We start from the raw sequence: 55,672 nt of genomic DNA on the forward strand, positions 1-55,672 counted from the left end.
GCGTCGTCTCGCCAAGGAGCACCCGGTCGAGGCCGACCTGGTCATCCCCGTGCCGGAGTCCGGCACGCCGGCGGCGATCGGGTACGCGCAGGCCAGCGGCATCCCGTACGGGTCCGGCCTGGTCAAGAACGCCTACGTCGGCCGCACGTTCATCCAGCCGTCGCAGACGATCCGCCAGCTCGGCATCCGGCTGAAGCTGAACCCGCTGCGCGACGTCATCCGCGGCAAGCGGCTGGTCGTCGTGGACGACTCGATCGTGCGCGGCAACACGCAGCGCGCGCTCGTCCGCATGTTGCGCGAGGCCGGTGCGCTCGAGGTGCACGTCCGGATCGCGTCGCCGCCCGTGAAGTGGCCGTGCTTCTACGGCATCGACTTCGCCTCGCGCGCGGAGCTCATCGCGAACGGCCTGGACGACGACGGCATCCGTCGCTCGGTCGGCGCGGACTCGCTCGGGTACGTGTCGCTGGAGCAGCTCGTCGCGGCCACCGAACAGCCCAAGACGCGGCTGTGCTCGGCGTGCTTCGACGGCGAGTACCCCATCGAACTGCCGCAGGACGCGCTCATCGGCAAGCACCTGCTCGAAGGCCTCAAGGGTGTCTCGGGCTCGGCGGCTCCCGTGTTGGCGAGCGGATATGGTGCCGAAGACGCTTTGCGTCGTCCCTGAGCACCCTGAGCACCCGATTTCCAAGTGGAAGAAGTTGACGTGACCGACAGCGCCAAGGCCACCTACGCCGCCGCCGGAGTCAGTATCGCCGCAGGTGACGAGGCGGTGGAGAAGCTCAAGCCGTGGGCGGCCAAGGCGCACCGGCCCGAGGTGCTCGGTGGCATCGGCGGGTTCGCCGGCCTGTTCCAGCTCAAGCTCGACCGCTGGAAGGAGCCGATCCTCGCGTCCTCCACGGACGGCGTCGGCACCAAGATCGCGATCGCGCAGGCGCTCGACAAGCACGACACCGTCGGCATCGACCTGGTCGCCATGATCGTGGACGACCTGGTCGTCTGCGGTGCCGAGCCGCTGTTCGTGCAGGACTACATCGCGGTCGGCAAGGTCGTGCCGGACCGGATCGCGTCGCTGGTCAAGGGCATCGCCGAAGGGTGTGTCCAGGCCGGCTGCGCGTTGCTCGGCGGCGAGACCGCGGAGCACCCCGGTCTCATGGGCGACGACGACTACGACATCTCCGGCACCGGCGTCGGCGTGGTCGAGCAGTCGAAGCTGCTCGGCCCCGACCGCGTCCGCGACGGTGACGTCGTCATCGCCATGGGCTCGTCCGGCCTGCACTCCAACGGCTACTCGCTCGCCCGGCACGTGCTGCTGGAGATCGCGCGGATGCCGCTCGAGGGTCACGTCGAGGAGTTCGGCCGCACCCTCGGCGAGGAGATGCTGGAGCCGACCAAGATCTACGCCAAGGACTGCCTCGCGCTCATCGCCGAGACCGAGGTCCGCGGGTTCTCGCACGTCACCGGTGGTGGCCTCGCCGCGAACCTGGCCCGCGTGCTGCCGGAGGGCCTGCACGCGAAGCTCGACCGCGGCACCTGGACGCCCGCGCCGGTCTTCCAGCTCATCGCCCAGCGCGGCCGGGTGGAGCGCGAGGAGATGGAGAAGGCGTTCAACATGGGCGTCGGCATGGTCGCCGTCGTCGCGCCCGAGGACGTCGACCGCGCGCTCGCGGTGCTGACGGCCCGCCACGTCCCGGCGTGGGTGCTGGGCGAGATCAGCAAGTCCGACGAGGGCGGCGCGTCCCTCGTTGGCGATCACCCCCGCTTCTGAGGCAACCTCCTGACTCGGTCGTCGCGTACTAAGCGGCGACCGAGGAGGGGGCACTTGGACCGCCGGAATTCACGGGACCGCGAGTTCGGGGAGTTCGTCGACGCACGCGCGCTCGTCATGCGCCGCACGGCCTATCTGCTGTGCGGCGACTGGCATCGCGCCGAGGACATAGTCCAGCAGTCGCTGATCAAGATGTACGTCGCGTGGTCGCGCGTGCGCAAGGACAGCGTCGACGCGTACGCCCGCAAGGTGCTGGTGCGCACCGCCATCGACGAGACCCGGCGCGGGTTCTTCCAGCGCGAACGCATCGTCGACTCCGTGCCGGAGAGCGCGGTCACGGACGCCACCACCGATCTCGACCTCCGCCGCGCCCTCGACGCGTTGCCCGCCGGGCAACGCGCTGTCGTCGTGCTGCGGTACTGGGAGGACCTGAGCATCACCGAGACCGCCCGCATCCTCGGCAGGACGGAGGGCACGGTGAAGAGCCAGGCCGCCAAGGGACTCGCCGCGTTGCGCGACCTGTTGGAGAACGAGCCCGCGTCGCGGATCCACACGTCCGAGGTGATCCGCAAGGGCAGGACCAAACTGGTTCGCCGGCGTACCGCGATCGCGGGCGCGCTGGCGTTCGTGCTGCTGGCGGGCTTCAGTGCGGCCGGCTACCTGGCGATGCCGCAGAAGACGTCGAGCAGCAACACCGGCGCGTTGGACTCCGCCGGCGTGTTCGACCGCAACGCCCAGCTCACGGCGTTGCTGAAGAACGGCTACCGGTTGCCGCCGGGCGTCACCGCCGAGGACGTTCCGGAGATCGGGGCGGGCGCGCTCACGTTCTTCACCCGTGACACCAACACACCCGACGGCCTGCGCCGCGCCGTGGCGAGGCTGCGGGACGCGCAGGGCGTCGGTGGCCTCACGATCGCGATCGGCCGCGCCCAGAGCACCGACCTCGGCAGCTGCGACGACCCCACGTGCCGCATCGAGGAACGCGACGGCATCCGGATCCGCAGCAACCAGCTCCCGAACCCCACTCCCGGCGTGGTGGTCGTGTCCGTCAACGTCATCCGCCCCGACGGCACGACCATCACGATCACCAGCGACAACCTCGGCCGCTTCAGCGACGCGGTGCACGGCGCGCCTGCGCTGAACGGGAGTCCGCAGCGGTCCGCGCCGCTGCTCGACCGCGAGGAGCTGATAAAGATCGCGACACTTCCGGGTCTGACCTTCTAACCTGGAGGCATGAACGACGTGACCGTGACTCGGACGCTGGTGCTGCCGGCGTCTGAGTTGCGCGAACGTTTTTCCAGGTCAGGTGGGCCGGGCGGGCAGGGAGTGAACACGGCGGACAGCCGCGTGGAGCTCTCGTTCGACCTGGCTGCCTCGCCGACGGTGCCCGAGCACCTCAAGGCCCGCATGCTCGAACGGCTGGCCGGTCGGCTCGTCGACGGCGTGATCACGATCGCCGCCTCCGAGCACCGCGCGCAGCTCCAGAACCGAGCGGCAGCACGGGAACGGCTCGCCGCGATCCTCCGCGCGGCCGCCGCCGCGCCGCCTCCGGTGCGCCGGGCGACCAAGCCCACCAAGGGATCGCAGGAGCGCCGGATCGCCTCGAAGAAGCGCCGGGCGGACACCAAGCGCGGCCGCGGTCGTTCAGGCTCCTGGGACTAAACCGTAGATCCGTTCCGGGCGACCGGTTCCGCCGTACCGCAGCCGGACCTCGGCCCGTCCCGTCGACACGAAGTGCTCCAGGTATCGACGCGCGCTCACGCGGGCAACCCCCGTCGAGGACGCGCACTCCGACGCCGACAGCCCGTCCGGGTGCGTCTTCAGGGCGTTCTCCACGAGCCGCGCGGTCTCCGGCGTCAACCCCTTGGGCAGCAACGGTTTCGAGGTCGGCCGTGCACCGAACACCTGGTCCACGTCGGCCTGTCCCGCCGAGTCGAGCCGGTGCAGCTTCTCCCGCAACGACGCGAAGTGCGCGAGCTGGTCGCGCAGGGCCGCGTAGTCGAACGGCTTGATCAGGTAGTGCAGCACGCCCCCGCGCATCGCGCTGCGCACGGTCTCGACGTCGGTCGCCGCCGTGATCACGATGACATCCACGTCCTCGTTGGCGCGCAACGACTTCAGTACTTCGAGTCCGTTGACGTCCGGCAGGTAGACGTCGAGCAGCACCAGGTCGGGTTTGAGCGACGCGACCAGTTTCACCGCGTCCCCGCCGGTGTGCGCCACCCCGACGACCTCGAACCCGTCCGTGCGCGCGACGTATCCACTGTGGACCTTCGCGACCATGAAGTCGTCGTCGACGACCAGCACCCGGATCATCGCGGCAGCCTTGCCGTGAAGACCGACCCGGACACGCTGACCGACCCGCCGCGCCGCAGGCACGCCCGCCTGATCAGCGCGAGCCCGATGCCGCGTTCGCCGTGCGATGCCGCCTTGGTCGTGAACCCGTGCCGGAACACCTCTTCGGCGAGTTCCGGCGCCACCCCGGGACCGGAGTCGCGCACCACGACCTGGACCTCGTCGTCCCTCTGCACCACACCCACCTCGATCCACTTGCCGCCACCGTTGGTGGTACCCAGCGAACTGAGCGCGTCCAACGCGTTGTCGACCAGATTGCCCAGCACCATCACCAGATCCGCGGACAACGCCTCGTCGACCCTGCCCAGCACGCTGTCCGGTGCCATCCGCAGCGCCGTGCCGCGTTCGGCGGCGAGCGACGCCTTGGCGATCAGCAGCGCGGCCACGGCGGGGTCGCCGATCGACGAGCTGACCTCGGTGCGCCACTGGTCCTGCGCCGAGCTGATCTGGTGAATGTAGTTGGTGACCTCGTCGTACTCCTTCAACGAGATCAGCCCGGCGATGGTGTGCAGCCGGTTGGCGAACTCGTGCGCCTGCGCTCGCAACGTGTCCGTCGCGTGCTGCGAGGCGTCGAGTTCGTGTTGCAGCGCAAGGAGTTCCGTGCGGTCCCGCAACGTGACGACCGCGCCCTCGCCGCCGTCGATCGGCATCCGGTTCAACGTCAGCACGACGCCCTGGCGCAGCACCAGCTGGTCGACACCGGTCGCGCGGCCGGTCAGCACGTCGCGCAGGCGGTCGTTGAGCTCCAGTTCCTCGACGGACCGGCCGACGGCGTCCTCCGGCAACGCCAGCAGGTCGCTCGCGTGGTCGTTGACCAGCGTGATCCGGTTCTGCCCGTCGAGTCCGACGACGCCCTCGCGGATGCCGTGCAGCAACGCCTCGCGGTTCTCGACCAGCGCGGTGATCTCGTGCGGCTCCAGCCCGAGCGTCTGGTTCTTCACCCTGCGCGCCAGCAGCAACGACCCGGTGACGCCGATGACCAGCGCGATCGCCAGGTAGCGCAGCACGTCGACGGGTTGTTCGAGTGCGCCCGCGAAGATGCCGGGATCCTCGGCGCCCGCGATCACCATGCCGTTGACCTGGCGGCTCGTCGGGTCGAACACAGGCACGTGCGCCTCGATCGAGTCGCCGGTGCTGCCCGTCCACGACCTGCCCTCGAGTGCGGTGGAACGGGTGTCCAAAGTGGTCCCGATCTGCGCCGGGTCCGGTGAGGCGATCACGAGCCGCTTGTCGTTGAGGATCAGCACGTAGGAGGCGCCGGACAGGCTGCGCGCCGTCTCGGCGGGCGCGGACAACAGCCGCCAGTTGCCCATCTCCTCCTGGACCAGCGAGTTCGCCGCCACCGTCTCGGCGACCGAGAGCATCCGGCGTTCCTCGTTGGAGCGAAAGTTGTTGCCCGTCTGGACGACTGTCAGCGCGCCGACAGCGCAAAGTAGCAGCGTGACGACTACGAGTTGCCACGCGAGGAGCTGACTGGCCAGGGAACGGCGGCGACGCATGAGACCTCCCGTGACCAGAAAGACCGAAAGAAACCTTAGAAGCGCAAGAGCGACATCAAGGTTTACACCAGAGCAACATGTTCAACCACGCGGATGAGAGGCGGGGATCACAGTGCCGGTGAAGGTGTGGGTGTCGGTGGCGACGGCGTTGCTCGCCGTCCTGCTGGTGCCGCCGCTGCTGTCGCCCGGTGCGGACAGCGGTGAGAGCAACCAGGTGCGGTCGCTGCGCGTGCTCGTGCCGAACGCGCCCGGCGGCGGTTACGACATCACCGCCCGCACGGCGGCGAAGGCCATGGAGGACGCTGACCTGCTGCGCAACGCCGAGGTGTTCAACCTCCCCGGCGCGGGCGGCACGGTCGGGCTCGGCCGCACGGTCGGTGAGCGCGGCAACGGCAAGCTGATCATGTCGATGGGCCTCGGCGTGGTGGGCGCGGTGTACACGAACAAGTCGCCGAACTCGCTGCTGGACACCACCCCGATCGCGAAGCTGATCGAGGAACCGGACATCGTCGTGGTCGCGAAGGACTCGCCGTTCACGTCGATGCAACAGCTCGTCGACGCGTGGAAGGCGAACCCCGGCACGGTGACCGTCGGCGGCGGTTCGGCCCCCGGTGGCCCGGACCACCTGGCGCCGATGCTGATGGCGAAGGCCGTCGGGTTGCAGCCCAAGACCGTCAACTACATCCCGTTCGACGGCGGCGGCGAACTGCTGGCGTCCGTGCTGGGCGGCAAGGTCGCGTTCGGCGTCTCCGGCGTCGGCGAGTACCGCGACCAGATCCAGGCCGGCACGTTGCGGGTCCTCGCGGTGACCAGCAAGAACCGCATCGACGGCATCGACGCGCCGACGTTGCAGCAGTCCGGTGTGGACGTCGAGTTCACCAACTGGCGCGGCATCGTCGCGCCGCCCGGCATCTCGCCGACCGACAAGGCGAAGCTGGTCGAGGTGTTCCAGAACCTCCAGAAGACGCCGCAGTGGGCGGAAGCCCTGCAGCGCAACGGCTGGACGGACGCCTTCGCGCCGGGAGACGAGTTCAGGACCTTCCTGGAAAACGAGAACAAGCGGGTGGCAACGGTGCTCAAGGACTTGGGGCTGGCATGACGACCGTGACTTCGAAGCCCTCTGCCAAGAGTTGGCTTCGCGAACACTCCGAGCTGGGCATCTGCGTCCTGCTGGTCGTGCTCGGCGCGCTGGTGCTCACCGACGCGGTGCAGATCCCGACCGACTTCGCCCAGCGCGGCCCGGTCGGCCCGAAGGCCGTCCCGATCCTGGTCGGCTCGCTGCTGCTGGTCGTCGCCGCCCTGCTGGCCCGCGACGTCCTGCGCGGCGGCAAGGGTGAGGCCGAAGGCGGCGAGGACGTCGACCTGACCGAACCCGCCGACTGGCGCACGGTTCTGCTGCTGTGCGGCGCTTTCCTGGCCAACGCCGCGTTGATCGGCGTCGTCGGCTTCCCGATCTCCGGCGCGATCCTCTTCTGGGGCGCCGCCTACGCGCTCGGCAGCCGTGCCTACGTCCGCGACCCGCTGATCGCCGCGGGCATGTCGATCGTGACGTTCGCCGTCTTCAACAACCTGCTCGGCGTCCCCCTGCCCGGCGGCCCGCTGATGGAGGTGTTCTAGGTGGACCAACTGCTCAACGGCTTCGCCACCGCGCTGACGCCGACCCACCTGCTCATGGCCGCGATCGGCGTGCTGCTCGGCACCGCGATCGGCGTCCTGCCGGGCATCGGCCCGGCCATGGCGGTCGCCCTGCTGCTGCCCGTCACCTACGGCATGGAGCCGACCGGCGCGTTCATCATGTTCGCGGGCATCTACTACGGCGGCATGTTCGGCGGCTCCACGACGTCCATCCTGCTGAACACACCGGGCGAGAGCGCAGCCGTGGTCACCGCCTTCGAAGGCAATCCGATGGCACGCGCGGGCCGCGGCTCGCAAGCGCTTGCCGCCGCTGCCATCGGCCACTTCACCGGCGGCATCATCGGCACGATCCTGATCGTCCTGCTGGCTCCGTTCGTCGCGAAGCACGCCGTCGACATCGGCGCCCCGGACCTGTTCGCGATCATGGTCCTGGCGTTCATCGCGGTGACCTCCGTGCTGGGTGCCTCGCGCATCCGCGGCCTCGCGTCGTTGCTCATCGGCCTGACGCTGGGCCTGGTCGGCCTGGACGAGATGACCGGCCAGCAACGCCTGACGTTCGGCTCGCTGCACCTGGCCGACGGCATCGACGTGATCGTCGTGGCGGTCGCCCTGTTCGCGGTCGGCGAGGCCCTGTGGGTCGCCGCCCACCTGCGCCGCAAGCCGTTCACCCCGATCCCCGTCGGCCGCCCGTGGCTGTCGCGCTCGGACCTGAAGCGCACCTGGAAGCCGTGGCTGCGCGGCCCGGTGATCGGCTTCCCGTTCGGCGCCATCCCGGCCGGCGGCGCGGAGATCCCGACGTTCCTGTCGTACGTGACGGAGAAGCGGCTCTCCAAGCACAAGGACGAGTTCGGCAAGGGCGCCATCGAAGGCGTCGCGGGCCCGGAGTCCACGGCCTCTGCTTCGGCAGCCGGCACGTTGGTGACGATGCTGACCCTGGGCCTGCCCACCACGGCCGTCGCGGCCGTGATGCTGGCGGCGTTCCAGACCTACGGCATCCAGCCGGGACCGCTGCTGTTCCAACGCGAAGCCGACCTGGTCTGGGCGTTGATCGCGTCGCTGTTCATCGGCCTCACGTTGCTGCTGGTGTTGAACCTGCCGCTGGCGCCGTTGTGGGCGAAGCTGCTGCGCATCCCGCGGCCGTACCTGTACGCGGGCATCCTGTTCTTCGCCTCGGTCGGTGCCTACGCGGTCAACGCGGACATCTTCGACCTGCTGCTGATGTTCGTGATCGGCCTGCTGGGCTTCGGCATGCGCCGCTACGGCCTGCCGGTGCTGCCCGCGATCATCGGCGTGATCCTCGGCCCGGCCGCGGAACAACAGATGCGCCGGTCGTTGCAGTTGTCGGACGGCTCGCTGACCGGGCTGGTGAACAGCCCGATGGCGATCGTCGTGTACGTGGTGATCCTGCTGATCCTGTTCTTCCCGCTGATCAAGCGGTTCCTGCCGAAGCCGACGCCCCCTGCTGCGGCGGCAGAGGAACGCGAGAAGGTCGACGCCTGATCGCGGCACGAAACGAGAAAGCCCCCGCTCTCCCGGCGGGGGCTTTCTCGTTTCTCAGCCGTGGGTGGGGAAGCCCAGGTTCACGCCGTGCTGCTGCGGCCACCGCGCCGTCACGGCCTTGGCCCGCGTGTAGAACTTCACGCCCTCCGCGCCGTGCACGTGCGTGTCCCCGAACAGCGAGTCCTTCCACCCGCCGAACGAGTAGTAGGCCATCGGCACGGGGATCGGCACGTTGATGCCGACCATGCCGACCTGCACGCGCCGCTGGAACTCCCGCGCCGCCAGCCCGTCCCCGGTGTAGATGGCGGTGCCGTTGCCGTACTGGTTGGCGTTCACCAACTCCAGCGCGTCCTCGAACGTGTCGGCGCGCACGACGGACAGCACCGGCCCGAAGATCTCGTCGGTGTAGATCGTCATGTCCCGCGTCACGTGGTCGAACAACGTCGGCGCCAGCCAGAAGCCCTTCTCGGCACCCTCCGGCGCATGCCCGCGACCGTCGACGACCAACGAAGCGCCGGCAGCCTCGCCCGCGTCCACATAGGACCGGACGCGGTCCCGGTGGATCCCGGTGACCAGCGGCCCCATCTGCGCGGACGGGTCGGTGCCGGGCAGCACGGACGGGTGCAGGTCACGGGTGCGAGAGGCGATCTTCGAGACGAGTTCGTCACCGGTGTCGCCCACGGCCACCACGACCGAGATGGCCATGCAGCGCTCGCCCGCAGAGCCGTAACCAGCCGAAACGGCGGCGTCGGCGGCCACGTCGAGGTCGGCGTCCGGCAGCACGACCATGTGGTTCTTGGCGCCACCCAACGCCTGCACGCGCTTGCCGGCCGCCGTGCCGCGCGAGTAGACGTGCCGGGCGATCGGGGTCGAGCCGACGAACGAGGCGGCGGACACGTCCGGGTGGTCCAGCAAGGCGTTGACCGCGAAGGCGTCGCCCTGCAGGACGTTCAGCACGCCGTCGGGCAGCCCGGCCTCCTTGAACAACTCGGCCAACCGCAAGGAAGCCGACGGGTCGCGCTCGGAAGGCTTCAGCACGAAGGTGTTTCCGGTCGCGATCGCGACGGGGAACATCCACATCGGCACCATCACGGGGAAGTTGAACGGCGTGATGCCTGCGACGACGCCGAGGGGCTGCCTCAACGAGTAGGCGTCGACACCGCGCGAGACCTGCTCGGAGTGCTCGCCCTTCAAGAGCTGCGGGATGCCGCAGGCGAACTCGACGACCTCCAGCCCGCGCTGCACCTCGCCCGCCGCGTCCGACAGCACCTTGCCGTGCTCGGACGTGATGATCGCGGCCAGTTCGTCGCGGTGCGTGTGCAGCAGGTGGCGGTACTCGAAGAGGATGCGCGAGCGCGTCGACAGCGACGACTCCGACCACGACTGCGCTGCCTTCAGCGAAGAAGAGACGGCGAGGTCGACGTCGGCCTGCTCGGCCAGCACGACCTGGGCGGAAACAGCGCCCGTGGCCGGGTTGAAGACGTCAGAGGTCCGGGACGACACCCCGGTGGTGCGGGCGCCGTCGATCCAGTGGGGGATGGTGCTCAACGCAAGCCTCCTGGCGGTGCGGTGGTGTTGCGAACAACGAGCGAGGGGGTGAGGAGATGGCGCACGGGTTCGGTGCGCTCGGTGCGGACGCGCTGCAACAACGCATCCGCGGCCAACCGGCCGAACTCGGCACGGGGCTGGTCGATCGTGGTCAGGGAGACGTGCCGCAACGCGGCCAGAGAAGTGTTGTCGTACCCCACGACGGAAACGTCGAGAGGAACGCGCAACCCCGCGTCCTCCAAGGCCGAGATCGCACCGACGGCGTTGAAGTCGTTGCAGGACAGGATGGCCGTGGGCAAAGTGCCGTCATCCAGCAGACCACGTATCGCGCGAGCACCGGCAGCGTCGGTGTACTCGGAGGAAACGACCTGAGGCGTGAGCCCGAAGGACTCCATCGCGGCGACGTACCCACGCCGACGAGGACCGGCCTGCGTCCCCTCGCCGCCGTCTAAATGCGCAATGCGCTGATGCCCCAACGAAACCAGGTGCTCCACGGCCAGTCGAGCGCCGACCTCACCGTCGTCGTTCACCGTGTCCACAGAGGACACCCGAGACGAACGTGCGACCAGAACCACGGGAAGTTGTTCGGCGGCCTTGCCGATCGCGCCACCGGGAACCACCGGCGACAACAGGATCAAACCCGCCGGGCGAAAGGAAAGCAGCGACTCCAAAGCACGGCGTTCGCGAGCGGGAGAACGGCCGCCGGTGTTGATGATGATGTCGAAGCCCTGCTCGCGGGCCACCTCGTCGATGCCGTCCACGACCTCCGCGAAGAACGCGTTGTGCAGGTCGGACACCATCACGCCCAGCACGGTCGACGTGCGCGAGGCCAGCGAGCGGGCCATGGCGTGCGGTGAGTACCCCAACTCCTCCGCGGCCTTCAAAACCGCGCTGCGTCGCATCTCGCTCACCTTGGGTGAACCGCGCATCACCAGGGACACCAGTGCGCGCGACACCCCGGCGCGCAGTGCGACGTCTTCCATCGTCGGCCTGACCACCTGAAACACCTCCCCTCGCGTTACGGGCAGGAAACGGACCCTTGACACCCGTGTGGCCGAAGTTACAGCATTGGAGCGCTCCAACCAATAGAGCGCTCTAACAGTTCAAGGCGATGAACAGGGGAAACCTGCGATGCGGATCGGAGTAGCGGGTGTCGGCAGGATCGGCACCATGCATGCGACCAACCTCGCCGCACTGGATCGGGTCGACGAGGTGCTCCTCTTCGACCCGGTGCCCGGCAGGGCAGCGCAGGCGTCGGCCGAGCTGAGCGGCACCAAGGCGGTCGACGATCTCGACACGTTGCTGGGCAACGTCGACGGCGTTCTGCTCGCGACGCCGACCAACACCCACCCCGAGATGTTGCGCGCGGCCATCGCGAAGGGCGTGCCCACGCTCTGCGAGAAGCCGATCGCGAGCGACGTCGCCGAGATGGCCGCGCTGATCGAGGACGTCGAGAAGTCCGGGGTCGAGGTGCTGGTGGGCTTCCAGCGCCGCTTCGACCCGGCCATCTACGAGCTCAACCGCCGCATCAGGGCCGGTGAGGTCGGGGACATCTACCTGGTCAGGGCCGTCGGCAACGACGCGAACCCGCCGGACTTCTCCTACCTGCCCGCCTCCGGTGGCATCTTCCGCGACCTGCTGATCCACGACCTCGACTGCGTGCCGTGGCTCGTCGGCGAGCCGGTCGTCGAGGTCTACGCGAGCGGGTCGGTGCTGGTGCACCAGGCGTTCGCGGACGCCGACGACGTCGACAACGCCGTGGTGATGCTGAAGTTCGCGGGCGGCGCACACGCCACGCTCGCCGGCGGACGGCACGACCCGGTCGGCTACGACCACCGCATCGAGGTGCTGGGCAGCAAGGACTCGCTGGTCGCGGGCGTCGACGCGAAGACCCCGCTGAACTCGCTGGAGCCGGGCGGCCACGTCGCCGGACCGGACGCCTACCCCGGCTTCCCGGAGCGCTTCCACCGCGCGTACGTCAACGAGATGAACCTGTTCACGCAGGTCATCAAGGGCGAGGTCGCGAACCCGTCGCCGGCGCGAGAGAGTTTGATCAGCCTGCGCCTGGCCGAAGCTTGTGAGCAGTCGCGTCGCAGCGGCGCACCGGTGAAGATCGAGGGGAACTAGGCATGGCGAAGATCGCTGGGGCACCGATCTCCTGGGGCGTGTGCGAGGTACCGGGCTGGGGCAACGTCCTCCCGTCCGAGACGGTGCTGAGCGAAATGCGCTCCCTCGGCCTCACCGCCACCGAACTCGGCCCGCCGGACTACCTCCCGGCCGACCCCGCGCAGCTCAAGACCCTGCTGCACAGCCACGAACTCAGCCTCGTCGGCGGCTTCCTCGCCGTCACGCTGCACACCGGCGTGCAGTCCACTCTGGACGAAGCCGACCGCGTCGCCGCGATCCTCAAGGCGGGCGGGGCCGAGGTGCTCGTGCTCGCCGCGGCCACCGGCCTGGACGGCTACGACGAGACCCCCAAGCTCAGCGACGACGAGTGGAACACGCTCGTCGACACCTGCGCGAAGATCCGCGAGATCGCCGCGAAGCACGGTCTGCAAACCGTGCTGCACCCGCACGTGGGCACCCACGTCGAGCGGGAGGCGGAGGTCGACCGGTTCCTCGCGGACTCCGATCTCCAGCTCTGCCTGGACACCGGCCACCTCCTCATCGGTGGCACGGACCCGGTCGAGCTGGCGCGCCGCTACCCGGACCGCATCGGTCACGTGCATCTCAAGGACGTGCGTGACGAGATCGCGGCGAAGGTGCGCAGCGGCGAACTCAGTTACACCGATGCCGTGGAACAGGGCATCTACGTGCCGCTCGGGGACGGCGACGTGGACGTGGAAGCGCTGGTGAAGCTCGTCCAGGAGGCGGGTTACACCGGTTGGTTCGTGCTTGAGCAGGACACCCAGCTCAAGGACGGAAGTCCAGTGGACAAGCCACTGAAGGACACCGGGCGCAGCCTCGCGCACCTCAGCAAGATCCTCTGAAGGGACTGGAGACGATGAAGTCTCGTCTGGTCATCCGCGCGGGCGTGGCGCTCGCGGGTGTAGCTCTGCTGGCCGCGTGTAGCGGTCCCACTGGAACGAACACGCAGAACACCGGCAGCAACAACAGCTCGCAGTCCTCGGGTGACCTCAAGGTTTCCGTCATCACCCACGGCACCGCGGGCGACGCGTTCTGGAGCGTCGTGAAGGTCGGCGCCGAGGACGCGGGCAAGCAGCTCGGCGTCGGCGTCACCTACAACTCCGACGGCGACCCCGGCGCCCAGGCCAAGCTGATCGACAACGCCGTGTCGCAGAAGGTCGGCGGCATCGTGGTGTCGATGGCGAACCCGGACGCGCTCAAGACGTCGATCGAGAACGCCGTCAAGGCGGGCATCCCGGTCATCACCATCAACTCCGGCAGCGCGAAGAGCGCGGAGTTCGGTGCCATGGCGCACGTCGGCCAGGAGGAGTCGATCGCCGGTGAGGAAGCCGGCAAGAAGCTCAAGGCCGCAGGCAAGACCAAGCTGCTCTGCGTGATCCACGAGGCCGGCAACTCGGGCCTCAACCAGCGCTGCGACGGTGCCCGCACCGGCTTCGGCGGCGCGGTGGAGAACCTCCAGGTCGACATCTCCAACCCGACCGACATCGAGGCCCGCATCAAGGCCAAGCTGCAGTCCGACGCCGCCATCGACGGCGTGCTGGCGCTCAACCCGCAGGTCGCCGTGAACGCGTCCGCGGCCATCAAGGGCGCGAGCTCGAAGGCACAGGTCGCGACGTTCGACCTGAACGCCGACGTGGTCACCGCGATCAAGGCCGGCGAGGTGCTCTTCGCCGTCGATCAGCAGCAGTACCAGCAGGGCTACCTGCCGATCGTGATGCTGAAGCTCTACAAGGACAACGCCAACACCCTCGGTGGCGGCAAGCCCGTCCTCACCGGTCCCGGCTTCGTCGACAAGGACAACGTCGACAAGGTCGCGGAGTACGCCAAGAACGGCAAGAGGTAAGGAGGAGGCGGGGAGATGACCGTGACAGCCACAGCTCCACCGGCTGCCGACGAACGGCTGGGCAAGCCCAGGGCGATGGATCAGCTGATCAAACGCCCCGAGATCGGCGCGATGCTCGGCGCACTGCTGGTGTTCCTGTTCTTCTCCGTGGTCACCGAGCAGTTCCTGAGCATCGGAGGCGCGGCCACCTGGCTGGACGACGCCTCGATGCTCGGGATCATGGCGGTCGCGGTGGCACTGCTCATGATCGGCGGCGAGTTCGACCTGTCCGCCGGTGTCATGACCGCGTCGACCGCGCTCGTCACGGCTCTCCTCGCCACCCAGCTCGGACTGAACGTCTGGCTGGCGTTGCTGGTGTCGCTCGCCTTCGCGTTGGCGGTGGGCGCGCTGAACGGCTGGCTCGTGATGCGCACGGGCCTGCCGAGCTTCATCGTGACGCTGGGCAGTTTCCTCGCCCTGCAAGGCCTGAACCTCGGCATCACGCGCCTGGTCACCGGCAGCGTGCAGGTCTCGGGCATGCGAGAGACCGCGGGCTACGAGTCGGCGGGCTTCTTGTTCGCGTCGACGTTCCAGATCGGCGGCACGAGCTTCTACGTGTCGATCATCTGGTGGGTGCTGTTCACCGTGGTCGCGTCGACGTTGTTGATGCGCACCAAGTTCGGCAACTGGATCTTCGCGATCGGTGGCGCCGCGCAGAGTTCGCGCGCGGTCGGCGTGCCGGTCGTGCGGTCCAAGATCCTGCTGTTCATGACCACGGCGTTCGCCGCGTGGCTGGTCGGCTCGATCAACATCCTGCGGTACGCGAGCGTGCAGGCGAACCAGGGCATCGGCCTCGAGTTCCAGTACATCATCGCGGCGGTCATCGGCGGCTGTCTGCTCACCGGTGGCTTCGGTTCCGCGGTCGGTGCGGCGATCGGCGCGCTGATCTTCGGCATGGCCCGGCAGGGCATCGTCTACGCGGGCTGGAACAGCGACTGGTTCCAGCTGTTCCTCGGCGTGATGCTGCTGGCCGCCGTGCTGGTGAACAACATGCTGCGCCGCCGCGCGGAAAGGGTCAGGCGATGACGTCACTCATCGAGACCGAGAACATCGGCAAGACCTACGGCAGCGTCATCGCGCTCAGCGACGTGTCCACTGTGGTCAACGCGGGTGAGGTCACCTGCGTGCTCGGCGACAACGGCGCCGGGAAGTCGACCCTGATCAAGATCCTGGCCGGTGTCCATCAGCACGACCAGGGCTCGTTCAAGGTCGAGGGCGAGGAGATCAGGTTCTCGTCCCCCCGCGAGGCCCTGGACCACGGCATCGCGACCGTGTACCAGGACCTCGCGGTGGTGCCGCTGATGTCGGTGTGGCGCAACTTCTTCCTCGGTTCGGAGCCCACCACGAAGTTCGGGTTCCTGGACCGCAAGAAGGGCAAGGAGATCACCAAGAAGGCGTTGTCCGACATGGGCATCGACCTCCGCGACGTCGAACAGCCCGTCGGCACGCTCTCCGGTGGTGAACGGCAGTGCGTCGCCATCGCCCGCGCCGTGCACTTCGGCGCCAAGGTGCTGATCCTCGACGAACCGACCGCGGCGCTCGGCGTGAAGCAGGCCGGTGTGGTGCTGAAGTACGTGGCCCAGGCGCGTGATCGCGGCCTCGGCGTCGTGCTGATCACCCACAACCCGCACCACGCCTACCCGGTCGGCAACCGGTTCCTGCTGCTCAAGCGGGGCCGCGCGCTCGGCTCGTACGAGAAGTCCGAGATCGACATCAACGAGCTGACCAAGCAGATGGCCGGTGGTGCCGAACTCGAGGCGCTGGAGCACGAGCTGCGGGGTGTCGAGGCGTGACCTCACTGGAAGTGCTGACCGTCGGCCGGGTCGGGGTGGACCTCTACCCGGAGCAGTCCGGGGTCCCGCTGGCCCAGGTCAGCACCTTCGCCAAGTCGCTCGGCGGCACCGCGACCAACGTCGCGGTCGCCGCCGCCCGGCTCGGCCGCCGGACCGGCGTGCTCACCAAGGTCGGCCCGGACGGCTTCGGCACGTACGTCCGCGAGGCGCTGGAGGGCTTCGGCGTCTCGTCGCAGCACGTCGGCACCTCGCCGGATCTTCTGACACCGGTGGTGTTCTGCGAGCTCAACCCGCCCGCCGACCCGCCGTTGCTGTTCTACCGCCTGCCGATCGCACCGGATCTCACGATCTCCGAGGCCGACGTGCCGTGGGACGTCGTGCGCGAGGTCCCGTTGTTGTGGGTCACCGGCACGGGCGTGTCCGCTGAACCCGCTCGGAGTTCGCAACGCAAGATGCTCGAAACCCGCGCGCGCAACGGACACACCGTGCTCGACCTCGACTACCGGCCGATGTTCTGGCCGGACGTCGAGACCGCGCGGGCCGAGATCAGCTGGATGCTCGACCACGTCACGGTCGCGGTCGGCAACCGGACCGAGTGCGAGGTCGCGGTCGGCACGTCCGACCCCGACGAGGCCGCGGACCGGTTGCTGGCGCGCGGGATCTCGTTGGCACTGGTCAAGAAGGGCGCCGACGGCGTGCTCGTGGCCACGCCCGAGGGACGGTGGACGGTCGCCCCGAACCCGGTCGAGGTGGTGTGCGGACTCGGCGCCGGCGACGCGTTCGGCGGTTCGCTGGCACACGGCCTGCTCTCCGGCTGGGATCCGGTCAAGATCGCCCGCCACGCCAACGCGGCCGGCGCGATCGTGGCGTCCCGGCTGGCCTGCGCCGACGCGATGCCGGACCAGAAAGAGATCGAGGAACTCCTGTGATCACCGATGGCCAGTGGCGTGAGCTGTTGTGGCGGCGGGCCGAGGACCCCGGTTCGATCCGGCGGGCCTACCAGTCCCGCAAGCGCCGGAACTCGTTGCTGAACGGCAAGTCCACGCTGTTCCTGGTCGCGGCGGACCACCCGGCCCGCGGTGCGCTCGGGGTCGGCGGCGACCCGCTCGCGATGGCCGACCGCCGCTCGTTGCTGTCCAGACTGCTGACGGCGTTGGCGAACCCCGACGTCGACGGGGTGCTCGGCACGCCGGACGTGATCGAGGACCTGCTGCTGCTGGACGGCCTGAACGACCGCGTGGTCATCGGCTCGATGAACCGCGGCGGCCTGGCCGGTGCGGACTGGGAGATCGACGACAGGTTCACCGCGTACGACGCGGCGTCCATCGCGACGTTCGGCCTCGACGGCGGCAAGATGCTGCTGCGCCTGGTCGACTCGGACCCCGGCACGATCCCGACGCTGGAAGGCTGCGCGCGGGCCGTCACCGAACTCGCCGAGCACGGCCTGATGGCGATGGTCGAACCGTTGCCCTACAAACGCGACCACAACGACAAGTTGGTGCTGCAGAAGGATTCCGCGGCCCTCTCGCGGGCTTCGGCCGTGGCCGCAGGGCTGGGCGCGACCTCCGCGTACACCTGGCTGAAGTTGCCCGCGCCCGAGGAACCCGAGGTCGTGCTGGACACCACCGCGTTGCCCGCGCTGGTGCTCGGCGGCGTTCCGTCCGAACGGCCGGAGGACGACCTCGCGTCGTGGGGTCGCTCGCTCCAGCACCCGACCGTGCGCGGGCTCGTCGTCGGCCGCGCGCTGCTCTACCCGCCGGACGGTGACGTCGCCGCCGCGGTTGCCGCTGCCGCCGAAATCCTCCGGACCGCAAAGGGAATCACGGAATGACGCTGCACCGTCCACACGGGACTCTCTCGACCGACACCGACGTCGTGTGGCTCACGCCGGAGGACGCGCAGTGGACCTACACCGGCCTGCGCGTGCTGCGGATCGAACCCGGCTGGGTGCGCACCGTCGAGACCGGCGAGTTCGAGGCGTTCGTGCTGCCGCTCGCCGGGTCGCTGACGGTCGAGGTCGACGACGAGCGGTTCGAGCTGCAGGGCCGTGACTCGGTGTTCACCCGCGTCACGGACTTCGCCTACGTGCCGCGCGACGCCTCCGTTCGACTGTCCTCAGTGGACGGCTGCGAGGTCGCGCTGCCGATGGCCCGCTGCGAGAACCGCCTGACGCCGAAGTACGGCCCGGCCGAGGGCGTCCCGGTCGAGGTGCGCGGCTCCGGCAACGCGACCCGCCAGGTCACGAACTTCGGTGTCCCCGGCGTCTGGGACCACGCGGACAAGCTCAACGCGTGCGAGCTGATCACCCCGGACGGCAACTGGTCCTCGTACCCGCCGCACAAGCACGACGAGTCCGAGCCGTGCGAGGTGAACAACGAGGAGATCTACTACTTCCGCATCGCCGACCGCGACGCGATCACCCCGTCCCGCACCGGTTTCGGGTTCCACCGCACGTACACCGACGACGGCACGATCGACGAGGACGTGACCGTCCGCGACGGCGACGTCTTCCTGATCCCGCGCGGCTACCACGGCCCGTGCGTCGCGGCGCCGGGTTACCCCATGTACTACCTGAACGTTCTCGCAGGTCCGGGCACCGAACGCTCGATGGCGTTCTGCGACGACCCGGCCCACACCTGGATCAGGGACAGCTGGGCGACCCAGGAACTCGACCCGCGCTGCCCGGTCACGACTGCCGAGGGGCGGACCAAGTGAGGCTCACGACCGCGCAGGCGCTGGTCCGCTGGATGCTGGCCCAGCGCACCGAACTCTTCGACGGCACGCAGGCGCCGCTGTTCCCGGGCGTCTTCGCGATCTTCGGCCACGGCAACGTGCTCGGCCTCGGCAACGCCCTGGAGGAGGTCCGCGACCGCCTTCCGGTGTGGCGCGGCCAGAACGAGCAGGGCATGGCGCTCGCGGCCGTCGGCATCGGCAAGGCCACGCACCGCCGTCAGGTCGGCGTCGCCACGTCGTCCATCGGCCCCGGCGCGCTGAACATGGTCACCGCGGCCGGCGTCGCGCACGCCAACCGCCTGCCGCTCCTGCTGCTGCCCGGCGACACGTTCACCGGCCGCGCGCCCGACCCTGTTCTCCAGCAGGTCGAGCACTTCCACGACCCGACCGCGACGGTCAACGACGCGTTCCGCGCGGTCAGCCGCTACTTCGACCGGATCACCAGGCCCGAGCAGCTGCTCTCGACGTTGCCGCAGGTCGCGCGCGTCCTCACCGACCCGGCCGACTGCGGCCCGGTGACTTTGGCGCTCCCGCAGGACGTCCAGGCCGAGTCCTACGACTTCCCCGACGCCCTCTTCGCGCCGGTCCTGCACCGCCCGTTGCGGCAACGCCCGGACCTGATCGCCCTGGCCGAAGCCGCGACCGCGATCCGCAACGCCGCCAAACCACTCCTCGTGCTGGGTGGTGGCGTCCGCTACTCGGGCGCGGCCGGCCGGGCGCTGCGGTTCGCCGAGCAGCACAACATCCCGATCGTCGAGACCACGGCGGGCCGCACGCTGGTCCCGCACGAGCACCCGCTGCACGCCGGTCCGCTCGGCATCACCGGCTCCACCTCGGCCAACGTCCTCGCGGGCGAGGCCGACGTGGTGATCGCCGTCGGCACCCGCCTGCAGGACTTCACCACCGCGTCCTGGACCGTCTTCTCGCCGGACGCGCACCTCGTCTCGCTGAACGCGGCCCGCTTCGACGCCGTGAAGCACGGCTCGTTCGCCCTGGTCGCCGACGCCGACGAGGGCCTGCGCGAACTGACCGACGTCCTCGCCGACTGGCAGGCCCCGGCCGAATGGGCGTCCCGCGCTCAAGCCGAACGCACGAAGTGGGACGCCCACATCACGTCCCTGCGCGCCCCTGGCGAGGGCCTCCCGACGTACGCGCAGGTCGTCGGCGTCGTGAACGACGTCAGCGAGCCCACCGACTACGTCATGACGGCGTCCGGCGGCCTCCCCGGCGAACTGATCGGCGGCTGGCGCGCCACCGGCGAGTCCACGATGGACGTCGAGTACGGCTTCTCCTGCATGGGCTACGAACTGGCCGGTGCCTGGGGTGCCGCGATCGCCCACACCCAGGGCGTCGTCACCACGCTGCTCGGCGACGGCAGCTACCTGATGCTGAACTCCGAACTGTTCAGCGCGGCCTTCGCGGGCCACGGCTTCGTCGCCGTCGTCTGCGACAACGACGGCTTCGCCGTGATCCACCGCCTCCAGACCGGCCAGGGCGGCGCGGGCTTCAACAACCTGTACGCCGACTGCACCACCTCCCACGCCGAACCCCCGCGCACGGACTTCGCGGCGCACGCGGCGACGTTGGGCTGCGCGGTGTTCGCCGTGGACTCGCTCGCCGACCTGGAAGGCGCTTACCGCAAGGCCCGCGAGGTGGCCGTGGCCGAGCAGCGCCCGGCCGTGGTCGTGATCCGCACGCACCCGTCGTCGTGGACCGAGGCCGGGGCGTGGTGGGAGGTCGGTGTGCCGGAGGTCTCACACCGCGCGGAGATCGCTCAGGCCCGCGAGGACGTGCTGGAAGGCAAGGCCAAGCAGGTTCGTTATCTGAGCTGAACTCCAACAGCGGATACCGCGACACCGAGGACTGTGGCGAAGATGGCCTGCAGTGAACAAGCGGATGTTCCGGCTCGGGGCCGTCGCCCTGGTCGTACTCGGTGTCGCCCTGGTGGTGCCGCAGGCCTCTCCGCGATCGATGGTCTTCGGTGGACTGCTGGTCGTCGCGGGTGCCGCGTTGGCCTGGCGCCAGGTCAGGGACGGCCAGTTCGTCGACCGCTACCGCAGGGCGATCGAGCTCCTCGGCAGTGAGCTGACCGAGGAACGGCTCGACGGACTGCGCCTGCTCGACCAGATCGCGAAGGACTCGGCGCGCAGCCGGCCGCTGGTGGACGACACGGTGTCCGACTTCCTGCGCGACCGCTCGCCCTGGCCGACCGAGGAACCGCCGTCCGGCGACCGTCCGGACGTCGAGGCCGCCCTCGCGATCCTCACCCGCTGGCCCGCCGTGGGGCTCGACCTGTCGCACGTCGACCTGCGCGGCGCCGAACTCGGCAAGCTCGAACTCGCGGGTGCCGTGCTCCGCCGGGCCAACCTCACCGGCGCGCGGCTGCTCGGCACGTGCCTCGACGGGTGCGTGCTCGACGCCAGCGAACTCCGGGACGCGGACCTGCGCGGAGCCTCGTTGCGCAACGCCTCCCTGCGGGTCGCGTGCCTCGAAGGGGCGGACCTGCGCGCGGCCGACCTCACCGACGCGGACCTGCGCGGCGCCGACATGCGGGCGGTCAACCTGGACAAGGCCGCGCTGGCCGGGGCCAGGGTCAACCGGGGAACGCTGTGGCCGCCCAACTTCACGCCCGCTCGTGTCTCTGCGTCACTGTTCACTGACTGAGACACCCCACCCGCCGGGAACATCCCGCCCGCGACGTCCCTTGAACGATTCGTCAGGACTCGAACGTTCTCAAGGGAGCCCCGAAGTGAGCCAGCTCTTCTCCCCGTTGACCCTGCGCTCGGTCACGTTGCCCAACCGCATCGCGGTCAGCCCGATGTGCCAGTACTCGGTGTCGAAGGAAGACGGCGTGCCCACCACCTGGCACCTCGTGCACCTGGGCTCCCGGGCGGTCGGCGGCGCGGGGCTCGTCATGGCCGAGGCCACGTCCGTCGAGCCGCGCGGCCGGATCTCGCCCCAGGACACCGGCATCTGGAACGACGAGCAGGTCGAGGCGTGGAAGCCGATCGTGGCGTTCATCAAGGAGCACGGCGCGGTGCCGGGCATCCAGCTCGCGCACGCCGGTCGCAAGGCCATCGGTGACTGGGTGCCGGTGTCGTCCACGACCGAACCGTTCCCCGGCGGCAACCAGCCGGAGAAGCTGACCGGCACGTCCGAGATCGTCAAGGCGTTCGTCGACGGCGCGCTGCGGGCGCGTGAGGCCGGCTTCGAGGTCATCGAGATCCACGCCGCCCACGGCTACCTGCTGCACCAGTTCTACTCGCCGCTCACGAACGAGGGCAGCCTGGAAGAACGCATCGCCCTGAGCGTCGAGATCACCGCGGCCGTGCGCGCGGCCGTCGGCCCCGACGTGCCGGTGCTCGTCCGGATCACCGGCAGCGACTGGGTCGAGGGCGCGTGGACGTCCGACGACAGCGTCGTGCTGGCACAGGCGCTCAAGGCCGCGGGTGCGGACCTGATCGACGTGTCCAGCGGCGGCATCGTCGCGCAGGCGGACATCCCGATCGGGCCCGGCTACCAGGTGCCGCTCGCCGAGGCGGTGCGACGCAAGGCAGACGTGCCCACGGGTGCGGTCGGCCTGATCACCGAAGCGAAGCAGGCCGAGCAGATTGTGACGGACGGCTCCGCCGACCTGGTCCTGCTCGCGCGCGAACTGCTCCGCGACCCGTACTGGCCGCTGCACGCGGCACAGCAGCTGGGTGTGGAGGTCAGGGCGCCGCAGCAGTACGCCAGGGCGTTCTGAAACAGCCCTCAGAGTTCAAGGGCTGGACACCGGGGTCACCGGTTGCCCAACCCTTGAACTCCGAAGGCTGAATTCAGCGACGGTAATCGTCGTAGTCGTCGTACGGGTCGTCGTGTGGTGGCTCGTCGCCACCACCGCTCCCGTTCGCCGACCTTTCATCAGTCGACAGCTCGCGCTGCAACGCAGCGAAGTCGGTCTCATGAGAGCTGTATTTGAGCTCCCTGGCGACCTTCGTCTGCTTGGCCTTAGCTCGGCCGCGCCCCATGGCTCGACCCCCTCGCACAGGGACGGGGGCGGCCGGGGGAACGGCGGCCCCACTCGTCTCGACAACTGATTCCTGGTAACTACCGTACCGTGCCGATGGGGTTCCTCGCGACGCGGTAGGCATGAGACGTACCGCCGAATCTCGCGGTGGCCCCCGAGTGGAAGGATGCACAGGTGCCAAGACCGTTCGTCGCCTACCTTCGGGTGTACGAACCGTTGTCGGTGTTGGACGCAGAGCTGGCCTCCAAGGTCGAAAAAGCCCTGGAAGCAGGCCCCGTCCCCCGCTCGGAGGCAGGCGAGAGGGAACGGGAGCTGTGGTTGCGATCACAGTTGGGACAAAAGCTGCTCCCGGGCGAGTCGTTCGACGTGATGACGATCAGTCCGGCCGAGGTGCCGACCTCGGAGGCCGCGCGTGTCGGGCCCGGTCCGCTCGTGTGTCCCCTTGATCTCCGGGCAAGGTCCGCCGCCGCTCTGGTCGGCTTCCTCGCCACCGCGCCGCCGATCCTGCAGGACGCCGCCCTCGACCAGAGCGCCGAGACAGTCCGAGCGCGCGCGTCCGCCGTGATGGCCGAACTCTCCGCGGGCGCGGTCCACGTGATCTCCACGACCTGGACGGTCCCGCTCCCGTGGTTTGCCCTCGTCGACCCCGCCCAGCGCCGCGTCGTGCTGGCGAGCGCCCAGGACGACCCGGAACGGCAGGTGTCGTGGCGCGTGGCGATGGCGGACGCCCGGCGCAGGGTGGCGAGGGCGCACAAGATCGTCAAGGGCTCCCTGGGCGACGAGGGGCCCGCCAAGATCCTCGCCGACACGGGCCGCTGGCTCGAGCACTTCCACCCGCACTCCGCCGTCGAACTCGACTACGGCGGCCTGGTGCAGCTGATGGAGGACAAGGACCTGCTGGAGGACAGCTCGGCGGCGGACGTCAACGCCATCGTCGACGCCCTCGAAGCGGACGACGCCGAGGAGGTCGCGCTGCGCTACGAGGCGCTGCGCGAGTTCTGGTCGGAGCTCGCCCGCAGGGAACGCCACGGCTGAAGCAGCACCCGCGCGGTCACCCCGCAGGCGGCGGCGAGCAGCATCGCCGCCGGCCAGGCCACTGACGTCGCCACGAAGGCAGCGATCGGCGGGGTGATCGCGGCGCTCAGGTAGTTGGCCGAGTTCTGCATGGCGAGCGCCGTCCCGCTGCGGCCCGCCGGCGCCAGTTCCATCGCCTCGGTGACCGCGAGCCCGTTCCAGCAGACCGACACGGCCGTCGTCGGGATCAGCACCGCCACCAGCGCCCACACCGGCGCCTGGTCCAGCGCCGCGATCAGCACGAGCCCGCCGACCGTGACCAGGGAGAGGACCTTCAACGGCCCGATCCGGTTGCGCACCCGGTCCGACCACACGCCGACCCCGAGCCGGGCCGCACCGCCGATCACCTGGGCGACCGCGAAGATCGTCGCCGCCGCCCCGACCGCCACGCCGCGATGATCGTGCAGCAACGCCACGAGCAACGTCGTCGTCGTGAACTGCGGCACCACCAGCAGCCCGCTGGCCAGCGACAACCGCAGCAGTCTCGGGTCCTTCAAGATCAGCCCGTGGTCCGTGGACGCCCGGATCGCCCCCGGTGGTTCGCGGACCCAGATCGCCACCGCCAGCGCCACCAGACCGGTCGCCCCGGCCAGCACCACCATCGCCCCCGGCACCCCCGCCAGCGCGGCCACAGCGGGCAGCACAGCGGCCGTCAGCGCGGCCCCTAGCGGCGTCGCGGTCTGCCGCACCCCGATCGCGAACCCGCGTTGCGAGGCACCGAACCACGACATCACGGCCCGCCCGCTCGCGGCGTTGACGCTCGCCCCGAAGAGCCCGGCGCCGAGCAACGAGGCCCCGGCCACCCAGGCGTTGCCGAACGCGGCCCCGGCCAGGCACCCGGCCGCACCCACGCCGCCGATGGTCATCACGAGCCGCTCGCCGTGCCGGTCCGCCGCGAAGCCCCACGGCACGAGCGCGATCATCGTGCCCAGGTTCACGGCGCCCAGGAGCAGCCCCACCTGGGGCAACGTCAGGTCGAAGTGCTCTCTGAGCTGGGGGCTGATCGCCGGCAGGCCGAGGAAGACGGCCGCGTTCGTACCCTGCGCCAGAGCCCCGATGCACAGAACGACCCAGCGGTACCTCATAGAGGCACGCTAGGTCGCCTGTTCAGAAAGTGGAACGCTCGTCTCATCTCTTGGGACGGTGGTGGCCGCGTTCCGCAGCCAGCAGCTCGTCCACCGAGGCACTCCCGCGCTGGTAGCGCGAGGCGATCTCGGCGTTGAGCCTGTCCACGACCACCTGCACCTCGCGCCGGCGCACCGACACCGAGGCCTCTTCCGAGATGAACGTCTCCAGCACCTCGATGAGCTTGGGGTCGTCGAGCGAGCTCACGTCGGAGAGGTCCACGTCGGAGATGAGCGCCTCGACGTGCCGTTGATGCGCATCGGCCCGTGATGGCTCATGGGTCTGATAGCGACCGAGACCAGTCGCGGGACCCACGGCGTTCGTGGAGAGAATCGTGGCCAGCTGCTCTACCACGGCCGAGCCACCGGAGCTGCGACGCTCCTGCTCCGCGCGCACGATGTCGATGCGCGCGTGCAACAGCCGTCGCAGGTAGGACAGATCTGTCTCTTCCTGCGCAGCCTCGTCGCGAAGTTCGCGCACCTCGACGAGCGGGCGCTGCTCGACGCCCTCCGTGTAGTCGGGGGCGAGCACCCTGTCGATTCGGCGGCGCCCGCCAGGACGCACCTCGATCACGTGTCCATCCTGCGGTAGATCCTCCTCACCCGCCAACACATCCCATGCACCAAAGTTGTCTCAAATGTGCACACCCAGGAGCTTTCGCGCCTCGTCGGGCGTCAAAGCGGGTCGCTGGGCGATCTTGGACAACCCCGCGGCACGTGCCACGAGCTGTGCGTTGTCGCGCACCGGCACCCCCCGCGAGTAGCTGATGGTGTCTTCCATACCCACCCGGAGGTGCCCACCCGCACCCAAAGCGGTGAACATCACGGGCAGGGTCGTCCGGCCGATCCCGGTGGCGGAGAACGTCGCGCCGTCCGGCAGCGCGTTCACGGCGGCGACCAGCGTGGCCGCGTCACCGGGCATGCCGCCGGGCACACCCATCACGAAGTCGACGTGCACGTGCCCGCCAGCGGGCAGGCCGTGCTGGTCCAGCAGGCGCTTGAGCGACGCGAGCTGCCCGATGTCGAAGATCTCGTACTCGGGCACGATGCCGCGTTCCTGCATGCCCTTGTGCAGGGAGACGATGAACTCCCAGCGGTTCATGAACACGTCGTCACCGAAGTTGACGGTGCCCATCGTGCAGGACGCCGAGTCCGGCGCCGCCTCCAGCACGCGCAGCCGATCGGCCTCGGGGTCGCGCACCGACCCGCCGGACGAGAGCTGCACGACGAGGTTGGTCTCGGTGCGCAGAGCCTCGACGGTGGCCTTGAGACGACCGAGGTCCAGCGACGGCTTGGTATCCTCGCCGCGGATGTGGACGTGGATCATCGCCGCGCCGACCTGCTCGCAGCTCTGCGCCGTCTTGACCAGCTCTTCCAGGGTCACCGGAAGCTGCGGGACGTCGGCTTTCGCGTGCTCCGCTCCAGTGGGAGCGACCGTGATCAGCGTGCCGTTGGACATGTACCGGGACTGTAGCGGTCCGGCCACCAACCTTCACCGTCGCTTCCGGCGCCCAGCAGGGCACCTCGCGGCACCGCCCCCACGCCCCCATATGCCCGATATGAGGGCGTGGGGGCGGCACCGCGATGCGCCCGTCTGGACGTCGAAAGCGCAGGTGAAGGCTGGTGGCCGGACCGCTGGGCTCACGCCCTCAAGTTGCGAACAGCCTCGCGACCCAGTCCGGGCGTGTCAGCAGGTACGGAGTCGGGGTCGATCCGGGCAGGAACCTCCCGTTCGGGAGCTCCGGCGAGCAGCTCGGCGTCGACCGGTACGGACCGCTTGACCAGCGCCAACGCGATCGGCCCCAGCTCGTGGTGCTGCACCACGCTGCCCACCCGGCCCACCGCGCGCCCGTCCAGCGTGACCGGGTCCCCGGTCTCCGGCGTGCCGTCGGCAGAACCATCCAGGTGGAGTAGGAGCATTCGCCTGGGCGGGCGTCCCACGTTGTGGACCTTCGCGACCGTCTCCTGGCCGCGGTAGCAGCCCTTGCTGAGGTGCACGGCCGGGTCGATCAGGCCGACCTCGTGCGGGATCGTGCGTTCGTCGGTGTCGATGCCCTGGCGTGCGCGCAGCGACTCGACCCTCAGCGCCTCGAAGGCGTAGCTGCCGGCCGGGCGCGCGCCCGCGTCCGTGATCCGCTGCCACCAGGTCTCCCGCTCGGCGCGCGGGACGAGCAGGTCGAACGAGTGCTGACCAGGCCACGACGTGCGGCGCACGAAGCCCTCGCCGAGCACGTCGGCGTCGGCCGGCACCGGGATGCCGAGCTTCTCCAGCACCGCAGGGGCGTCCGGGCCGGTGATCGTCAGCAGCGCGAACTCCGCCGTGGCGTCGCGCGGTTCGACCTTCGACCAGAAGACCATCTTCTGCAGGTACGTCAGCAGGTCGTCGACCTTCTCGACGTCCAGGAACACCGTGCCGCCGACGTTCGCGACGACCATGTGGTGCTCCAGGCGGCCCTGCGCGTCCAGGACCAGCGCCTCGGTCGCCGCGCCCTCGCCCAGCTGCTCGAAGTGCTGGCTGGTGAGCTGGTGCAGCCACGTGAGCCGGTCCACGCCCGGGATCGCGATGACACCCCGGTTCGAGCGGTCCACCACGACGACCGAGCGGGCGGCCGAGCGTTGTTCGGCGAACGGGTCCCCGTAGTGCCAGGCGACGCCGGCGTCGGTCGAGTCGTCGGGCGGCGGGACGGCTCCGGGGAGAGTCACTCGGTCTCCTGGTTCAGGCAGTCGCGGCACGTGCCGGACAGGGCGAGATGGGTTGCATCAAGTTCGAACCCATCTCGTTCCCGCAATGTTCCGACCAACGGGTCGAGAAGCTCACACGGGATTTCTTCCACCGCTCCGCACACGTGGCACACGAGGTGCACGTGCTGGTGATCGTCGACCGAGTAGCTCGGCGCACCGTGGCCCAGGTGCGTGTGCCGAACCAGTCCGAGCCGGTCGAGAAGATCGAGCGTGCGGTAGATGGTCGTGATGTTGACCGTCGGCGCCGTCTCCTGGACGCGCTGACAGATCTGCTCGGGTGTCGCGTGTTCCAGCGACCTGACCGCGTCCAGCACGAGCTGACGCTGCGGCGTCATCCTCATGCCGCGGTCGTGCAGCGTTTTGCGCAGCCCTCTTGCGGTCTCCACATACCTGATGTTAGTAGGCTCACTTCATGCGCGTGCTGGCACTGCTCGACGGAACCCTCGCTGACCCCGACTCGCCGCAGATCCGCGTCGAGGACCTCGGACTCATGCGCGGTGACGGCGTGTTCGAAACGATCCTCGTGGTCGACGGGAAGCCCCGCGAACTCACGCCCCACCTGGACCGGCTCGACCGGTCCGCGGCCATGCTCGACATGCAGCCTCCTCCCCGTGCGGAGTTCGAGCGCGCGGTCGAGCTCGTCCTCGGCAACTGGGCCGGTGGCACGGAGTTCGCCCTCAAGCTCATCTACACCCGCGGCGTCGAGGGCGGCGACGGCACGCCCACCGGCTTCGCGCTGGGCATGGAGATCGGCGCGAAGGTGCTCAAGCAGCGCGTCGAGGGCCTGTCCGCGGTGACGCTGGACCGCGGCATCGACGCCGACCTCGCGTCGCGCGCGCCGTGGTTGCTGCTGGGCGCCAAGTCGTTGTCGTACGCGATCAACATGGCCGCGCTGCGCGAGGCCGAGCGCCGCGGTGCCGCCGAGGTCGTCTTCACGACGTCCGACGGCTCGGTGCTCGAAGGCCCGACCTCGACGCTGATCCTGGTGCGCGGCAAGACGTTGGTGACGCCGCCGTCCGAGCTCGGCATCCTGCCCGGCACCACCCAGTACGCGTTGTTCCGCGCCGCCGAGCGCGCCGGCTGGACCGTCTCCGTGGAGCCGATCCAGACCAGCGAGCTCTACGACGCCGAGGGCGTGTTCCTGGCGTCCAGCGTCCGCAAGATCACGCGGGTGAACGTGCTGGACGGCAAGCAGCTGGCCGACTCGTCGGCCCTGCTCACCGAGCTGCAGGGCCTGTACGAGTCGGAGTACTGATTTCTAGCGGAGACCCGCGTCGACCGCGGCCATCAACGGGCCGCGGTCACCGGACATCTCCCAGAACATCGCGCCCAGCAGGTTCTTCGACTTGAGCCACGCGGTCTTCTTCTGGATCGACCAGGCGTCGTCGAAGGTCCACCACTGGTTGCCGGTGTAGCAGGACGTCGCGACCGCCACCTCGTCGTGGTAGACGGTGCAGTTCGGCACGGACGCGATCAGGTTGGCGTACCCGCGTGTGCCCGACTCCTCGGGGAACTGACCGGGAGCCGCACCTCCTGCGGTCTGCCACTCGCCGTTCTTGCCGCCGTTGGCCACGTTCTGCCAGCCACGTCCGTAGAACGCGAGCCCGAGCGTGATCTTGCGGGACGGCACGCCCGCGTCGAGGTAGGCCTGCACGGTGCTCTCGACGCTGAACTTGGTGGTGTACGGGTCGTCCGGGTCCGGGTAGAGGTTGCCCTGGTGGCCGGTCCGGTTCGGCTCCCACGAGTTGTCGCTGCCGGAGCCGTGGAAGTCGTAGCCCTGGACGTTGAAGATGTCCATCGACTGCGCGACCCGCCCGAGTTCCCAGCCGGCGTCGATCTTGCCGGGGTCGGCCGGGGTGAACGCGGTGAGCTGGTAGCGCTTGCCGGTCGTGGTGCTGTAGGCGTCCATCTGCCGGCGGAACTCCTCGATCAACAGGGTGTTGTTGACCTTGTCCTGCGGCCCGAAGTGGTTGCCGGCGTGGCCTTCCGCGCCCGGCCACTCCCAGTCGAGGTCGAAGCCGTCGAAGATGTTCGCCGCCGTGCCGGGGCCGCCCGCGCCGTTGTAGACGGGCAGGTTTCCCTTGAGGTAGATGTCGATGCACGACGCCACGAACTTCTTGCGCGCCGCGTCCGTCGCCGCCACGTCGGAGAAGTACTTGGAGTACGTCCACCCGCCGAGCGAGATCAGCACCTTGAGGTTCGGGTGGCGGGCCTTGAGCTTCTTGAGCTGGTTGTAGTTGCCGCGCAACGGTTCCCAGCCGCTGTCCGCCACGCCGTCGACGGACTGCGCCGCGCTCATCGGCCTGCTGTAGTCGGCTTCCGCGTCACCCGCGCCGTCACCCTGGTTCGGGTCCTGCGGGTTGGGGCTCGTGCCCTTCGTGACGCCGTGCAGACACGTCAGGTTGACCGGGTCGATGTTGCCGAACGCGTAGTTGACGTGCGTCATCTTCGCGGCGTCCATGTCCTTCACGAAGTACTGGCGTCCGTAGATGCCCCACTGCACGAAGTACCCGACACGGGCGTAACCGCCGACGATGTCACCGGTGCGTTCGTTCAACGCGTTGCTCGGGGCCGACACGTTGTCGTAGATGTCCCTTGCCCTGACGGTGAACGTGTAGTTGGTCGACGGCGAGAGGCCTGCGATCACCGCGGTGGTGCCGACGACGGTGGTCTTCAGCGTGCTGCCGACGTAGACGTCGTAGTTCGCGACGCCCCTGTTGTCCGTGGAGGCGTTCCACGCCAACGTGACGCTGCCCGCGTCCTTGGCCGTCGCCCGCAGGTTGCCCGGTGCGGTCGGCGGCGTCGTGTCGTCGGCGGGGTTGTTGGTGGTGACGGTGATCGCCGTGCTCGCCGGGCTTTGCGTGCCCTTGGAGTCCTTGGCCCGCACCGTGAACGTGTACGCGGTGTTCGGGTTCAGGCCGGTGACGATCGTGGACGTGGTGGTGGAGGTGCCCACGACGTTGGTGCCGCTGTAGACGTCGTAGTTCGCGACGGGCAGGGAGCCCGAGGTCGAGGCGTTCCACTGCAGGCTGACCGTGCGCGTGGTCTTGCTCGGCGACGTCAGGTTCGTCGGCGCGGTCGGCGGAGTGTCCGCGCTGCCGTCGCAGTTGGCGTTGCTGATGCGGCACGTCACCGGGTCGACGTTCTGACTGATGGCGAACGTCGGGCTGTACGGCTCAGTGCTCGCACCGGGGTTGATGGTCTTGTTGTAGAAGGCGGGGGTCACGGTGACCTGGTTGCCGTTCTGCGCGACCGTGCCGTTCTGGCCGTTGCTCACCGTCACGCCGTTGGGCAGCGTGAACTGGATCGACCAGTCGCTGACCGCCGCGCTGCCGTGGTTTCGCACGACGAACTTGGCGCTGCCCGACGCGACCGAGTACTCGGCGGTCAACCCGGTCGGAGGTGGCGGCGCGGTGCCGCTGCCGTCGCAGGCCATGTTGTTGATGGTGCAGGCGGTCGGGTCCACCGCCTGGGTCATCGTGAACGTGGGGCTGTACGGCTCGGTGTTGCGTCCGGCCGGCAGGTTGTTGATGTAGAAGGCAGGAGTGAGCGTCACTCTCGTGCCGTTCTGGGTGATCGTCGCGTTCTGCGGGTTGCTCGCGGTCACCCCGGCGGGCAGGTCGAACTTGACCGACCACCCGTTGAGCGCGGCGGCGCTCGCGTTGGCGACCACGAACTTGCCCGTCGTACCGGAACGCGAGAAGGTCGCGGTGATGCCCGTGTCGGCCTGTGCAGGGACCGCCAACGCGAGGAGCGCGACCAGACTTGTTAGCAGGGCAGGGATTCGGCGCATGCGGAACTCCAGTTTGGTAGAGATTCCGCGGCGGCCTGGACGTTACGGTATTTGGTCTGGACCACTGTCGTCAATGGGTCTGGTGGTCACTCGACGGGCTTGAACCGGATGGTCGTCCCGGGCCGCGCCTGCCCGAGAAAGCCCAGGTGGTCGTGGTCGACGACACCGATGACGGGGTAGCCGCCCGTCGTCGGATGATCGTTCAGGAACACCACGGGCTGCCCGTCCGGCGGCACCTGCACCGCGCCGGTGATCATCCCTTCGCTGGGAATCTCCCCGTCACGACGATTCAGCTTGGTGCCGTTGAGCCTCGCGCCGACCCGGTTGCTGCGGTCCGACACCGTCCACACGCCTTGCCGCAGCTGGGTTTCGGCGTCCTCGAACCAGTCGTCCCTCGGCCCGAGCCTGATCGGGATGACCAACGTTTGCAGTGCTCGGGTCGGTGGCACGACATCGGCGTGATTGGGCTCTTCGGGCGTCCCAAGTTGTAGGACGTCGTTGTCCTGCAACGGGTCTGGACCGATTCCGCTGAGCAGGTCGGTGGACCTGCTGCCCAGTTCTGCCTCCGTCTCGATGCCGCCGGAGATGGCGACGTACGTGCGCAGCCCGGTGCTCGGCGTGCCGATGTGGATCGTCTGGCCGGGGTCGAGTTGCAGAGGCTGGTGCGAGTCCTTGAGCCTGCCGTCGATGTGCACTTCTGTGCTCGGTCCGGTGACCGCGATCGTGCAGGGTGCGTCGGCCCTGAGTTCCGCGCCGCCCAGGAGGAGTTCCAGTCCGGCGGCGCCTTCCTCGTTGCCGACTAGGCGGTTGGCGAGCTTGAGGCTTTGTTGGTCCAGAGCGCCGGACGGTGGCACGCCGAGGTGGGCGTGGCCCGGCCTGCCGAGGTCTTGGACGAGGGCCTGGGGGCCGGTCTTGAGGATGGTGATGGTTCGGGTGGTCGTGCTCTCGCTCGTGCTCTTGCTCATGCGATCACGAACCTGACCTGGTCGCCTGGCTGCATGAGGGCCGGGGTTTCGGCTTTGGCGTCGAACAGCGTGATCTCGGTGCGGCCGATGAGCCGCCAGCCGCCCGGTGTCGACCTCGGGTAGGCCGCGGTGAACTCGCCGGCGATGCCTACGGCGCCCTGCGGCACCTTGGTCCTCGGTGAGTCGAGCCTCGGTTGCTGGAGGGGGTGCGGGAGGCCGGTGAGGTAGGCGAAGCCCGGGGCGAAGCCGCAGAACGCGACCTCGTAGGTGGCGGCGGTGTGCTGCTTGACGACGTCGTCCGGGGTGGTGCCGGCGGTCTCGGCCACCAGGTCGAGGTCGGGGCCGTCGTAGATGACCGGGATGGTGATCTCGCGCGGGGTGGTGTGCGGGACGTTCTTGAGGTCGACGGTTTTCAGGATGGTTCTGACCTCGTTCAGCGCGCCCTTGACCAGGACTGTTCGTGCGGCCGGGACCAGTTCCTCGATGCCGTCCAGGTGTTGGAGGGCCGCGCGGACGGCCGCCACCTCGCTCAGGGAGTCGACCTCGACGAGGAGGGCGTCGGTTCCGCAGCGCCGCAGAAGCATGCACCCATGCTACGGGGAATCGTGGGATTGTTGAACAATCCGACACGCGGATTGTTCAACAATCTGGCTATCCGGCCGCTGAGGGTCGGCGTCGGTAGCGGCATCAGGGCGCGGCAGGCCTCGTCTCGCCGCTCGTGGCCCCGGCAGCCCCGTAGCCCCGGCGGTCCCGTAGCCCGGCAGTCCCGCAATCAGCCCTCATGGCGCGGGTGCGGCGTGTCTTGTCGCTCCGCCTCGCTGTGCTGGAGCCCGTCCCGCCGCAGCTCAGATCGTTCAACGATCCGTTTGTCGGATCGTTGAACGATCTGAGAGAACTAGCCGACGATGCGCTTGAGGTGTGCCGAAGCGTGCGGCTGCATGTCCTGGCCGACCATGGCGCGTTCTTCCACGTAGGCGAGGTCGCCGTTCACCACGCCGTACAGGCGCTTCGCGGCCTTGACCTCCTTGGCCGTGGCCGAGCGGATGACGGCATCCGTCTCGAACTCCCACGACGTCTGCGTGCGCACGTTGCCGTAGTACAGCTCCACGACGCCCGTGTTGTGCGTCAGCAGCAGTTCGATCGAGTCGTCCGGCTGCGGCCGCCAGAAGCCCTGCTCGCGGGCGGCCGGGCGGATGACCTCGCCTGCCTCGTTGAGCAGCCAGGACCGTGCCTCGTAGACGAGGAACGGTCGGCCGTCGTGGGCGAACGTGATCTGCTGGCCGAAGCGGAACGGGCCCTCGATCGTCGGGTAGACGATCTCGCCCTCGCCTCGCCAGACACCCACCAGGGGGAGGACGCCCAGCAGCGCGTCGTTCAGGTCCGCGCCCTCTCTCAGGTTCGCCGTGTCGCCCGGGATGGGCATGTCGGCGAACTGCGGGAGGTTGCGTTCCCTCGTGGCGGCTGCGCGTTCCTCGGCCAGGCGGATGGCCTCGTCGCCGCTGCTCATCGCTGGTCGGAGTAGAGGCGGTAGACGACGTAGCCGGCGAACCACATAACGGCGACCGTCACTAGCACCAGGAGTCCGGTGAAGATGTGTTCCACGGGGAGAGGATATCTCGGGTGGGTTGACGTGCAGGGTTGTGGTGGTGGACGACACCGGGTGACGGGGCGGAACGGGGGCGCGCGGGTTTCGTAGGCCGTCCCCCTGTTGCGTTGGCGGCTGGCGGTTTGTGAGTCCGTAGGTGGGCGGGTTGCGGGCGTTCTGTTGCGTTTTCGTGCGCGGGGCTCCGCCCCGGACCCCGCCAATCTGATCAAAAGCCGGGGCCAGCGCCGTTCGCGGGTTGATGGCACGCCTGTTTGTGTTGGGCGGCTTGCGGTTTCGTAGTTTGGTTGCGTTGGTGGGGTGGCTTCGTCACGAGTCGAGCCAAGAGCGGGCCACATGCAGGTAGGGGTGTCAACTCGACGAAAAGCGTGTCGAGTTGACACCCCTACCTGCATGCAGCAAGAGCTATGGCACGACTCGTGACGAAGCCACCCCACCCGGAGCGCATGGGAAAGACGGCTCGCCTTCGGCATCGCAGTGCCGTCTGGCCTGCCCGATGCTTGCGCTCGGTCGGGCTCGCCTTCGGCTTCGCCCCGGCATGCGGAAGGCCCCAGCGGTGTGTCACCGCCGGGGCCTTCGCCATACCAACCAGGTCTAGGCGACCGCGATCTCCACCGCGTGCACGCCGGGACCGGAGGCCGACACGTCGGCCTGGCCGTTGCCCGTGCGGTGCAGCGCGCGGACCGTCCAGCTGCCCGGCGCGGCGAAGAAGCGGAAGTCGCCCTCCGGCGAGGTCACGACCTCGGCGGTGAACTCGCCGGTGGAGTCCAGCAGGCGCACGAACGCGCCACCCACGGGGGTGCCGGAGGACAGGACCTTGCCTTCCAGCACGGTTTCTGTCGTGGAGGCCTCGATCGTGCCGCCCTGTGCGGGGGCGCCGCAGCCGTTGGTCATGATGATCAGGCCTCCTTGCCGGAACCGAGTTCGATCGGCACGCCGATCAGCGAGCCGTACTCCGTCCAAGAACCGTCGTAGTTCTTGACGTCTTCGTGGCCGAGCAGCTCGCGCAGGGCGAACCAGGTGTGCGAGGAGCGCTCGCCGATGCGGCAGTAGGCGATGGTCTTGCGGCTGCCGTCGAAGCCCGCCTCGGCGTAGAGGGCGCGCAGTTCGTCGTCCGACTTGAAGGTGCCGTCCTCGTTGGCCGCCTTGGACCACGGGACGTTCACCGCGGACGGGATGTGGCCGCCTCGCTGCGCCTGCTCCTGCGGGAGGTGGGCCGGGGCCAGCAGCTTGCCGGAGAACTCGTCGGGGGAGCGGACGTCGACGAGGTTCTTGTTGCCGATGGCGTCCACGACCTCGTCGCGGAACGCGCGGATCGAGAGGTCCTGCTCCTGGGCGGAGTAGGAGGTCGCGGAACGGACGACCTCTTCCTTGTCCAGCGGGCGGCCGTCGAGCTCCCACTTCTTGCGGCCGCCGTCGAGGAGCTTGACGTTGGTGTGGCCGTAGAGCTTGAAGTACCAGTACGCGTAGGCCGCGAACCAGTTGTTGTTGCCGCCGTAGAGGATGACGGTGTCGTCGTTGGAGATGCCCTTGGCCGAGAGCAGCTTCTCGAAGCCCTCGCGGTCGATGAAGTCGCGGCGGACCGGGTCCTGGAGTTCGGTCTTCCAGTCGATGCGCACGGCGCCCGGGATGTGGCCGCCTTCGTACGCGGTGGTGTCCTCGTCGACCTCCGCGAACACGACGCCGGGCGCCTGGAGGTTCTCCTCGGACCAGGCGGCCGAGACCAGCACGTTCTCACGGCTCATGGGAAGTTGCTCCTGTTAGTAGTGCGTGTCGTCATTGCGGTCGAGCGAGGGCAGGCACGTACCTGCGCAGCACGAGGTACATCTCGCACCCGAGGCACAGGCCCAGCGCGGCGTTCAGAAGCGCTGCCACCAGTGCGAAACCGGTTGCCACCATGCCGAGCGTGGTGAGGCCCGTGGCGTAACCGAGGGTGCCGATCAGAGCGAAGACGAAGCCGACGCCTTGCGCGAACCGCAGCGGGGCGGCTTCCTCGCGTTCGGTGGTCGGGGTCAGGCGGGGCTGGATCGCGTAGCGGTAGACGTGACCCCACGGGTTCAACTTCAACGAGATGAACGCGCACATCGCGAAGAGCACCGTCTGGGCGGCGAGGAGACGCCACCAGCCGGTGAGCAACACGGTCGCGAGGATGACGGTGGTCATCCAGGCGGAGAAGCGCGGTCCGCGCGGGTCTACAGGGGAGTCTTTGGACACGACGACCTCCGGGCAAGCGGACGAGTGGAAATCAGTCCGGCAGAGGTAGCTGTTGGGCGTCAAGCAGCCCAATCAGCTCGTCGTGCGACACAGGCTGCTGCGCACGCGGCACAGATCAACCGCGCGTCGCTTCGTGAGCAGCATGGTCATGGCAGCGAGGGTAGCCCTCAATCCCTCGGTGCGGGAGGTATGTCCATCTGGTGGAACAACGCAGGTCTACCCGATCGGATTAGGGCAAATGCGGGCGCAGCGCGTCGAGCAACGTGTCCCGTTTCGGCACGCCGCCGACTCGCAACACCTCGGTGCCGTCGGCCGTCAGGGCCAGCGTCGTGGGGGTGCGCATGACGCCGAGCGACGCGGCCACGTCCGGGAGGTTCGTGACGTCGAGTTCGGCGTGGGTCAGGCCGTCGGTGCGGTCGGCGAGGTCGCGCAAGATCACCTTCGCGTGGCGGCACGGCGCGCAGAACGTCGTGGAGAGCTGCACCAGCGTCACCCCCGGCGTGACCAGCAGGTCGCGCACGGGAGCGGGCAGGTCGGGAACAGCGGAAGCCTTCGAAGAAGAGATGCGGCCCTCGCGGACCTTGAGCAGCACACCGATCGCACCGGCCACGGCCAGCGCGCCCAGCAGCGCCCACACACCTGTCATCGTTGGACCAACGGTACATCCGCGATCTGGCCGGACAGCTTGAACGAACCGCTCTCCACCTCGACGGCCGTGGGCACGGCACCGAACGGCAACGTGCCCGGGTCGATCTTGATCGCGAGGGCCTGGCGCAGCTGCGGGATGATCTGCTTCAACGACGCGTCGTTCAGCTCGATGTCGTCGATGTTGATCTGGATGGCACCGCTGACCAGCGCGATCTGCCCGTACGCGGTGAGCGACACGACCTTGCCGGCCACGTTCGTCTCGCCGGAGAGCTTGATCGCGGCCGTGGTCTTGGGGGCCGCGGGGTCGGTCTGGGTGGGCGTGGCGACGCGGTTGTCCGGCTCGATCGAGAGCTTGTCGAACGGCGTCACCTGGTTCGCGAGCCGGTTCAGGTCCAGCGCCTTGATCCGCACGCTGCCCTTCACGGTGTCGATCGTCGCCTTGGAGACGTTGCCCGCCAGCAGGTCCGCGAGTTCCACGCGGGTGTGCAACAGGTCGGCCTCGACGTCCAGGTCGCGCAGGTCGACGCCCTGCTGCTCGTCCTTGACGGGCACGCCGGACGCGCGGATCTCGACGTGCTGGTAGTCGCCGCGCAACGCCTGCAGTGCGAACGGGAACCCGTTGATGCGCACCGAAGGGTCCTCGTTGAGCTGGAGCTTCTCCCGCATCCGCTGGGCGATCTGGTACTCGCCCGCCGCGGCGAGCGCGAAGTCGGCCGCCACCAGCAGCACGGCGAGCACGATCAGCGTGACGATGAGGAACTTCCCGCGCCGGGACTTCTTCTTTCGCGGCCGTGCAGGGGTCTGGGCAGTCATTCCTCGTCCTCGACGTTAACGGCGATCCATGCCGCCATCCGGTCTACCAGGTCAGGAGTCGCGGCCGATTCGGCGTGCCGCATGCCGGGTTCGATCCACAACTCGGCATGTCCGGAAGACGCGCGGTGCAGCGACGTGGCGTGGTCCACGGAGAAATAGTGGTCCAGGTCACCGTGCACGATCAGCAGTGGGGTCGGTGTGATGCGCCCGACCACCTCCAGCGGACTCTCCGGCGGCTGTACCCAGCTGTCGCCGAGCCGAACCCCCATCGCCCGCGCGGCGAGCTTGCCGTGGGGTTGTTCGAGCAGCCAGTGCACCCGCCGCATGGGAGCGGTCTCGCGCGACCACCAGCGGGCCGGGCCGCTCACCGACACGACCGCGTCGGGCCTCGTCTCCCCCAGCGCCGCGTGCCGCAGCACGATCGACGCGCCCATCGAGAACCCGACGGTGGCGATCTTGGAGTAACCGAGCGAACGGGCCAGGCGGACGCCCGCCTCGATGTCGTGGACCTCGTCGGCACCGACCGTGGAGCGCCCGCCGGACCGTCCGTGGCCGCGGAAGTCCAACGCGACGACGCCGGCGTTGCGAGCCAGTCGGGCCAGAACCCGGGCCACGTACGGGCGCCGCACGTTGTTCGTGAACCCGTGCCCCACAACGAAAGCGAGGTCGCTTTCACTCTTGTAGTGGACGCCCTGCAGCGACACCCCGTCGTGTGACGTCGATGTAACAGGGATGACGCCTGTGGAAACAAATGTGAGCACGGCTTCTTGACCTGGGACTTTCTCGACCGGCACCGGTAGTCTCTCCGTCATCCGCAGGCAACGGGGCCCGGTCACCGTACGCCGCTGGTCTGGTCGAGGGTGACCGACCACGGCCGATTTGGAGGGCGCCGCGATGAGCATCGACGTGCTTCTGCTGACGACAGACCCGGACCCGGAGGCCGTGCTTCCCGCGCTGGCTCTGCTGCCGCACGCGGTTCGCCCGCTGCGTCCCGAGGTCTCCGCGCTCCTCGAAGCCGGACCCCACGACATCGTGTTGATCGACGCCCGCACCGACCTCGTCGGCGCGCGCTCGCTGTGCCGCCTGCTCGACTCGTCCGGCGTGGACGTGCCCGTCGTGGCCGTCGTCACCGAGGGTGGTCTGGTCGCGGTCAACTCCGACTGGTCGGTCGACGAGATCCTGCTGCCGAACTCCGGCCCCGCCGAGGTCGACGCGCGGCTGCGGCTGGTCCGCTCGCGTCGCGGCACGGCCGTGCCCGGTGGTGACGGCGCGATCCAGCTCGGCGACCTGGTCATCGACGAGGCCACCTACACCGCGCGGCTCAAGGGCCGTCCGCTCGACCTCACCTACAAGGAGTTCGAGCTGCTCAAGTACCTCGCGCAGCACGCGGGCCGGGTCTTCACCCGCGCGCAGCTGCTGCAGGAGGTCTGGGGCTACGACTTCTTCGGCGGCACCCGCACGGTCGACGTCCACGTGCGACGGCTGCGCGCGAAGCTCGGCCCCGAGCACGAGGCGCTCATCGGCACGGTCCGCAACGTGGGCTACAAGTTCGTCCGCCCGCCGCGTCCCGGTTCGTCGCGTCGTCCCGAGGTCAGCGAGGTGGAGATCGACGACTCCGCCCGTGTTCTGGATGAGCGTTTGATCGCGCGGTAGGTTCGCCTGTGTGGCGCAACTGAGCTGGTTCGAGGAGCTGACGGCCGAGCAGGCCGCCGAGGTGACGGGGCTGTTGCAGGCCGCCGAGAGCACTGACGGCGTGCCGCCGGTCGGCGAGGCCGTGCGACTGCGGATGCGTCCCGGCGCTACCGGCAGCCGGCACCTGCTCGCGCACCTGAACGGCGAACTCGCCGGGTACGCGCACGTCGACCTGATCGGCGACTCGGCGGGCAACAAGGTCGCCGAACTGGCCGTGCACCCGAAGCACCGCCATCAGGGCGTGGGCGCGGCGCTGGTCAACGCGCTGCCGCAGGAGACGCTGCGGATCTGGGCGCACGGCGGTCACCCCGACGCCGAGAAGCTCGCGCAGAAGCTGGGCTTCCGCAAGGTGCGCGAACTGCTGCGGATGCGGTTGCGCGTCGAGAACGACCTGCCGGAGCCCACCCTGCCCGAGGGCATCACCATTCGCCCGTTCGTGCCGGGTCAGGACGAGGCCGCGGTCGTCTACGTGAACCACCGCGCGTTCGACTGGCACCCCGAGCAGGGCGCGATGTCGGTCGAGGACGTCCAGGCCAAGGAGGAAGAGGACTGGTTCGACGCCGGGGGCTTCCTGCTCGCGGTCGACGCCGACGACCGGCTGGCGGGCTTCCACTGGACCAAGGTGCACACGCCGCAGCTCGGCGAGGTCTACGTGGTGGGCGTCGACCCGGACCGCCAGGGCGGTGGCCTCGGCAAGGCGCTGACGCTGGCGGGTCTGCGGCACCTGCGGGAACAGGGCGTCAAGGAAGTGATGCTCTACGTCGAGTCGGACAACACGGCCGCTGTGCGCGTGTACACGAAGCTCGGCTTCACCCTTTGGGATGCCGACGTCCAGTACGCCCGGTAGTCAACGGACCGTCACAAAACGCATACGCCCAGGTCACGCAGTCACTCATTCGGCCGTGTGACCCGTCACTTCCCGTCCTGTGTTCACCTCTCGTTCACCTTGTCTAGGTGGGTTGTCCACTCTGGCTACCTACCTTCCGTAGCGAGCGGCGACGCCCGTCGCGACTCGCTATTGCTTCCCGCAAGGTGGAGGACCAAGGTGAAGATCCAGCGGCACGGTGCCGTGCTCGGCCTCGTCGCGGCCAGCGCGCTGCTGCTCGGTGCATGTGGCAGTGACAACAACGCTCCGGCGGGTGGTGACAACGCCGCGTCGAACGCTGCCGCGGCGCCCGTCGAGTGCGGTGGCAAGACCAACCTCAACGCCGAGGGTTCCTCCGCGCAGAAGAACGCGGTCGACGCGTTCGTGCAGGCCTACCAGGCCGCCTGCCCCGGTGTGAACGTGGCGTACAACCCGTCCGGCTCCGGCGCGGGCGTGAAGAACTTCAACGCCGGTCAGGTCGACTTCGGTGGCTCCGACTCCGCGCTCAAGGAGGGCGCCGAGACCACGGACGCCGCCAAGCGCTGCAAGGAGAACCCGGCCTGGAACCTGCCGCTGGTCTTCGGCCCCGTCGCCGTCGGCTACAAGGTCTCCGGTGTGGACAGCCTCGTGCTGGACGCCAAGACCACCGCCGCGATCTTCTCCGGTGCGGTCAAGAAGTGGAACGACCCGGCCATCAAGGCGCTGAACGGCTCCGCGACCCTGCCGGACAAGGACATCGCGGTCATCTACCGCTCAGACGAGTCGGGCACCACCGACAACTTCCAGAAGTACCTCAAGGTCGCCGGTGGCTGGACCAAGGGTGACGGCAAGCAGTTCAAGGGCGGTGTCGGCGAGGGCAAGGAGAAGTCCGCCGGTGTCGCGCAGGCCGTCGGCTCCATCGACGGTGCGATCACCTACGTCGAGTGGTCCTTCGCGCAGGACAACAAGCTCTCGATCGCCAAGATCGACGCCGGTGCCGGCGCCGTCGAGCTGACCGCCGAGTCGGCCGGCAAGGCCATCGACGAGGCCAAGGTCAAGGGCCAGGGCAACGACCTCGTGCTCGACCTCGACTCGATCTACGGCACCAAGGCCGCCGGTGCGTACCCGCTGCTGCTCGCGACCTACGAGATCGTGTGCTCGAAGGGCTACGACGCCGACACCGCGAAGGCCGTCAAGGCGTTCCTCACGGTTGCCGCGACCACGGGTCAGTCCCAGCTCGCCGAGGCCGGCTACGTGCCGCTGCCCAAGGCGTTCCAGGACAAGATCCTGACCGCCGTGAAGGCGATCGCCTGAGGTTGATGCGAGACTTCGGCTGACACACAGACGCGATGAAAGATCCCGTCGTGGCCAAGCGCCCCGCCGGTTCCGGTGACACCGGGACCGAGCGGGGCGTCGCGGCTGCTCCCCACGCCTCGGAGGCTCCGATTCCCCCGACACCGGAAGCTTCAGCTACCACCAAGGCACCTCACGTCCGCCCTGGCGACCGCATCTTCCGCGGCCTCGCGACGGGATCCGGTGTCTTCATCGTCGTCCTCATCGGCGCGATCGGCCTGTTCCTGATCCTGCAGGCGATCCCGTCGCTCGGGCTGGACAACGTCAACTTCCTGACCAGCCGCGAGTGGAACACCACCGACCCCACCAACCTGCGGTTCGGCATCCTCGACCTGACGCTCGTCACGGTCGTCGTCGCACTGCTCGCCCTGCTGATCGCCATGCCGATCGCGCTGGGCATCGCGTTGTTCCTCACGCAGTACGCGCCGCGCAACCTCGCCCGGCCGTTCGCGTACGTGGTCGACCTGCTCGCCGCGGTCCCCTCGATCGTCTTCGGTCTGTGGGGCCTCTTCGTGCTCGGTCCGGTGCTCTTCCCGTTCTCCGAGTGGCTGATCGAGAACCTCGGCTGGTTCCCGCTGTTCGCCAAGGGCAACGTGAACGTCCAGCTGGGCGGCACCATCTTCACCGCGGGCATCGTCGTCGCGGTGATGATCCTGCCGATCATCACGGCCGTCAGCCGCGAGGTCTTCGAGCGCACGCCCACGATGCACATCGAGGGTGCGATCGCGCTCGGCGCGACCAAGTGGGAGGTCGTCCGCACGACCGTCCTGCCGTTCGGCAAGGCCGGTTACGTCAGTGCCTCGATGCTCGGCCTCGGCCGCGCGCTGGGTGAGACCATCGCCGTCGCGATCATCCTGAGCACCGCCACCAGCGCGTTCGGCTGGTCGCTGTTCGACGGTGGGTCGACGTTCGCCTCGAAGATCGCCCTGGCCGCACCCGAGTTCAACGACCCGCGCTCGGCAGGTGCCTACATCGCCGCCGGTCTGGTGCTGTTCGTGCTGACCTTCGTCGTGAACGCCATCGCGCGCTCGATCGTCGCCGGCCACAAGGAGTACGAGTGAGCACCAATCTCGCGGACCCCCAGCGCCTCGCGACGCCGCCGACGTTCCAGAAGGTCAGCACCTCGCGCCAGATCAAGAACGGTCTCGCCACCGCACTCGTGTGGGGCGCGTTCCTGATCGCGATCATCCCGCTGGTGTGGGTGCTCTACACCGTCATCCAGCGCGGCTTCCCGGTCATCCTCGACGGTGACTGGTGGCAGAAGTCGATGTCCGGTCTGCTGGCCCGCCAGCAGGGCGGCGGCGCGTACCACGCGATCTACGGAACGCTGGTCCAGGGCCTCGTCTGCGCCGTGATCTCGGTGCCGATCGGCATCATGATCGCCATCTACCTCGTCGAGTACGGCGGCCGCTCGAAGCTGGCGAAGTCCACGACGTTCATGGTCGACATCCTCACCGGTGTCCCGTCGATCGTCGCGGCGCTGTTCGTCTACACCGTGTGGATCACGTACTTCGGTCTCGGCCGCAGTGCGCTCGCCGTGTCGCTCGCCCTGGTGCTGCTGATGGTGCCGGTCATCGTGCGCACGACCGAGGAGATGCTCAAGATCGTCCCGGACGAGCTGCGCGAGGCCTCGTACGCGCTGGGCATCCCCAAGTGGAAGACGATCGTCAAGATCGTCATCCCGACCGCGCTCTCCGGCATCCTGACCGGCATCATGCTGGCCCTCGCCCGCGTCATGGGCGAGACCGCACCGGTGCTGGTGCTCGCCGCGTACGCGCCGTTCATCAACTACAACCTCTTCGACGGCCCGATGGCCTCACTGCCGTTGATGATGGTGAACGAGCGCAACAACCCGACGCAGGCGGGTTTCGAGCGCATCTGGGGCGCGGCGATCACCCTCGTCGTCCTCATCACCCTGTTCAACCTCCTGGCGACCGTGATCTCGCGGGCGCTGGCGCCGAAGACGAAGTGAGCGGGCGGACATGGCCAAGCGACTCGACATCAAGGACCTGAACCTCTTCTACGGCAAGTTCCACGCCGTAGAGAACGTCTCGCTCGCGGTGCCGCCGAAGAACGTCACGGCGTTCATCGGCCCCTCGGGTTGCGGCAAGTCGACCGTGCTGCGTTCGCTGAACCGCATGCACGAGGTCGCGCCCGGCGCCCGCGTCGAGGGCAAGGTGCTGCTGGACGGCGAGGACATCTACACGTCCACTGTGGACCCGGTCGAGGTGCGCCGCACCATCGGCATGGTCTTCCAGCGCCCCAACCCGTTCCCCACGATGTCCATTCGCGACAACGTGGTGGCGGGCCTGAAGCTCGCGGGCCTGAAGGACAAGAAGAAGCTCGACGAGGTGGCGGAGCGCTCGTTGCGCGGCGCCAACCTCTGGAACGAGGTCAAGGACCGGCTCGAGAAGCCGGGCGGTGGCCTCTCCGGTGGTCAGCAGCAGCGTCTGTGTATCGCGCGTGCCATCGCGGTGCAGCCGGACGTCCTGCTGATGGACGAGCCCTGCTCGGCCCTGGACCCGATCTCCACGCTGGCGATCGAGGACCTGATCACGGAGCTGAAGAAGGAGTACACGATCGTCATCGTGACTCACAACATGCAGCAGGCCGCGCGTGTGTCGGACCAGACCGCGTTCTTCAACCTGCTGGGTGTCGGTCAGCCCGGACAGCTGATCGAGGTGGACGACACGGAGAAGATCTTCTCCAACCCGAGCCAGAAGGCCACCGAGGACTACATCTCCGGCCGGTTCGGCTAAACACGCGCGGTGGACTAAATTGCTGCGGGTGAGCCCGCAAAGCAAGTCGCGCAAGAAGAAGCAAGGCAAGGCACCCGGCCGTCGGCCCGAGCAGCAGTCCCCGTACGGGGCGCTCCTCGAGTCGGCGGCCGCTGTGCGTTCCGAGTCCTGGCTGCTCGCGGACGCCTGGGCGAGCGAGCTGTACGCCACCCTCTGGCTCGCGGGCGCGGGCCACGAGCCGATGGTCGACGCGCTGCGGGCGATGGACGACCCGGCGGCGCTCACCGCACTGCGCGCGCTCGCGGGCGTGGGCTCCGCCGAACACCGCGCCGAGGCCTTCGCCGCCGCGGAAACCGTTGCCGGGCGCGGAGTCGCCGAGCCGTCCTGGTACGTGCCGGGCGTCGTGCCGGACTTCCGCGACGCGTTCCTCGTCACGAACCTGCTGGGGGACGTGGAGGTCATCGCGATCACCCAGGAGCGCGCGGGCGTCGGCGAGACCGTGCTGTTCATGCGCCAGCCGGTGCTCGGGGCCACCGCGATCGAACTCTTCTCCACGCCGGACGAGGGCACCGTGGCGTTGCTGGAGGACATGATCGCCTCCACGCCTGAGGCGTTCCGCAACGAGATCACGCCGCTCAGCGCGACCGACGTCTACGACCGCGTGTGGCCGGACGTCGAGCAGTTCTGGGAGGACGGCCCGGACGAGGAGGCCGAGGAAGGCCTCATGGGCGACGAGGACGTGCGGCACCCCGTGCAGCTCATCGCCCTCGCCGACGCGCGGGTGAGCGCGCTGGTGCCCAGCGAGTACGCGATTCCCGTCATCGGTCCGGAAAGGACGGACGAGGTCGTGTCCGCGTTCCTGGCTTCAGAGCACGGAATCGAGGACGTCGAGGCGGCGCGGGCGTTCGCGCGGGTCGTCGTTTCCGCTGCGGTGGACCAGAACCGGGATCCCGTCGTCTACGGGCCGGCGTCGCTGACCGCCGTGCTGATCCTCAACGTGGCCGCGAAGCTGCACGTGTCCGAGGCGGACCTGGCGCTGATGCCCCAGCTCGTGCGGGCGTGGGCGTACTTCACCGTCGACGTGCGGGACCTGCCGCGCGACGAGGCGCGGGCGGAGTGGGACGAAGAACTGCCCACCGTGCTCGCCGAGTTCTCCGAGGCTTACGCCGATCCGGAGCTGGTCGCCGAACGCGATGGGCAGTTTCGCTAGTACTTGGAATTAGAGGTTGTCGTCGTTGCCGTAGCCGGGCATCCGGCCGGTGACGACGAACACCGTGCGCTTGGCGACCGACACGGCGTGGTCGCCGTAGCGCTCGTAGAAGCGGCCGAGCAGCGTCACGTCGACGGCCGCCGCGACACCGTGCTGCCACTCCTTGTCCATGATCACGGAGAACAGGTGGCGGTGGATGTCGTCCATCGCGTCGTCCTCGTCCTCGAGGTTGCGCGCGCGGTCGACGTCCTTGTCGCGGATGATCTCCGCGGCCTCGCTCGCGAGCTTGACCGCGATGCGGCCCATCTCCTCGAAGTACGGCTTCACGTCGTCGGGCAGCGCCGACGCCGGGTGCCGGCGCCGCGCGGCCTTCGCCACGTGCAGGGCCAGGTCGCCCATGCGCTCGACGCTTTCCGCGGCGTGGATCACCGCGAGCACGGTGCGCAGGTCGGTCGCGACCGGTGCCTGGAGTGCGAGCAGTGCGTACGACTGCTCCTCGATGCTGGAGCGGACGTCGTCGACCTTCTGGTCGCCGCTGATCACCTGCTCCGCCAGGCCGAGATCGGCCTGCAGCAGTGCCGCAGTCGCGTTCTGCATCGCCTCGGCGACCATGCCGGTCATGTCGGCCAGTCGTTCGGCGAGCTCTTCTAGAGAGTCGTGGTAGGCCTCGCGCATGGCGCTCAGCCTACGTCCCGACCATCGCGGCAGCGACATGCCAGCATGAACCGCAGGTGAACCCCAGGCGAATCACTTCGCCGCGCAGGGGTCCTGTGCCGCGTTCACAATGGACAGATCACTGCCTGTCTGACCTTGGGCTTGTCCCTGCGGAGTGCCCTGGTTACCCGGCTTGGGTGGCCCGATCTTCTCGTCGAAGTTGGCCCCGATCACCAGCTGGACCGCGCCGCCCATCTCGGGCGCCTCGACCAGTTCCGCGATGGGCACGGAGGCCTTGAGCGTCGCCGCCTTGTTCTCGTTGCCCTTCGAGTACCTGATGATCGTCTTCGGTGCCTGCTCCGGTGCGTTGCCCTGGCGGACGACCTTGAAACCCTGCTGTTGCAGGGCGTTCGAGGTGCTGGCGGCCGCGCCGCCGTTGCTCGAGTCGCCGTTGAGCACCTGGATGCTGACCTCCTTCGGGTCCACCACGGTGCCGGGCTGCTGCGCGGGAGGAGCGTTGTTCTCCCCGGGCTTCGGTTCGGCCGCCTTCTCCTGCGGCAGCGGCGTTCCGTCGATGATCGTCTGGAACAACGTCTTGATGTCGTCCATCTGGAGGCGCTCGATGTTGTCGTCGTTCGACTTCGTCGGGCCCTCGTCGGTCCAGTGCGGCATCGTCACGAACGACACGCGGCCGGCGTCGAGGCTCTGCAACGAGTTCGCGAGTTCCAGCAGTGAAGCGACGTCGATGTTGTCGCCGACCGTGGACTTCGTGAGCGCGTTGATGAAGTTGTTGAGCTTCGTCGGGCTCAGCAGCACCTCGTTCGACAACGCCTGACGCAGCATCGCCGACAGGAAACCCTGCTGTCGCTTGATCCGGTCGAAGTCCGTGCCGCCGTCGCCCTTGGCCTGCACCTTGCGGGCCCGCACGTAGGACAACGCCTGGTCGCCCTTGAGCGTGTACTTGCCCGCCTTGTCCAGCACGACACCGAGTTCGTCGTCGATGATCGGCGTGGGCGAACAGATCTCCACGCCGCCGATCGCCGTCGACATCTCGCGGAAGCCCACGAAGTCGATGCTGACGAAGTGGTTGATCTTGAGGCCGGTCAGCTGCGTCATCATGTTCGCGACGCACTCGGGACCACCGTCGTTGTAGACGGAGTTCGCCATGACGTCCTTCGCCGGGTCCAACGGGCCCGCGTACTGCGCGTTGTCCGGGTTGTACTGACGGCACGCGGGCCGATCGACCCGCACGTCGCGCGGCAACGACACGATGACCATGCGCTTACGGTCCTTGGGGATGTGCGCGAGCATGATCACGTCCGACCGCGCGCCACCCTCCTGGGCCTGGGTGCCGACGTTGTCGCCCGCCTTCGCACCGGCCCGCGTGTCCGAGCCGACCAGCAGGAAGTTCTCGTCACCGAGCTGCTTCTCCGCCTGCTGCACGGCCTGCGAGTTGCCGCCGAGCGCGTCGATCCGCTGGATCTTGGAGTCGGCCCACTTCATCGCGGCCCAGCCCACGCCCGTCGACGCGAACACCACGGCGGCGGCGGCGATCGCGCCGATCCGCGCGGTGCGCATCATCTTGCGCTGCTGGGGAGTGCGCCCGGTCGCCCGCGGCGCGCCCTCCGTCTCACCGACGGCGACCGGCTCGGCGAACTGAGTCGCCTCGTCGACCTCCAGGCCGTCTTCGTCTTCCTTGACCCACGGCATGAGCTTCGCGCGTCGTTCCTTGCGCTGGCGCTCCTGCTCGAGCAGTTCGTCGTGCACCGCGGAGAACCGCGCGAGGGTGTGGTCCACCTCGCGGCGCTTCTTCACGTCGTCGCCGATGGCCTCCATCTCGGTGGTGAGGCTCAGCGGGTCCATGTCTTCGCGCTTCTCGACCTTGGCCACACCGGCGGCCGAGGTGATCTGCGTGGCCTCGGGACCGGGTGCGTCGGCCTGCGGCTCGTCGGCGGGGTCCGCCGCGCCGAGCCGGTTGGCGAGAGCACCACCGGGTGCCGGGCGAGGTCCGCTGGACTCCGCCCGCGGGGGCATCGGCCGGGGACCGCTCGACTCCGCGCGCGACGGCATCGGCTGCCTGCCCGTCACGTCTCCGTTCGGAGGCATGGGGCGACGGCCCGTTTCCGGCCCCTCGCCTGGGGCGGGCGGGCGCGGAATGCTGGTCGAAGACGGTGCGTCGCCTGGCAGGAGGCGGCGAGGTGCACCGGCTGCGGGGCCTTCCGGCGTCCCTCCCGGCGCGGGGGGACGCTGGAGGCCGCCGGGGGCGTTCTGCTCACCGGGTGCGGGCGGGCGCTTGAGGCCGTTGGGGCCCTGGGCGTCGCTCGGCACGGGTGGACGCGGGATGCCGTTCTGGGACGGCGCGTCGCCCGGAGCGATCCGGCGCGGCGGAGGCCCGTCGGGCCTGCGCACGGTGCCGGTCGGCATGCCCGCCTCCGGCACGCCGTTCGGCGCGGGACGGCGCGGGATGCCGTTCGACGACGGCGCGTCGCCAGGGGGCATCCGCCGCGGGTCGCCGGGAGCCGGCGGGCGCGGGATGCCGTTCTGGGACGGAGCGTCGGCGGGAGGCATTCGCCGCGGCGGAGCACCATTTTGGGGAGCACCGTTTTGCGCGGCGTTCTGGGGCGCACCGTTCGGCGGAGCGCTCTTCGGCTGAACACCGTTCGGGGGAGCCCCGTTCGGCGGCAGCGGGCGGCGTTGCATGCCCGTCGCGTCCGGCCGCGGCCGTGGCCCGGTCTGCTCACCGGGAACGCGATAAGCACCGCTTTGTTCCGGATTGACCCGATAGGCGCCGCTTTGTTCCGGATTGACCCGATAGGCGCCGCTTTGTTCCGGGTTCTGTGCCGGATTCTGCGCGGGCCTCGGCCGCGGACCCGTCTGATCAGGCCTCGGACGGGACTGCTGCGCGCCGTTCGGCTGCGGCGCACCGTTCGGCTCCGCGGGCGCGTCGGCCCTGCGTCGCCTGCCGGTCTGCTCGCCGGTGAAGTTCTGCGGTCCCGGCTGTTCAGGACGCGGGCGCGTACCCGTCTGCTCACCTGGCCGGTGAGCCGCGGGTGGCTGCTGCCGCGGCGCCTGAGGCTGCTGGACCTGCGGTTGTGGTGCCTGTGGCTGCTGCGCCGGCGGGTCGGGCAGGGCGCGCCTGCCGGTCGTCGCGGGCGGTTCCGGCAGGGCACGCCTGCCTGTCGTGGGTTCGGGCGAGCCTGGCGGGACGGGTCGGGGGATGTTCGTCCTGCTGTGCTGCTCGATGAGGTCCGAGACGCTCAGGCCCCCAGAGCCATCCATCGAGCGACGTCTACGGCCGGTCGGCTGGTCGTGCTGGGGATCCTGATCACCGCGGGAAGAGGGGCCGCCACGTCGGGGGTCGTCGGGCACCCAATCTCCCTTCTGGGTCAGAAGCAAAAGCGGTTCGTCATTACGAAGTGACGACGACCGGGACACAAGGGTTGCATCACCGGCGTGTCAGTTGCGCCCGCGATACTACGGATGTAGCCGAGTTCTGACGACCACTCCGGGTGATACGACTGCGATCTGTACGCGATTACGCGCAGTCCGCTTGCCCTGAACGGGTGAGCCAGGTCACTCAGTAGTAACCGAGAACACGTGTTTCAGCGATCGCGCGCCTGCCAGAAGCAGCACCCGCGAGGCGAACCCGTCCATCGGCACGGTACGCCACCGCGTTGCGTCCGGACTGCTTGGCCGTGTACAGGAGGCTGTCGGCGCGCAGCAGTTGTTGTTCGGCGCTCACGGCGGGCCGCTCCGGCGCCTCGTGCGCGGGCGGCTCGTAGGCGAGGCCCGCGCTGACGGTCACGCGCAGCCCCGGAGCGACGTCCTGCCACGCGTGACGCTCGACACGTTCGCGGGCGGCCTCGACGATCTCCACGGAGCTGGAGGCGTCCACGCGGGGCAGCACGAGCACGAACTCCTCGCCGCCGTAGCGGGCGCAGAAGGCGCCCTCCGGCAGGCCCTGCTGGAGCAGTTCCACCACGCGTTGCAGCACGCGGTCACCCAGGAGGTGGCCGAAGGTGTCGTTGACCTGCTTGAACCAGTCGAGGTCGATCAGGGCGATGGCGAGCCCGTGCCGGCACGCTCCGTGTTCGGCCAGCAGGTCCATCAGCCGTTGGTCGAGGTAACGGCGGTTGTAGGAGTCGGTGAGGCTGTCGCGCAGGCTCTGCTCGCGTGCCTCGGCGTGCTCCCGGCGCAGCAACTCGACCTCGCGGCGCAGCTGTTCCGGGACGTGCGGCTCCTCAGCCTGGTCCGCGTGGACGAGGTCGAGCGCGGAACGCAGGTGCTGGTACGCCTGGCGCCACTGACCGCGGGAGGCGAGCAACGTCGCGATGGACTCGTGCACGCCCACCAGGCCGGAACCCTGCGCGTCGACGCTGACGTCGGGCTGGGTCGGGGCGGTTTCTGGCTGAAGCGCGGTCATCGCGGTCACCTCCTTACCTGCCAGGTGTCGTCTCCTGAGAGGCGGCGCTTGAGCTAGAAGGACGCGTGGGGGCCTGATTTCCCCCGTCCGGTTGACCGTCAGCTGCTCCGATCCAGTGAGCTTGGAAGATCAACAACCCGTTCAGCCACCGAGGCAGGGCGCGAACCCGTACACCTCGTCGTCGAGCAGCACCACGTGCATCGATCCGATCTGGCTGCCGATGGTCTGGTCCTCGCGGCGCAGGGTGATCGTGACGGCGACGATGTAGACGTCCCCGCGTGGATGAGCCTTCTCGCCGGGAGGCGCCCAGTCGGCGTCCGCGCGCAGCGTCGTCCACGTCGGGTCGACCTCGATCGTGGCGCCGCGCAGGTCGCAGGTCTTCTTCCGGAAGTCCGGGTGCTGCGTCTGCTTGAGCAGGTCAGCCTGCTTGGACGCGCTCTCCGTGCCCGCCTTGTTGAGGCGCGCGTAGTAGTCCTTGAACTTGGCGCGGTGATCTTCGGTGAGCTGGACCGGCCGGGCCGTGCCCGCGACCGGACCACCGCAGCCCGTGAGGAGCACGAGCGCGGTTAACAGGACCGCGATCCGCTCAGCCACCGGAATGCATCACGTCCGCACCGGACGGCACCGTGGCGTCCTCGGGGTCGTCCAGCCAGCCCTCCGGCAGCACGACCTTCGCCGACGATCCCTGCCTGCCGCGCGGCCCCTCGGCGTTCGCCGGGAACGGCACGTCCCCGTCGAGCGTGCCGATGAGGTCGTCCAGCTCCTGCAGGCTCGACACCATCGCGAACGCCCGCCGCGTGTCGCCGCCGACCGGGAACCCGTGCCAGTACCAGGCCATGTGCTTGCGCAGGTCCCGCAGACCCTTGTGCTCGCCGTCGTGCGCCGCGAGCAACCGCGCGTGCGTCCTGAGCACCTCGGCGACCTCGCCGAGCGACGGTCCCTCCGGGACGGGCTCGCCGCGGAACGCCGCCTGCAGGTCCCGGAAGAGCCACGGCCTGCCGAGACACCCGCGCCCGACGACCACGCCGTCGCACCCGGTCCGCGCGACCATGTCGAGCGCGTCCTGGGCGCTGAAGATGTCGCCGTTGCCCAGCACCGGAACGCTCGTGACGGCTTCCTTGAGCCGGGCGATGGCCGTCCAGTCGGCCTTGCCGGAGTACCGCTGCGACGCCGTGCGCGCGTGCAGGGCCACCGCCTGCGCACCCTCGTCCGCGGCGATGCGCCCGGCGTCGAGGTAGGTCAGGTGCTCGTCGTCGATGCCGATGCGGAACTTGACGGTGACCGGCATGTCCCCGGCGTTGCGCACCGCGGACCGCACGATCTGCCGGAACAGCTCGCGCTTGTACGGCAGCGCCGCCCCACCGCCCTTGCGGGTGACCTTGGGGACGGGACAGCCGAAGTTCATGTCCATGTGGTCGGCGAGGTTCTCGTCCACGATCATCTTCGTGGCCTCGCCGACGTTCTTCGGGTCCACGCCGTAGAGCTGCATGGACCGCGGGCTCTCGCCCTCGTCGAACGTGATCATGTGCATGGTCATGGGATCGCGCTCGACCAGGGCACGCGCAGTGATCATCTCGCAGACGTAGAGCCCGGCCCCGTACTGACGGCACAGCTGCCGGAACGCCACGTTCGTGATGCCGGCCATGGGGGCCAGCACGACGGGCGGGTCGACGGCGAACGGGCCGATCTTCAGCGTGGAGGGAACGGACACGCCCTTCAGGTTACGGCACTGACCTGCCGTGATCTTCACCGAGAGTGACCGCGATCGCGTCGTGCAGGGCAACCTGGCTGCGACGTTGGTCACGTCGGCTCTCGCCCCACCGGTGCTGACGCGGGCACTGCCACCGCGGTTCGGTCCCGTCCTCGGGGAGCAGACAGCCGCCCAGCGCCACCGAACCCGCGTCCGCCGCCTGCCGCGCCTCCTCGACCGGACGCCCGAAGAGCAGCGGGATCGCCTTCTCCCCGCAGGTCGGGCACCACTCCTCGACGGGCTCGGCCAGTGCGTCGCGGAGCAACGCGTGGGTCTGCTCGTCGAACGCCACCAGCCGGATCTCGTCGATGATCGGCAACGACCGGACGGTCATCGCGGCGATGTGCGCGGCCCGTTCGGCGGGGAAGCCGTAGATCCCGGTCGCGATGGCCGGGAACGCGATGCTGCCCGCCTCCAGCTCCTCGGCCAGCAGGAGCGACTCGACGTAACAGCTCACCAGCACGTCGTCCTCGCCCTGCTCGCCGTCCTCCCACACCGGCCCGACCGTGTGGATCACGTGCCTGACCGGCGCGAGGTCGAACGCGGGTGTCGCCACCGCCCGGCCCGGCAGGCACGGAGCCAGCCGCGCGCCCGCCTCCGCGAGCTCGGGCCCCGCCGCGCGGTGGATCGCCCCGTCCACCCCGCCGCCGCCGAGCAACGACTCGTTCGCCGCGGTGACGATGATGTCGACTTGCTGTCGAGTGATGTCGCCGAGCACCGCCGCGATCGTCCCCATGCTGACCAGCATTGCAGCGGATTCGTTGCGGCAACTGGGGTCTTCACTCACGGCGAACACCCCCGGTGCCCCGATCGGGTGTCAGGGGCGTCTGCCAACATGCCTGTGGAGGTGGCCTAGCTCATGGGGGCGGTTGCACTGATCAGGTCCGGGTTCGAGCGGTTGTTCGTCGACGGTCCCGTGGGCTCGTCGACCGGCGGCGGCGAACAGCAGGTCATCACCGTCGAGCAGGTGGGCGAGCTGGCCCTGCCGACGGGCAGACTCGTGGCGGCCGACCCGTTCGTCGTGTGGCCGGAGGACGCCGAGCCGTTCACCGACGAGGTCGAGCCCGGCACCTACCCGGTGTCGGTCTCGCTGGTCTCGTACGTCGACGGCGACGGTGTTCCGGACGAGCGGCAGGGGTACCGCGTCGCGGCCGCCAGGGTGGTGATCCGCGACGAGCCCGCGTACTCGTGGCGGCCCGCGGTGACGGCCGGTGAGCACGTGCCGATGCTGCCGGTGATGCCCGAGTTCGGGTACGACGTGAAGTCGAGCACCGGGGCGTTCTTCGACGTCGTCACCGCCACGGCGCTGGACCGGCTGGTGAGCGACGACGAGCTGGGCAACTGCGACCTGATCGACGCCCTGGGCGCGGTCGGTGGTGGCCGCGGCCCGGCCAACGTGACCGACGCCCGGTCCGGGTTGAACGTCGTGGCGTTCTCGACCGGGTGGGGCGACGGCGTCTACCCGACGTGGGTCGGCCGCAACACCGCGGGCGACCCCGTCGCGTTCGTGACTGATTTTTTTGTAGTCAACAAGGTCTAGAACGGAACGTTCGCGCACCCGAGTCGTGGCCCGGCGGTGCCTGCCTCGCCCGGCTTGGTGTGCGTGTGTTCGTCGTGCAGCACCACGGACTGAGCGTGGCGTTCGGTGAACTGCCAGTCCACAGTGGATGAACTCTGCGCGAAACCGTTGGCGTCGGTGTGCACGTCGAGCCAGATCTCGTTGCGGGAGTTGGCGTACGCCGGGTCGACGGACGGCTGGACCGGGTCCTCGACGTGCTGGAAGTGGGGCCCGGAGTCGGCCGGGTTCGCCCCGCACGCCTTGACGTGGACGTGCGCGCCGTACGCCCGGTTCGGCAGCAAACCGTTGAGCACCAGCAGGACCGTCGTCCCGCCGTCGATCGTCGGCACCCCGACGACGGTGATCCGCGCGCCGACCGGCACCTTCGCCGGGTCGTGCGTCACCGCCCTCGCTGTCGCGCTGTAGGTCTCGAACTTCGCGGACGTGTGGGCGACGGGCGCGGGTTCGGCGTGCGCGGTTCCGGCGTGCGCGGTTCCGGCGGCCAGGAGCCCGGCGGCGATCACGACTGCAAGCGTCTTCATGGATCTCTTGCTTAGTGGCACCGGCTCCGTCCCGCCATTTCGGTACTCGTACGGGTGTTTCAACGGTCCGGGGCCGGGTACGCGGGTGGGGTGAGCGAAGCCGAGGAATCCGACCAGCGCAGACTCGCCAGGAACCTCAACGAGCTGCTCCAGGAACTCCGCGTGGCGCAGGCCGGCGTGCAGATCCTGTTCGGCTTCCTGCTCTCGATCGCCTTCACCGACAAGTACTCCGCCGTGGGCACGTACGTCCGGGTGACGCACCTGGTCACGGTGCTGTTCGCGGCGATCGCCGTGGCGTTCCTGACCGCCCCCGCCGCGTGGCACCGGGTCCTGTTCCGCCAGGGCCGCCGCGAGGACGTGGTTCGCTCCGGCAACACGTTCACGCTGGTAGGCCTGGCCTGCCTGGCGTTGGCGATGACCGGCACGGTGCTTCTGCTGGCCGAGGTCGTGCTCGGCGGCTGGCCCGCGGTGCTGGTCGGCGTGCTGGCGTTCGCCGTGTTCGCGGGCCTGTGGTTCGTCGTCCCGTTCGCGTCATCCCAGCGTGCTCAGCACCGCGAGGGCCCCTAGCCCGAGCGCCACCGGCACGGCCACGAGCACGTTCTTCCTCGTCGGCCTCGGCTGCTCTTTGAGCGCCTGAACCCCCAGCGGCAGCAACGCGACGCACAACCCGACCGTGCCGACGATCGACAGCACCTCGGTCCCCTTCAACACCCCGAGCGGCAGCAGCCCCATGGTCGCGAGCGCGGTGGCCCGCACCTTGCCCAGCACACCGCCCCGGTACGTGGCGAAGGCCAGCACGAACCACCCGAACATGATCGCGAAGTTCAGGTAGCTGAACAGGTGCAGGTCGCCGTACCCCTGGGCCACGAGCTCGGTGGCCTTCTGCGCTCCCTCATGCCGCGCGGCGCTGAACGCGGCCTGGTCGACCCCGGCGTGGAACGTCCGCCCGAACAACCCGACCGTCACGAGCAGCCCACCCCACGCCGCCCACCGAGGACTCCTCTGCGCAGTCTGGTAGGCGAGGTGGGCGACCGCCACCCACATCACGACGTTCCCGGCGAGAAA

Annotated in this window: 57 protein-coding genes and 1 pseudogene (2 of these 58 only partly in view); 29 read left to right on the forward strand and 29 right to left on the reverse strand. The window is 69.1% G+C overall.

Translation table 11 applies throughout. The annotated features are described in order from the left end of the window. The 4 genes and pseudogenes from purF to arfB form a co-directional block, all read left to right on the forward strand. Positions 1-664 carry the end of an amidophosphoribosyltransferase gene (gene purF, locus JNUCC0626_RS35080; protein WP_394615020.1) on the forward strand. The gene continues 863 nt to the left of window position 1, outside the view, so only the last 664 of its 1,527 coding nucleotides appear in the window; its start codon lies beyond the left edge, outside the window; its stop codon occupies positions 662-664. Positions 665-703: 39 nt separating this feature from the next. Continuing rightward, positions 704-1,765, forward strand: coding sequence for a phosphoribosylformylglycinamidine cyclo-ligase (purM, locus tag JNUCC0626_RS35085; protein WP_394615021.1), 1,062 nt, complete (start codon positions 704-706; stop codon positions 1,763-1,765). Between the two features lie 54 nt (positions 1,766-1,819). Then, positions 1,820-2,290 (forward strand): annotated as a pseudogene (locus JNUCC0626_RS50545) (SigE family RNA polymerase sigma factor); the annotation flags it as partial. 708 nt (positions 2,291-2,998) lie between these two features. Beyond that, complete coding sequence (gene arfB / locus JNUCC0626_RS35095; protein WP_394615023.1) at positions 2,999-3,427, forward strand: alternative ribosome rescue aminoacyl-tRNA hydrolase ArfB; 429 nt, start codon at positions 2,999-3,001, stop codon at positions 3,425-3,427. On the opposite strand, the gene JNUCC0626_RS35100 is transcribed toward arfB, so the two are convergent. Together JNUCC0626_RS35100 and JNUCC0626_RS35105 are read right to left on the reverse strand one after the other, a co-directional pair. After that, entirely contained in the window at positions 3,410-4,081 is a 672-nt protein-coding gene (locus JNUCC0626_RS35100) for a response regulator (RefSeq protein WP_394615024.1), read from the reverse strand. The genes arfB and JNUCC0626_RS35100 overlap by 18 nt on opposite strands. Beyond that, positions 4,078-5,619, reverse strand: coding sequence for a sensor histidine kinase (locus JNUCC0626_RS35105; RefSeq protein WP_394615025.1), 1,542 nt, complete (start codon positions 5,617-5,619; stop codon positions 4,078-4,080). Before JNUCC0626_RS35105 ends, JNUCC0626_RS35100 begins: the two co-directional genes overlap by 4 nt. A gap of 130 nt (positions 5,620-5,749) precedes the next feature. On the opposite strand from JNUCC0626_RS35105, the gene JNUCC0626_RS35110 reads away from it, so the two are divergent. Genes JNUCC0626_RS35110 through JNUCC0626_RS35120 form a run of 3 tightly spaced genes read left to right on the forward strand, consistent with a single transcriptional unit; the run spans position 5,750 to position 8,754 of the window. Beyond that, the gene (locus JNUCC0626_RS35110) at positions 5,750-6,718 is read left to right on the forward strand and encodes a Bug family tripartite tricarboxylate transporter substrate binding protein (protein ID WP_394622171.1); all 969 of its coding nucleotides are present in this window, start codon (positions 5,750-5,752) and stop codon (positions 6,716-6,718) included. Beyond that, positions 6,715-7,236: a tripartite tricarboxylate transporter TctB family protein gene (locus JNUCC0626_RS35115; RefSeq protein WP_394615026.1), complete on the forward strand. Its 522-nt coding sequence runs from the start codon at positions 6,715-6,717 to the stop codon at positions 7,234-7,236. The genes JNUCC0626_RS35110 and JNUCC0626_RS35115 overlap by 4 nt, the downstream gene beginning before the upstream one ends. A 54-nt stretch (positions 7,237-7,290) precedes the next feature. Next, positions 7,291-8,754, forward strand: a complete 1,464-nt coding sequence (locus JNUCC0626_RS35120) for a tripartite tricarboxylate transporter permease (RefSeq protein WP_394622172.1) — start codon at positions 7,291-7,293, stop codon at positions 8,752-8,754. 54 nt (positions 8,755-8,808) lie between these two features. On the opposite strand, the gene JNUCC0626_RS35125 is transcribed toward JNUCC0626_RS35120, so the two are convergent. Then, positions 8,809-10,302 (reverse strand): CoA-acylating methylmalonate-semialdehyde dehydrogenase, encoded by a 1,494-nt coding sequence (locus tag JNUCC0626_RS35125; RefSeq protein WP_394615027.1) that lies wholly within the window; start codon positions 10,300-10,302, stop codon positions 8,809-8,811. Continuing rightward, the gene (locus JNUCC0626_RS35130; protein ID WP_394615028.1) at positions 10,299-11,300 is read right to left on the reverse strand and encodes a LacI family DNA-binding transcriptional regulator; all 1,002 of its coding nucleotides are present in this window, start codon (positions 11,298-11,300) and stop codon (positions 10,299-10,301) included. The genes JNUCC0626_RS35125 and JNUCC0626_RS35130 overlap by 4 nt, the downstream gene beginning before the upstream one ends. A 133-nt stretch (positions 11,301-11,433) precedes the next feature. On the opposite strand from JNUCC0626_RS35130, the gene JNUCC0626_RS35135 reads away from it, so the two are divergent. The 11 genes from JNUCC0626_RS35135 to JNUCC0626_RS35185 all read left to right on the forward strand — a co-directional run bounded on the left by JNUCC0626_RS35135 (position 11,434) and on the right by JNUCC0626_RS35185 (position 22,603). Then, positions 11,434-12,429 (forward strand): Gfo/Idh/MocA family protein, encoded by a 996-nt coding sequence (locus JNUCC0626_RS35135; RefSeq protein WP_394615029.1) that lies wholly within the window; start codon positions 11,434-11,436, stop codon positions 12,427-12,429. 2 nt (positions 12,430-12,431) lie between these two features. After that, positions 12,432-13,292: a TIM barrel protein gene (locus tag JNUCC0626_RS35140; RefSeq protein WP_394615030.1), complete on the forward strand. Its 861-nt coding sequence runs from the start codon at positions 12,432-12,434 to the stop codon at positions 13,290-13,292. Positions 13,293-13,306: 14 nt separating this feature from the next. Beyond that, positions 13,307-14,293: a sugar ABC transporter substrate-binding protein gene (locus JNUCC0626_RS35145; RefSeq protein ID WP_394615031.1), complete on the forward strand. Its 987-nt coding sequence runs from the start codon at positions 13,307-13,309 to the stop codon at positions 14,291-14,293. A 15-nt stretch (positions 14,294-14,308) separates the two neighbouring features. Next, positions 14,309-15,358, forward strand: coding sequence for an ABC transporter permease (locus tag JNUCC0626_RS35150; RefSeq protein WP_394615032.1), 1,050 nt, complete (start codon positions 14,309-14,311; stop codon positions 15,356-15,358). Further along, positions 15,355-16,125 carry an ATP-binding cassette domain-containing protein gene (locus JNUCC0626_RS35155; protein ID WP_394615033.1) on the forward strand — a complete coding sequence of 257 codons (771 nt, stop codon included), beginning with the start codon at positions 15,355-15,357 and terminating at the stop codon, positions 16,123-16,125. Before JNUCC0626_RS35150 ends, JNUCC0626_RS35155 begins: the two co-directional genes overlap by 4 nt. Next, complete coding sequence (iolC, locus tag JNUCC0626_RS35160) at positions 16,122-17,054, forward strand: 5-dehydro-2-deoxygluconokinase (protein ID WP_394615034.1); 933 nt, start codon at positions 16,122-16,124, stop codon at positions 17,052-17,054. The genes JNUCC0626_RS35155 and iolC overlap by 4 nt, the downstream gene beginning before the upstream one ends. Continuing rightward, complete coding sequence (locus JNUCC0626_RS35165; protein ID WP_394615035.1) at positions 17,051-17,956, forward strand: Cgl0159 family (beta/alpha)8-fold protein; 906 nt, start codon at positions 17,051-17,053, stop codon at positions 17,954-17,956. The genes iolC and JNUCC0626_RS35165 overlap by 4 nt, the downstream gene beginning before the upstream one ends. After that, the gene (gene iolB, locus JNUCC0626_RS35170; RefSeq protein WP_394615036.1) at positions 17,953-18,840 is read left to right on the forward strand and encodes a 5-deoxy-glucuronate isomerase; all 888 of its coding nucleotides are present in this window, start codon (positions 17,953-17,955) and stop codon (positions 18,838-18,840) included. The genes JNUCC0626_RS35165 and iolB overlap by 4 nt, the downstream gene beginning before the upstream one ends. Continuing rightward, positions 18,837-20,690 (forward strand): 3D-(3,5/4)-trihydroxycyclohexane-1,2-dione acylhydrolase (decyclizing), encoded by a 1,854-nt coding sequence (iolD, locus tag JNUCC0626_RS35175; protein ID WP_394615037.1) that lies wholly within the window; start codon positions 18,837-18,839, stop codon positions 20,688-20,690. The genes iolB and iolD overlap by 4 nt, the downstream gene beginning before the upstream one ends. A gap of 52 nt (positions 20,691-20,742) precedes the next feature. Beyond that, a complete protein-coding gene (locus tag JNUCC0626_RS35180; RefSeq protein WP_394615038.1) occupies positions 20,743-21,522 on the forward strand; it encodes a pentapeptide repeat-containing protein in 780 nt (259 codons plus the stop codon). Positions 21,523-21,607: 85 nt separating this feature from the next. Then, entirely contained in the window at positions 21,608-22,603 is a 996-nt protein-coding gene (locus JNUCC0626_RS35185; protein WP_394615039.1) for an NADH:flavin oxidoreductase/NADH oxidase, read from the forward strand. 73 nt (positions 22,604-22,676) lie between these two features. Here JNUCC0626_RS35185 and JNUCC0626_RS35190 read toward each other — a convergent pair whose 3' ends face one another. Beyond that, a complete protein-coding gene (locus JNUCC0626_RS35190; protein ID WP_394615040.1) occupies positions 22,677-22,868 on the reverse strand; it encodes a DUF3073 domain-containing protein in 192 nt (63 codons plus the stop codon). 173 nt (positions 22,869-23,041) lie between these two features. Between JNUCC0626_RS35190 and JNUCC0626_RS35195 the strand changes: the two genes are divergently transcribed. Beyond that, on the forward strand, positions 23,042-23,902 hold the full coding sequence (locus JNUCC0626_RS35195) for a hypothetical protein (protein WP_394615041.1): 861 nt from the start codon (positions 23,042-23,044) through the stop codon (positions 23,900-23,902). Here the strand turns inward: JNUCC0626_RS35195 and JNUCC0626_RS35200 are convergent. The 5 genes from JNUCC0626_RS35200 to JNUCC0626_RS35220 form a co-directional block, all read right to left on the reverse strand. Then, positions 23,845-25,026, reverse strand: coding sequence for an MFS transporter (locus tag JNUCC0626_RS35200; protein WP_394615042.1), 1,182 nt, complete (start codon positions 25,024-25,026; stop codon positions 23,845-23,847). The two genes, JNUCC0626_RS35195 and JNUCC0626_RS35200, sit on opposite strands and share 58 nt — an antisense overlap. Before the next feature lie 43 nt (positions 25,027-25,069). After that, positions 25,070-25,639 carry an aerial mycelium formation protein gene (locus JNUCC0626_RS35205; protein ID WP_394615043.1) on the reverse strand — a complete coding sequence of 190 codons (570 nt, stop codon included), beginning with the start codon at positions 25,637-25,639 and terminating at the stop codon, positions 25,070-25,072. Between the two features lie 60 nt (positions 25,640-25,699). Next, positions 25,700-26,524 (reverse strand): 3-keto-5-aminohexanoate cleavage protein, encoded by an 825-nt coding sequence (locus JNUCC0626_RS35210; protein ID WP_394615044.1) that lies wholly within the window; start codon positions 26,522-26,524, stop codon positions 25,700-25,702. A gap of 182 nt (positions 26,525-26,706) precedes the next feature. After that, positions 26,707-27,789 (reverse strand): YgfZ/GcvT domain-containing protein, encoded by a 1,083-nt coding sequence (locus JNUCC0626_RS35215; RefSeq protein ID WP_394622173.1) that lies wholly within the window; start codon positions 27,787-27,789, stop codon positions 26,707-26,709. Beyond that, positions 27,765-28,148 (reverse strand): Fur family transcriptional regulator, encoded by a 384-nt coding sequence (locus JNUCC0626_RS35220; RefSeq protein ID WP_394622174.1) that lies wholly within the window; start codon positions 28,146-28,148, stop codon positions 27,765-27,767. Before JNUCC0626_RS35220 ends, JNUCC0626_RS35215 begins: the two co-directional genes overlap by 25 nt. Positions 28,149-28,219: 71 nt before the next feature. Here JNUCC0626_RS35220 and JNUCC0626_RS35225 point away from each other — a divergent pair, with 71 nt between their 5' ends. Next, on the forward strand, positions 28,220-29,062 hold the full coding sequence (locus tag JNUCC0626_RS35225; protein ID WP_394615045.1) for an aminodeoxychorismate lyase: 843 nt from the start codon (positions 28,220-28,222) through the stop codon (positions 29,060-29,062). A gap of 3 nt (positions 29,063-29,065) precedes the next feature. Here JNUCC0626_RS35225 and JNUCC0626_RS35230 read toward each other — a convergent pair whose 3' ends face one another. From JNUCC0626_RS35230 to JNUCC0626_RS35280, 11 genes are all read right to left on the reverse strand, one after another. Next, positions 29,066-31,600 carry a glycosyl hydrolase family 18 protein gene (locus JNUCC0626_RS35230; RefSeq protein ID WP_394615046.1) on the reverse strand — a complete coding sequence of 845 codons (2,535 nt, stop codon included), beginning with the start codon at positions 31,598-31,600 and terminating at the stop codon, positions 29,066-29,068. An 86-nt stretch (positions 31,601-31,686) separates the two neighbouring features. After that, on the reverse strand, positions 31,687-32,565 hold the full coding sequence (locus JNUCC0626_RS35235; protein WP_394615047.1) for a biotin-dependent carboxyltransferase family protein: 879 nt from the start codon (positions 32,563-32,565) through the stop codon (positions 31,687-31,689). Beyond that, the gene (pxpB, locus tag JNUCC0626_RS35240; protein ID WP_394615048.1) at positions 32,562-33,149 is read right to left on the reverse strand and encodes a 5-oxoprolinase subunit PxpB; all 588 of its coding nucleotides are present in this window, start codon (positions 33,147-33,149) and stop codon (positions 32,562-32,564) included. Before pxpB ends, JNUCC0626_RS35235 begins: the two co-directional genes overlap by 4 nt. Positions 33,150-33,460: 311 nt before the next feature. Beyond that, positions 33,461-34,072 (reverse strand): FABP family protein, encoded by a 612-nt coding sequence (locus JNUCC0626_RS35245; protein ID WP_394615049.1) that lies wholly within the window; start codon positions 34,070-34,072, stop codon positions 33,461-33,463. 690 nt (positions 34,073-34,762) lie between these two features. Beyond that, positions 34,763-35,062 carry a DUF1416 domain-containing protein gene (locus tag JNUCC0626_RS35250; RefSeq protein WP_394615050.1) on the reverse strand — a complete coding sequence of 100 codons (300 nt, stop codon included), beginning with the start codon at positions 35,060-35,062 and terminating at the stop codon, positions 34,763-34,765. 5 nt (positions 35,063-35,067) lie between these two features. Further along, the gene (locus JNUCC0626_RS35255; protein ID WP_382441562.1) at positions 35,068-35,913 is read right to left on the reverse strand and encodes a sulfurtransferase; all 846 of its coding nucleotides are present in this window, start codon (positions 35,911-35,913) and stop codon (positions 35,068-35,070) included. Between the two features lie 31 nt (positions 35,914-35,944). Further along, positions 35,945-36,382, reverse strand: a complete 438-nt coding sequence (locus JNUCC0626_RS35260; RefSeq protein ID WP_394615051.1) for a DUF4395 domain-containing protein — start codon at positions 36,380-36,382, stop codon at positions 35,945-35,947. Between the two features lie 72 nt (positions 36,383-36,454). Next, a complete protein-coding gene (locus JNUCC0626_RS35265; RefSeq protein WP_352235731.1) occupies positions 36,455-36,532 on the reverse strand; it encodes a putative leader peptide in 78 nt (25 codons plus the stop codon). A gap of 79 nt (positions 36,533-36,611) precedes the next feature. Beyond that, entirely contained in the window at positions 36,612-37,028 is a 417-nt protein-coding gene (locus JNUCC0626_RS35270) for a thioredoxin family protein (protein WP_394615052.1), read from the reverse strand. Beyond that, positions 37,025-37,843, reverse strand: coding sequence for an LmeA family phospholipid-binding protein (locus JNUCC0626_RS35275; protein WP_394615053.1), 819 nt, complete (start codon positions 37,841-37,843; stop codon positions 37,025-37,027). The genes JNUCC0626_RS35270 and JNUCC0626_RS35275 overlap by 4 nt, the downstream gene beginning before the upstream one ends. After that, positions 37,840-38,496, reverse strand: a complete 657-nt coding sequence (locus JNUCC0626_RS35280) for an alpha/beta hydrolase family protein (protein ID WP_394615054.1) — start codon at positions 38,494-38,496, stop codon at positions 37,840-37,842. The genes JNUCC0626_RS35275 and JNUCC0626_RS35280 overlap by 4 nt, the downstream gene beginning before the upstream one ends. A 241-nt stretch (positions 38,497-38,737) precedes the next feature. Here JNUCC0626_RS35280 and JNUCC0626_RS35285 point away from each other — a divergent pair, with 241 nt between their 5' ends. From JNUCC0626_RS35285 to JNUCC0626_RS35315, 7 genes are all read left to right on the forward strand, one after another. Continuing rightward, the gene (locus tag JNUCC0626_RS35285) at positions 38,738-39,496 is read left to right on the forward strand and encodes a winged helix-turn-helix domain-containing protein (protein ID WP_394615055.1); all 759 of its coding nucleotides are present in this window, start codon (positions 38,738-38,740) and stop codon (positions 39,494-39,496) included. Between the two features lie 10 nt (positions 39,497-39,506). Then, on the forward strand, positions 39,507-40,382 hold the full coding sequence (mshD, locus tag JNUCC0626_RS35290; RefSeq protein WP_394615056.1) for a mycothiol synthase: 876 nt from the start codon (positions 39,507-39,509) through the stop codon (positions 40,380-40,382). A gap of 198 nt (positions 40,383-40,580) precedes the next feature. Continuing rightward, positions 40,581-41,693, forward strand: a complete 1,113-nt coding sequence (pstS, locus tag JNUCC0626_RS35295) for a phosphate ABC transporter substrate-binding protein PstS (protein ID WP_394615057.1) — start codon at positions 40,581-40,583, stop codon at positions 41,691-41,693. 35 nt (positions 41,694-41,728) lie between these two features. Beyond that, positions 41,729-42,793 (forward strand): phosphate ABC transporter permease subunit PstC, encoded by a 1,065-nt coding sequence (gene pstC / locus JNUCC0626_RS35300; RefSeq protein WP_394615058.1) that lies wholly within the window; start codon positions 41,729-41,731, stop codon positions 42,791-42,793. Beyond that, positions 42,790-43,704: a phosphate ABC transporter permease PstA gene (gene pstA, locus JNUCC0626_RS35305; protein ID WP_394615059.1), complete on the forward strand. Its 915-nt coding sequence runs from the start codon at positions 42,790-42,792 to the stop codon at positions 43,702-43,704. Before pstC ends, pstA begins: the two co-directional genes overlap by 4 nt. Positions 43,705-43,714: 10 nt before the next feature. After that, on the forward strand, positions 43,715-44,491 hold the full coding sequence (gene pstB, locus JNUCC0626_RS35310) for a phosphate ABC transporter ATP-binding protein PstB (protein WP_394615060.1): 777 nt from the start codon (positions 43,715-43,717) through the stop codon (positions 44,489-44,491). Between the two features lie 28 nt (positions 44,492-44,519). Further along, positions 44,520-45,680: a hypothetical protein gene (locus tag JNUCC0626_RS35315; RefSeq protein ID WP_394615061.1), complete on the forward strand. Its 1,161-nt coding sequence runs from the start codon at positions 44,520-44,522 to the stop codon at positions 45,678-45,680. A 9-nt stretch (positions 45,681-45,689) separates the two neighbouring features. Here the strand turns inward: JNUCC0626_RS35315 and phoU are convergent, their stop codons facing one another. The 6 genes from phoU to JNUCC0626_RS35345 all read right to left on the reverse strand — a co-directional run bounded on the left by phoU (position 45,690) and on the right by JNUCC0626_RS35345 (position 53,243). After that, entirely contained in the window at positions 45,690-46,355 is a 666-nt protein-coding gene (gene phoU / locus JNUCC0626_RS35320; RefSeq protein ID WP_394615062.1) for a phosphate signaling complex protein PhoU, read from the reverse strand. A gap of 72 nt (positions 46,356-46,427) precedes the next feature. Then, positions 46,428-48,902, reverse strand: coding sequence for an LCP family protein (locus tag JNUCC0626_RS35325; RefSeq protein ID WP_394615063.1), 2,475 nt, complete (start codon positions 48,900-48,902; stop codon positions 46,428-46,430). A gap of 1,009 nt (positions 48,903-49,911) precedes the next feature. After that, positions 49,912-50,757, reverse strand: coding sequence for a GGDEF domain-containing protein (locus JNUCC0626_RS35330; RefSeq protein ID WP_394615064.1), 846 nt, complete (start codon positions 50,755-50,757; stop codon positions 49,912-49,914). Between the two features lie 141 nt (positions 50,758-50,898). Continuing rightward, a complete protein-coding gene (locus JNUCC0626_RS35335; RefSeq protein ID WP_394615065.1) occupies positions 50,899-51,315 on the reverse strand; it encodes a hypothetical protein in 417 nt (138 codons plus the stop codon). A 28-nt stretch (positions 51,316-51,343) separates the two neighbouring features. After that, positions 51,344-52,468 (reverse strand): tRNA dihydrouridine synthase DusB, encoded by a 1,125-nt coding sequence (dusB, locus tag JNUCC0626_RS35340; protein ID WP_394615066.1) that lies wholly within the window; start codon positions 52,466-52,468, stop codon positions 51,344-51,346. Positions 52,469-52,478: 10 nt separating this feature from the next. Then, positions 52,479-53,243: a macro domain-containing protein gene (locus tag JNUCC0626_RS35345; RefSeq protein WP_394615067.1), complete on the reverse strand. Its 765-nt coding sequence runs from the start codon at positions 53,241-53,243 to the stop codon at positions 52,479-52,481. Positions 53,244-53,366: 123 nt separating this feature from the next. On the opposite strand from JNUCC0626_RS35345, the gene JNUCC0626_RS35350 reads away from it, so the two are divergent. Next, on the forward strand, positions 53,367-54,047 hold the full coding sequence (locus tag JNUCC0626_RS35350; RefSeq protein WP_394615068.1) for a DUF4241 domain-containing protein: 681 nt from the start codon (positions 53,367-53,369) through the stop codon (positions 54,045-54,047). On the opposite strand, the gene JNUCC0626_RS35355 is transcribed toward JNUCC0626_RS35350, so the two are convergent. After that, complete coding sequence (locus tag JNUCC0626_RS35355) at positions 54,044-54,607, reverse strand: superoxide dismutase (protein WP_394615069.1); 564 nt, start codon at positions 54,605-54,607, stop codon at positions 54,044-54,046. The genes JNUCC0626_RS35350 and JNUCC0626_RS35355 overlap by 4 nt on opposite strands. 90 nt (positions 54,608-54,697) lie before the next feature. Here JNUCC0626_RS35355 and JNUCC0626_RS35360 point away from each other — a divergent pair, with 90 nt between their 5' ends. Continuing rightward, on the forward strand, positions 54,698-55,174 hold the full coding sequence (locus JNUCC0626_RS35360; RefSeq protein WP_394615070.1) for a DUF6328 family protein: 477 nt from the start codon (positions 54,698-54,700) through the stop codon (positions 55,172-55,174). On the opposite strand, the gene JNUCC0626_RS35365 is transcribed toward JNUCC0626_RS35360, so the two are convergent. After that, positions 55,139-55,672: the 3' portion of a hypothetical protein gene (locus tag JNUCC0626_RS35365; protein WP_394615071.1), read on the reverse strand. 162 nt of this gene lie beyond the right edge of the window; only the last 534 of its 696 coding nucleotides appear in the window; the start codon falls outside the window, past its right edge; it ends in the stop codon at positions 55,139-55,141. The two genes, JNUCC0626_RS35360 and JNUCC0626_RS35365, sit on opposite strands and share 36 nt — an antisense overlap.

The organism is Lentzea sp. JNUCC 0626, assembly GCF_043632865.1.
Lineage (GTDB): Bacteria > Actinomycetota > Actinomycetes > Mycobacteriales > Pseudonocardiaceae > Lentzea.

Coding starts and splice junctions, on each gene's coding strand:
- arfB (WP_394615023.1), top strand. CDS start 2,999: ATGAACGACGTGACCGTGACTCGGACGCTGGTGCTGCCGGCGTCTGAG.
- JNUCC0626_RS35100 (WP_394615024.1), bottom strand. CDS start 4,081: ATGATCCGGGTGCTGGTCGTCGACGACGACTTCATGGTCGCGAAGGTC.
- JNUCC0626_RS35105 (WP_394615025.1), bottom strand. CDS start 5,619: ATGCGTCGCCGCCGTTCCCTGGCCAGTCAGCTCCTCGCGTGGCAACTC.
- JNUCC0626_RS35115 (WP_394615026.1), top strand. CDS start 6,715: ATGACGACCGTGACTTCGAAGCCCTCTGCCAAGAGTTGGCTTCGCGAA.
- JNUCC0626_RS35120 (WP_394622172.1), top strand. CDS start 7,291: ATGGCCGCGATCGGCGTGCTGCTCGGCACCGCGATCGGCGTCCTGCCG.
- JNUCC0626_RS35135 (WP_394615029.1), top strand. CDS start 11,434: ATGCGGATCGGAGTAGCGGGTGTCGGCAGGATCGGCACCATGCATGCG.
- JNUCC0626_RS35140 (WP_394615030.1), top strand. CDS start 12,432: ATGGCGAAGATCGCTGGGGCACCGATCTCCTGGGGCGTGTGCGAGGTA.
- JNUCC0626_RS35145 (WP_394615031.1), top strand. CDS start 13,307: ATGAAGTCTCGTCTGGTCATCCGCGCGGGCGTGGCGCTCGCGGGTGTA.
- JNUCC0626_RS35150 (WP_394615032.1), top strand. CDS start 14,309: ATGACCGTGACAGCCACAGCTCCACCGGCTGCCGACGAACGGCTGGGC.
- JNUCC0626_RS35155 (WP_394615033.1), top strand. CDS start 15,355: ATGACGTCACTCATCGAGACCGAGAACATCGGCAAGACCTACGGCAGC.
- iolB (WP_394615036.1), top strand. CDS start 17,953: ATGACGCTGCACCGTCCACACGGGACTCTCTCGACCGACACCGACGTC.
- JNUCC0626_RS35190 (WP_394615040.1), bottom strand. CDS start 22,868: ATGGGGCGCGGCCGAGCTAAGGCCAAGCAGACGAAGGTCGCCAGGGAG.
- JNUCC0626_RS35200 (WP_394615042.1), bottom strand. CDS start 25,026: ATGAGGTACCGCTGGGTCGTTCTGTGCATCGGGGCTCTGGCGCAGGGT.
- JNUCC0626_RS35210 (WP_394615044.1), bottom strand. CDS start 26,524: ATGTCCAACGGCACGCTGATCACGGTCGCTCCCACTGGAGCGGAGCAC.
- JNUCC0626_RS35220 (WP_394622174.1), bottom strand. CDS start 28,148: ATGAGGATGACGCCGCAGCGTCAGCTCGTGCTGGACGCGGTCAGGTCG.
- JNUCC0626_RS35225 (WP_394615045.1), top strand. CDS start 28,220: ATGCGCGTGCTGGCACTGCTCGACGGAACCCTCGCTGACCCCGACTCG.
- JNUCC0626_RS35230 (WP_394615046.1), bottom strand. CDS start 31,600: ATGCGCCGAATCCCTGCCCTGCTAACAAGTCTGGTCGCGCTCCTCGCG.
- JNUCC0626_RS35235 (WP_394615047.1), bottom strand. CDS start 32,565: ATGAGCAAGAGCACGAGCGAGAGCACGACCACCCGAACCATCACCATC.
- pxpB (WP_394615048.1), bottom strand. CDS start 33,149: ATGCTTCTGCGGCGCTGCGGAACCGACGCCCTCCTCGTCGAGGTCGAC.
- JNUCC0626_RS35245 (WP_394615049.1), bottom strand. CDS start 34,072: ATGAGCAGCGGCGACGAGGCCATCCGCCTGGCCGAGGAACGCGCAGCC.
- JNUCC0626_RS35250 (WP_394615050.1), bottom strand. CDS start 35,062: ATGACCAACGGCTGCGGCGCCCCCGCACAGGGCGGCACGATCGAGGCC.
- JNUCC0626_RS35255 (WP_382441562.1), bottom strand. CDS start 35,913: ATGAGCCGTGAGAACGTGCTGGTCTCGGCCGCCTGGTCCGAGGAGAAC.
- JNUCC0626_RS35265 (WP_352235731.1), bottom strand. CDS start 36,532: ATGACCATGCTGCTCACGAAGCGACGCGCGGTTGATCTGTGCCGCGTG.
- JNUCC0626_RS35270 (WP_394615052.1), bottom strand. CDS start 37,028: ATGACAGGTGTGTGGGCGCTGCTGGGCGCGCTGGCCGTGGCCGGTGCG.
- JNUCC0626_RS35275 (WP_394615053.1), bottom strand. CDS start 37,843: ATGACTGCCCAGACCCCTGCACGGCCGCGAAAGAAGAAGTCCCGGCGC.
- JNUCC0626_RS35285 (WP_394615055.1), top strand. CDS start 38,738: ATGAGCATCGACGTGCTTCTGCTGACGACAGACCCGGACCCGGAGGCC.
- pstC (WP_394615058.1), top strand. CDS start 41,729: ATGAAAGATCCCGTCGTGGCCAAGCGCCCCGCCGGTTCCGGTGACACC.
- pstB (WP_394615060.1), top strand. CDS start 43,715: ATGGCCAAGCGACTCGACATCAAGGACCTGAACCTCTTCTACGGCAAG.
- phoU (WP_394615062.1), bottom strand. CDS start 46,355: ATGCGCGAGGCCTACCACGACTCTCTAGAAGAGCTCGCCGAACGACTG.
- JNUCC0626_RS35325 (WP_394615063.1), bottom strand. CDS start 48,902: ATGCCTCCCGCCGACGCTCCGTCCCAGAACGGCATCCCGCGCCCGCCG.
- JNUCC0626_RS35330 (WP_394615064.1), bottom strand. CDS start 50,757: ATGACCGCGCTTCAGCCAGAAACCGCCCCGACCCAGCCCGACGTCAGC.
- JNUCC0626_RS35345 (WP_394615067.1), bottom strand. CDS start 53,243: ATGGGGACGATCGCGGCGGTGCTCGGCGACATCACTCGACAGCAAGTC.
- JNUCC0626_RS35350 (WP_394615068.1), top strand. CDS start 53,367: ATGGGGGCGGTTGCACTGATCAGGTCCGGGTTCGAGCGGTTGTTCGTC.
- JNUCC0626_RS35355 (WP_394615069.1), bottom strand. CDS start 54,607: ATGAAGACGCTTGCAGTCGTGATCGCCGCCGGGCTCCTGGCCGCCGGA.